The sequence below is a fragment of the Pectobacterium sp. 1950-15 genome, from assembly GCF_037136835.1.
GTDB lineage: Bacteria > Pseudomonadota > Gammaproteobacteria > Enterobacterales > Enterobacteriaceae > Pectobacterium.
Genome location: NZ_JBBBQR010000021.1, coordinates 1 through 57,671, shown reverse-complemented (window position 1 = coordinate 57,671; position 57,671 = coordinate 1). Strand labels below are relative to the sequence as shown.

The 57,671-nt window shown below is 51.7% G+C and carries 45 protein-coding genes and 3 pseudogenes (1 of these 48 running past the window's edge); 16 read left to right on the top strand and 32 right to left on the bottom strand.

Annotated features, from left to right (window positions below; genetic code table 11):
* From WCT94_RS18730 to WCT94_RS18700, 7 genes are all read right to left on the bottom strand, one after another.
* Nucleotides 1–868: the 5' portion of an ABC transporter substrate-binding protein gene (locus tag WCT94_RS18730; RefSeq protein WP_336871049.1), read on the bottom strand. 644 nt of this gene lie to the left of the window's left edge; 868 of the gene's 1,512 nt are visible here — the first part of the coding sequence; the start codon lies at nucleotides 866–868; its stop codon lies off the left edge, out of view.
* 10 nt (nucleotides 869–878) lie between these two features.
* Entirely contained in the window at nucleotides 879–2,126 is a 1,248-nt protein-coding gene (locus WCT94_RS18725) for an MDR family MFS transporter (RefSeq protein ID WP_336871046.1), read from the bottom strand.
* 100 nt (nucleotides 2,127–2,226) lie between these two features.
* The gene (locus tag WCT94_RS18720; protein ID WP_336871044.1) at nucleotides 2,227–3,063 is read right to left on the bottom strand and encodes an ABC transporter ATP-binding protein; all 837 of its coding nucleotides are present in this window, start codon (nucleotides 3,061–3,063) and stop codon (nucleotides 2,227–2,229) included.
* Entirely contained in the window at nucleotides 3,060–3,899 is an 840-nt protein-coding gene (locus WCT94_RS18715) for an ATP-binding cassette domain-containing protein (RefSeq protein WP_336871071.1), read from the bottom strand. Before WCT94_RS18715 ends, WCT94_RS18720 begins: the two co-directional genes overlap by 4 nt.
* 248 nt (nucleotides 3,900–4,147) lie before the next feature.
* The gene (locus WCT94_RS18710; RefSeq protein WP_336871042.1) at nucleotides 4,148–5,941 is read right to left on the bottom strand and encodes an aryl-sulfate sulfotransferase; all 1,794 of its coding nucleotides are present in this window, start codon (nucleotides 5,939–5,941) and stop codon (nucleotides 4,148–4,150) included.
* Nucleotides 5,942–5,957: 16 nt separating this feature from the next.
* Nucleotides 5,958–6,767, bottom strand: a complete 810-nt coding sequence (locus WCT94_RS18705) for an ABC transporter ATP-binding protein (protein WP_336871040.1) — start codon at nucleotides 6,765–6,767, stop codon at nucleotides 5,958–5,960.
* Nucleotides 6,764–8,377, bottom strand: coding sequence for an ABC transporter permease (locus tag WCT94_RS18700; protein WP_336871038.1), 1,614 nt, complete (start codon nucleotides 8,375–8,377; stop codon nucleotides 6,764–6,766). Before WCT94_RS18700 ends, WCT94_RS18705 begins: the two co-directional genes overlap by 4 nt.
* A gap of 238 nt (nucleotides 8,378–8,615) precedes the next feature.
* Here WCT94_RS18700 and WCT94_RS18695 point away from each other — a divergent pair, with 238 nt between their 5' ends.
* Complete coding sequence (locus WCT94_RS18695) at nucleotides 8,616–9,761, top strand: ABC transporter substrate-binding protein (RefSeq protein ID WP_336871035.1); 1,146 nt, start codon at nucleotides 8,616–8,618, stop codon at nucleotides 9,759–9,761.
* Between the two features lie 12 nt (nucleotides 9,762–9,773).
* On the opposite strand, the gene WCT94_RS18690 is transcribed toward WCT94_RS18695, so the two are convergent.
* The 6 genes from WCT94_RS18690 to WCT94_RS18665 all read right to left on the bottom strand — a co-directional run bounded on the left by WCT94_RS18690 (nucleotide 9,774) and on the right by WCT94_RS18665 (nucleotide 16,791).
* Nucleotides 9,774–10,712 (bottom strand): LysR family transcriptional regulator, encoded by a 939-nt coding sequence (locus WCT94_RS18690; protein WP_336871032.1) that lies wholly within the window; start codon nucleotides 10,710–10,712, stop codon nucleotides 9,774–9,776.
* Nucleotides 10,713–10,848: 136 nt separating this feature from the next.
* A complete protein-coding gene (locus tag WCT94_RS18685) occupies nucleotides 10,849–11,607 on the bottom strand; it encodes a CDP-diacylglycerol diphosphatase (protein WP_336871030.1) in 759 nt (252 codons plus the stop codon).
* 232 nt (nucleotides 11,608–11,839) lie between these two features.
* Nucleotides 11,840–13,849, bottom strand: a complete 2,010-nt coding sequence (locus WCT94_RS18680; protein ID WP_336871027.1) for a TonB-dependent siderophore receptor — start codon at nucleotides 13,847–13,849, stop codon at nucleotides 11,840–11,842.
* Nucleotides 13,850–14,043: 194 nt separating this feature from the next.
* A complete protein-coding gene (locus WCT94_RS18675) occupies nucleotides 14,044–15,291 on the bottom strand; it encodes an MFS transporter (protein ID WP_336871026.1) in 1,248 nt (415 codons plus the stop codon).
* Nucleotides 15,288–15,710 (bottom strand): hypothetical protein, encoded by a 423-nt coding sequence (locus WCT94_RS18670; protein WP_336871023.1) that lies wholly within the window; start codon nucleotides 15,708–15,710, stop codon nucleotides 15,288–15,290. Before WCT94_RS18670 ends, WCT94_RS18675 begins: the two co-directional genes overlap by 4 nt.
* Nucleotides 15,711–15,822: 112 nt before the next feature.
* Nucleotides 15,823–16,791: a helix-turn-helix transcriptional regulator gene (locus WCT94_RS18665; protein WP_336871020.1), complete on the bottom strand. Its 969-nt coding sequence runs from the start codon at nucleotides 16,789–16,791 to the stop codon at nucleotides 15,823–15,825.
* Nucleotides 16,792–17,078: 287 nt separating this feature from the next.
* On the opposite strand from WCT94_RS18665, the gene WCT94_RS18660 reads away from it, so the two are divergent.
* Together WCT94_RS18660 and WCT94_RS18655 are read left to right on the top strand one after the other, a co-directional pair.
* Nucleotides 17,079–18,878, top strand: coding sequence for an ABC transporter ATP-binding protein (locus WCT94_RS18660; RefSeq protein ID WP_336871068.1), 1,800 nt, complete (start codon nucleotides 17,079–17,081; stop codon nucleotides 18,876–18,878).
* Entirely contained in the window at nucleotides 18,878–20,668 is a 1,791-nt protein-coding gene (locus WCT94_RS18655) for an ABC transporter ATP-binding protein (RefSeq protein ID WP_336871066.1), read from the top strand. The genes WCT94_RS18660 and WCT94_RS18655 overlap by 1 nt, the downstream gene beginning before the upstream one ends.
* A gap of 34 nt (nucleotides 20,669–20,702) precedes the next feature.
* Here the strand turns inward: WCT94_RS18655 and WCT94_RS18650 are convergent, their stop codons facing one another.
* The gene (locus WCT94_RS18650) at nucleotides 20,703–21,440 is read right to left on the bottom strand and encodes a LuxR family transcriptional regulator (RefSeq protein WP_336871018.1); all 738 of its coding nucleotides are present in this window, start codon (nucleotides 21,438–21,440) and stop codon (nucleotides 20,703–20,705) included.
* 451 nt (nucleotides 21,441–21,891) lie between these two features.
* Nucleotides 21,892–22,546: pseudogene (locus tag WCT94_RS18645) on the bottom strand (DUF3313 domain-containing protein).
* A gap of 367 nt (nucleotides 22,547–22,913) precedes the next feature.
* Here WCT94_RS18645 and WCT94_RS18640 point away from each other — a divergent pair.
* Complete coding sequence (locus WCT94_RS18640) at nucleotides 22,914–23,885, top strand: chemotaxis protein (protein WP_336871016.1); 972 nt, start codon at nucleotides 22,914–22,916, stop codon at nucleotides 23,883–23,885.
* Between the two features lie 159 nt (nucleotides 23,886–24,044).
* Here WCT94_RS18640 and WCT94_RS18635 read toward each other — a convergent pair whose 3' ends face one another.
* A complete protein-coding gene (locus WCT94_RS18635; protein ID WP_336871014.1) occupies nucleotides 24,045–26,231 on the bottom strand; it encodes a TonB-dependent siderophore receptor in 2,187 nt (728 codons plus the stop codon).
* A 181-nt stretch (nucleotides 26,232–26,412) separates the two neighbouring features.
* Entirely contained in the window at nucleotides 26,413–27,699 is a 1,287-nt protein-coding gene (locus WCT94_RS18630) for a TetR family transcriptional regulator (RefSeq protein WP_336871011.1), read from the bottom strand.
* A gap of 93 nt (nucleotides 27,700–27,792) precedes the next feature.
* Here WCT94_RS18630 and WCT94_RS18625 point away from each other — a divergent pair, with 93 nt between their 5' ends.
* The gene (locus WCT94_RS18625) at nucleotides 27,793–29,049 is read left to right on the top strand and encodes a multidrug effflux MFS transporter (protein ID WP_336871008.1); all 1,257 of its coding nucleotides are present in this window, start codon (nucleotides 27,793–27,795) and stop codon (nucleotides 29,047–29,049) included.
* Between the two features lie 45 nt (nucleotides 29,050–29,094).
* On the opposite strand, the gene yghU is transcribed toward WCT94_RS18625, so the two are convergent.
* Together yghU and WCT94_RS18615 are read right to left on the bottom strand one after the other, a co-directional pair.
* On the bottom strand, nucleotides 29,095–29,934 hold the full coding sequence (yghU, locus tag WCT94_RS18620; RefSeq protein WP_336871005.1) for a glutathione-dependent disulfide-bond oxidoreductase: 840 nt from the start codon (nucleotides 29,932–29,934) through the stop codon (nucleotides 29,095–29,097).
* A gap of 165 nt (nucleotides 29,935–30,099) precedes the next feature.
* The gene (locus WCT94_RS18615) at nucleotides 30,100–30,711 is read right to left on the bottom strand and encodes an NAD(P)-dependent oxidoreductase (RefSeq protein WP_336871003.1); all 612 of its coding nucleotides are present in this window, start codon (nucleotides 30,709–30,711) and stop codon (nucleotides 30,100–30,102) included.
* A gap of 102 nt (nucleotides 30,712–30,813) precedes the next feature.
* Between WCT94_RS18615 and WCT94_RS18610 the strand changes: the two genes are divergently transcribed.
* From WCT94_RS18610 to WCT94_RS18600, 3 genes are all read left to right on the top strand, one after another.
* Nucleotides 30,814–31,266: a winged helix-turn-helix transcriptional regulator gene (locus WCT94_RS18610; RefSeq protein WP_336871001.1), complete on the top strand. Its 453-nt coding sequence runs from the start codon at nucleotides 30,814–30,816 to the stop codon at nucleotides 31,264–31,266.
* Nucleotides 31,267–31,480: 214 nt separating this feature from the next.
* Nucleotides 31,481–31,834, top strand: a complete 354-nt coding sequence (locus WCT94_RS18605) for a type II toxin-antitoxin system RelE/ParE family toxin (protein WP_336871000.1) — start codon at nucleotides 31,481–31,483, stop codon at nucleotides 31,832–31,834.
* Nucleotides 31,835–31,838: 4 nt separating this feature from the next.
* Nucleotides 31,839–32,141 (top strand): helix-turn-helix domain-containing protein, encoded by a 303-nt coding sequence (locus WCT94_RS18600; RefSeq protein WP_336870999.1) that lies wholly within the window; start codon nucleotides 31,839–31,841, stop codon nucleotides 32,139–32,141.
* A 42-nt stretch (nucleotides 32,142–32,183) separates the two neighbouring features.
* Here WCT94_RS18600 and WCT94_RS18595 read toward each other — a convergent pair whose 3' ends face one another.
* A complete protein-coding gene (locus WCT94_RS18595) occupies nucleotides 32,184–33,188 on the bottom strand; it encodes a threonine ammonia-lyase (RefSeq protein WP_336870998.1) in 1,005 nt (334 codons plus the stop codon).
* A 52-nt stretch (nucleotides 33,189–33,240) separates the two neighbouring features.
* Between WCT94_RS18595 and WCT94_RS18590 the strand changes: the two genes are divergently transcribed.
* The gene (locus WCT94_RS18590; protein WP_336870995.1) at nucleotides 33,241–33,591 is read left to right on the top strand and encodes an ArsR/SmtB family transcription factor; all 351 of its coding nucleotides are present in this window, start codon (nucleotides 33,241–33,243) and stop codon (nucleotides 33,589–33,591) included.
* Between the two features lie 14 nt (nucleotides 33,592–33,605).
* On the opposite strand, the gene WCT94_RS18585 is transcribed toward WCT94_RS18590, so the two are convergent.
* Complete coding sequence (locus WCT94_RS18585) at nucleotides 33,606–34,853, bottom strand: MFS transporter (RefSeq protein ID WP_336870992.1); 1,248 nt, start codon at nucleotides 34,851–34,853, stop codon at nucleotides 33,606–33,608.
* 66 nt (nucleotides 34,854–34,919) lie between these two features.
* On the opposite strand from WCT94_RS18585, the gene WCT94_RS18580 reads away from it, so the two are divergent.
* The 5 genes from WCT94_RS18580 to WCT94_RS18560 all read left to right on the top strand — a co-directional run bounded on the left by WCT94_RS18580 (nucleotide 34,920) and on the right by WCT94_RS18560 (nucleotide 40,007).
* The gene (locus WCT94_RS18580) at nucleotides 34,920–35,366 is read left to right on the top strand and encodes a helix-turn-helix domain-containing protein (RefSeq protein ID WP_442955509.1); all 447 of its coding nucleotides are present in this window, start codon (nucleotides 34,920–34,922) and stop codon (nucleotides 35,364–35,366) included.
* Between the two features lie 200 nt (nucleotides 35,367–35,566).
* Nucleotides 35,567–37,003: a glycoside hydrolase family 1 protein gene (locus WCT94_RS18575; protein ID WP_336870990.1), complete on the top strand. Its 1,437-nt coding sequence runs from the start codon at nucleotides 35,567–35,569 to the stop codon at nucleotides 37,001–37,003.
* A 426-nt stretch (nucleotides 37,004–37,429) separates the two neighbouring features.
* Entirely contained in the window at nucleotides 37,430–38,392 is a 963-nt protein-coding gene (locus WCT94_RS18570) for a helix-turn-helix domain-containing protein (RefSeq protein WP_336870987.1), read from the top strand.
* Between the two features lie 427 nt (nucleotides 38,393–38,819).
* Nucleotides 38,820–39,302, top strand: a complete 483-nt coding sequence (locus tag WCT94_RS18565) for a cold-shock protein (protein ID WP_336870985.1) — start codon at nucleotides 38,820–38,822, stop codon at nucleotides 39,300–39,302.
* Between the two features lie 165 nt (nucleotides 39,303–39,467).
* Nucleotides 39,468–40,007: a DUF2058 domain-containing protein gene (locus WCT94_RS18560; protein WP_319847262.1), complete on the top strand. Its 540-nt coding sequence runs from the start codon at nucleotides 39,468–39,470 to the stop codon at nucleotides 40,005–40,007.
* A gap of 124 nt (nucleotides 40,008–40,131) precedes the next feature.
* Here WCT94_RS18560 and WCT94_RS18555 read toward each other — a convergent pair whose 3' ends face one another.
* A complete protein-coding gene (locus WCT94_RS18555) occupies nucleotides 40,132–41,163 on the bottom strand; it encodes a methionine synthase (protein ID WP_336870983.1) in 1,032 nt (343 codons plus the stop codon).
* Nucleotides 41,164–41,193: 30 nt separating this feature from the next.
* Complete coding sequence (locus tag WCT94_RS18550; protein WP_336870981.1) at nucleotides 41,194–42,171, bottom strand: DUF1852 domain-containing protein; 978 nt, start codon at nucleotides 42,169–42,171, stop codon at nucleotides 41,194–41,196.
* 457 nt (nucleotides 42,172–42,628) lie between these two features.
* On the opposite strand from WCT94_RS18550, the gene WCT94_RS18545 reads away from it, so the two are divergent.
* A complete protein-coding gene (locus tag WCT94_RS18545; RefSeq protein ID WP_336870979.1) occupies nucleotides 42,629–42,874 on the top strand; it encodes a YmjA family protein in 246 nt (81 codons plus the stop codon).
* A gap of 170 nt (nucleotides 42,875–43,044) precedes the next feature.
* Here WCT94_RS18545 and WCT94_RS18540 read toward each other — a convergent pair whose 3' ends face one another.
* On the bottom strand, nucleotides 43,045–43,389 hold the full coding sequence (locus WCT94_RS18540; protein ID WP_336870978.1) for a gamma-glutamylcyclotransferase family protein: 345 nt from the start codon (nucleotides 43,387–43,389) through the stop codon (nucleotides 43,045–43,047).
* 401 nt (nucleotides 43,390–43,790) lie between these two features.
* Here WCT94_RS18540 and zigA point away from each other — a divergent pair, with 401 nt between their 5' ends.
* Nucleotides 43,791–45,014, top strand: coding sequence for a zinc metallochaperone GTPase ZigA (gene zigA / locus WCT94_RS18535; protein ID WP_336870975.1), 1,224 nt, complete (start codon nucleotides 43,791–43,793; stop codon nucleotides 45,012–45,014).
* A 252-nt stretch (nucleotides 45,015–45,266) separates the two neighbouring features.
* Here zigA and zinT read toward each other — a convergent pair.
* From zinT to avs3a, 8 genes and pseudogenes are all read right to left on the bottom strand, one after another.
* A pseudogene (zinT, locus tag WCT94_RS18530) lies at nucleotides 45,267–45,854 on the bottom strand (metal-binding protein ZinT); the annotation flags it as partial.
* A gap of 114 nt (nucleotides 45,855–45,968) precedes the next feature.
* Nucleotides 45,969–47,078 (bottom strand): annotated as a pseudogene (gene aztD, locus WCT94_RS18525) (zinc metallochaperone AztD); the annotation flags it as partial.
* 102 nt (nucleotides 47,079–47,180) lie between these two features.
* A complete protein-coding gene (aztC, locus tag WCT94_RS18520) occupies nucleotides 47,181–48,116 on the bottom strand; it encodes a zinc ABC transporter substrate-binding protein AztC (protein ID WP_336870974.1) in 936 nt (311 codons plus the stop codon).
* 5 nt (nucleotides 48,117–48,121) lie between these two features.
* Entirely contained in the window at nucleotides 48,122–49,012 is an 891-nt protein-coding gene (gene aztB / locus WCT94_RS18515; protein WP_336870973.1) for a zinc ABC transporter permease AztB, read from the bottom strand.
* Entirely contained in the window at nucleotides 49,012–49,737 is a 726-nt protein-coding gene (gene aztA / locus WCT94_RS18510) for a zinc ABC transporter ATP-binding protein AztA (RefSeq protein WP_336870972.1), read from the bottom strand. Before aztA ends, aztB begins: the two co-directional genes overlap by 1 nt.
* Before the next feature lie 431 nt (nucleotides 49,738–50,168).
* Nucleotides 50,169–50,480, bottom strand: a complete 312-nt coding sequence (locus WCT94_RS18505; RefSeq protein ID WP_336870971.1) for a hypothetical protein — start codon at nucleotides 50,478–50,480, stop codon at nucleotides 50,169–50,171.
* A gap of 98 nt (nucleotides 50,481–50,578) precedes the next feature.
* The gene (gene avs3b / locus WCT94_RS18500; protein WP_336870970.1) at nucleotides 50,579–51,304 is read right to left on the bottom strand and encodes an AVAST type 3 anti-phage proein Avs3b; all 726 of its coding nucleotides are present in this window, start codon (nucleotides 51,302–51,304) and stop codon (nucleotides 50,579–50,581) included.
* Nucleotides 51,246–57,524 (bottom strand): AVAST type 3 anti-phage nuclease/ATPase Avs3a, encoded by a 6,279-nt coding sequence (gene avs3a / locus WCT94_RS18495; RefSeq protein ID WP_336870968.1) that lies wholly within the window; start codon nucleotides 57,522–57,524, stop codon nucleotides 51,246–51,248. The genes avs3b and avs3a overlap by 59 nt, the downstream gene beginning before the upstream one ends.
* Nucleotides 57,525–57,671 lie beyond the last annotated feature (147 nt).

Genomic DNA, 57,671 nt, shown 5'->3' with positions numbered 1-57,671 from the left:
GCACGGCGGCACGCATCGCGGGATCTTGCATCACGCCGTGGCGCGTATTCAGATACAGTGTGTTGGTACGCGGCATCGGGACTTCATGCACCAGCGATTGATCCAACAGCGGTGCCTGAGAAACCGGAATGGCTTCGACAATGTCTGCCGTGCCGGTACGTAATGCGGCCGCACGCGCCGCACCGTCAGAGACAAAGCTGACGTCGATTCCGCTGGCCTGCGCTTTTTCACCCCAGTAACCGTCGAATCTATCTAACACCGCGCTGCTGGTGCCAGTAACGCTACGCAGAACAAACGGGCCGCTTCCGGTATTGACCGGGTTAACGACGCCATTCTGGCCGTAGGCATGAGTAGACATAATCGCTAGCTGTGGGCTGGATAAACGTTGAGGCAGCAGCGGGTCCGCTTTAGCGGTGGAGACAATCACGGCATTATCGCCATCGGCTTTTACCGTTAGCTGCACGCCGTCCAGAATGCGTGGCTTGGGAGCCGCGGTGGATGCGACGGTGAGCGAGTTGACCACCGTCGCGGCGTTTAACGTGGTGTTATCATGAAAATGGACGTTGGGACGCAGCTCAAAACGCCAGGATTTATCATCGATCTGCTTCCATGTTGTCGCCAGCGCGGGCTGGGCTTCGCCGAGCTTGTCGAGCACCACTAGCGTTTCTGCCGTGCTCCAGCGCGACAGCTTAAAGGCATCATCGCTCAGCGGCGTCAGGCCGGAGCGCGGTGGTTGAAGCATCGCCAGTTTGATTCGACCGTCATGATGCGAGGTGTGATTTTCCTCCGGCTCGTTGAAGCAACCTGACAGCAGCAGCGTGGCTGATAGCAAGCCAGAAACGGGCCACAGGCGATTACGCATATTCATCAATCTGTCCTTATTCATTCACGGTTGAAGCGGATTTAAACGGGCGGCAGATGACCATCATCGCCAGCGAACTGCACAGTGGCACCGCGGCGAGCAGTACCCATGGAATGGCAGCCTGTGGCGATGGCGTCAGCGCACGGTCGAGCTGGCTACCGAGTACAAAGTTGCCGACCAGAACAGCAATGCCGCCCATCGATGCCAGCGCGCCATAGTGCGCCCCCAGATTCTGGTTGTTGGCAAAACGCGGGATGAGATCCATGCCAACGGGGACGATTAACATCTGTCCCAGCGTTAACAGGGTAATCAAGGAGATAGCCGGAAGCAGGCGCTGCCACCCTTCTGGCGGCGTGCTGGAAGCAAACAGGGCGACACTAAGGAACGAGGCAGATAGCAGTGCGAAGCCCAATGGCAGCATGCGTGCTGCACCAACCCGGCGGGCAAAACGCGCCAGCGGAAGCTGTAATCCGATCACCAGCAGGGAAGCCAGAACAAACAAAGGGCCGAGGTCTTTCTCACTGCTGCCGGAGCGGTGCAGTTCAACCGGCAGCGCCAGATAAAGCTGGTTGTAGCTGAACAGGTAAGCGCTGTAGGCAATGATGAACGCCACAAAGCGCCGCTGGCGGAAAGTCTCCCACCATGGGGCGATATGTAGTTCACCCTGATTGCGCTGCGTCGGCGGCAGGCTGAAAAACAGGACGATGAGCGCGATGACAAAGACGCCCGCGCCAGCGAGCGCCACGCGCTGGAATCCGTATCCAGCCAGTACCGAGCCCAGCAGGGGACCCAACACCGCGCCTAGCTCGCCGCAAATCGCAAACAGGGCGAACCACTCGGAGCGGCTGCGTTTTCCCTCTTTTTCACTTTGCGTACCGGCTTGCGCCATTAATGCTTCAATCGCGGGAGAGAACAGGGCTCCGCCGACGCCGGTCAGGCAGGCACCGAGAATAATCGGCCACAGCGAATCGCCCAGCGCCAGCAGGAGATAACCGCTGATGCGCACGACACAGCCGCACAGGATAATTACGCGTGCGCCAAAGCGGTCAGCCAGCGCGCCGCCGACTAAAAACATGCCCTGTTGAGAAAAGGTGCGTAAGCCAATCACCAGCCCGATAGCCCAGCCGGAAAGCAGCATGTCGTCACGCAGGAAAATCGCCAGAAACGGCACGACGGCATAAAAGCCAATGTTGAAAACAAGCTGGCTGCCCAGAAGCAACGGAGGGTAAGGTCGCGGCGTGCGGCTGGCGGTTAGGTCTGACATGTCATGGTCCGTTATAAGAAAAGTCGTTATAAAAAAGCCCGTTATGGGAAAATGTGTTATTGACGCGGTATTTTATTGTAAAAAGAATGTTTTCGGCGAGCTAATAGCCAGACGTCGACAGCGCGGGCACGGCCTGCAACAGACGGGCCGTGTGCGCCTGTTGCGGTGACGCCAGCACCTCGGCGGTGGGGCGATCTTCAATGATGCATCCGCTGTCCATGACCAGCATTCTGTCGCATAGGCCAGCGAGCATGGAAATGTCGTGCGACACCATCAGTAAGCCCATCTTGTTTTGTTCTGTGACCTGTTGAAGCAGGGCTTTAATCTGTTCACGTAGCGGCAAATCCAGGCCGCTGACGGGTTCATCCGCCAGTAAAAATTCGGGTTGAATCATCAGCGCTCGTGCCAGCGCGACGCGCTGTGCCTGCCCACCGGAAAGCTGTCCGGCGACCTTGTCCAGAAGCGTGGCGCTTAGCCCGACCTGATCCATGACTTCACGCAGGCGGGTCGAATTCTTCCCATTAACATGTCGGTTTTCATCAGGACGGAGCCGTTTCAGCGGCTCGATGAGGAGATCGGCAACGCGCTGATGCGGTGCAAGCGAGCCCGCCGGATCCTGCGGAATATACTGAACGCGGCGGCGATACCAGAGCAGCGAACGTACCGATCCCGGTTTAATCAGGTTGCCGTCGCAGTACACGGCGCCACGCTCCGGCGCTTCAAGCGCGAGCAGCGTTTTTAGCAGCGTGGATTTACCGCAGCCGGACGCACCAACCAGCCCGACGCGTTCATGCTGTTGCATCGCCAGCGACAGGTCATGAAAAATCGCACTGGCAGGATTGGCCTTTTGCCACGGTAAACGTGACGTCTGACGATAGCGGCTGACATGTTCGAGGCTTAAAAACGGTGTGGGAACCGCATGCAGGTGGTGGTTCATCCAGCGAGCGCTCCGACAGTGGCTGAAGGTCGTACATTTGCCAGTAACACATTGTCGGATAAAAGCGTGTCAGCGCGACGTGCGGCAGCGACCAGACTGCGGGTATACGGTTGCTGTGGTGCATTCAGCAGTTGCAGCATACTGCCGGATTCCACGATCTGCCCGTTCTCCATCACCAGTCCGCGTTGGCAGAGCTGGGCGGCGACAGCGATATCATGTGTAATAAACAACAGGGCGGGGGCATCTGGCTGCGCGCTACGTTCCTGTAAGACTTGCAATACCTGCTGCTGGGTAATGACATCAAGCGCGGTGGTGGGTTCGTCCGCCACCAGCAGACGCGTCTTGCCGAGCAGCGCAAGGGTAATACAAATGCGCTGACGCTGTCCGCCGGACAATTCGGCGGGATAGCGTTGCAGCAGGTTGGGGATATCATCCAACTGCATGGCGCTAAGGAGCGCTGAAAGCTCTGCGGAAGAGGTGGTTTTCAACGCCAGTGACAGCTGCTTTCCTAACGGCATAAGGGGATTCAGCGCCGTTGCCGAATCCTGGAACACGGCAGAGACGCGGCCAGTCTGCGGGCGGGCCAGCGCTTTCAACTGACCCACCTCTTCGCCATTGACCCGAATGCTACCACTAACCTGACAACCCGCTGGCGGCGTGCCGATGACTGCTTTGGCGGTGAGGGATTTACCGGAACCGGATGCGCCGAGTAAACAGACACGTTCACCCGCGAACAGCGTAAAACTGATATCGCTGACTTTGGTTTCGCCACCCATAGACAGGCTAAGGTCCTCCACCTGAAGAATGGCGTCTGTGTGTCTGTTCCAGTTAATCATGGCTAACGTATACGGTTGATGTAAATCGATATGTAATAACATAACAAATTACAACGAAGTGATGCAAAGGAAATGTGATCCAGCGCGTATAAATTGGCGCATCGATGCCGCTCACTCGGCGGCCACGTTCACCGCTGAATAATTTTTTAAGCCGGATGATGAAGAAACCATCATAAGATGTGCTCGTGCGTAGAAATCAATGTGGATAGAGCGATCTCACTGGAAGCGAGATCGCATTCAGCGGGGGGTTAGCGTTGCTGTGCGGCCAGCCACTGGCGTAGGCGTTCGGGTTGCTGTGCGCCGCTCAAGCGAGCAAGCTCTTCACCGTTTTCGAACCATAGCAGGGTCGGTAACGTTCTGACCGCCAGTTTCTCCGCCAGGGTAATGTGATGATCGGCGTCCAGATAATGGCTCGGTAAGTGGCGATATTCCTCGTTATCCAGAATCGTTTCCAACTGGCGGTAGAGGCTTTTGCAGTGGACGCAGCGCTCCGCGCCGACCAGCAGCAACTGTGGATCTTGTTGGGCTGCCAGTTCAGGCCAGTCGTCAGCGGTCACTGAAGCAAAGCGCTCGCGGTTGACGACAAAGAGCTTCGGGCTGCGCTTGAGGTCTTCGCTGTCGGTTGCGACGCACAGGGCATCGCCGCTCTTTTTGTAGGGGCGCGTGCCCTCAATACGAATGACGCTGGCGAAGCCGGGGGCGGCGGCTCCCGGTTGACGTAGCTGAGTGTTATCGGGGGCGATCACTGGCGTTTCCTGTGGACGCGGCAACTGTGGCACCCACTCGTAGGGCACGCGGTAAGCGCGATACAGCATGTTGGTATTCACCGTCTTGCCCCAATACGGGGAAATAAACTCCCAGACAATCTCATGATCGACGGTGACTTCAAAGAGTCGACCATTGGCACCTTCGTTAATCAGTGTATTGCCGTTCGGCAGGCGCTGGATATTACTGATGTACGGGCTGTAAAAACGAAAAGCGTCGGTCGGGTGTGGAATGCCTGCTTCGTAGGGCGAATAGCGCCAGACAATATCCAGCGTCACCGGGTTGATTTCTAGCACGCGCGAATAGTCACGCCAGGCGTTTTTCACGCCGTCGGCCGAGGCCGGATTGGGGGCGCCGTAGCCTGCCCAGCCGCCGTTATCAAACACCAGAATATTGCCCGCGCCCGGCAAGCCTGCGGGGATCATATGCGCGTGATGCTGGCCGATAATCCAGCCAATGTGTTTGAGTTCCGGCGTGTTGTAATTCGGGCCAAGCTGCCAGACGATATTGCCGCTTTGCTTGTCGATGATGGCGATGATGTTGGACTCACGGGCGTCCCAGATAATGTTATCCGGATGGAAACGAGTATCGCCCTGATCGAACCACGGATTGGAGCCGAGTGCCGACATGGAGTTGATGTGCATCCAGTCGCCCATCCCGCCGCCGCTTTTACGCAGGTTAGGATTGTTGTACAGCGCGGTTTTCGCATCGTCGTCAAAGCCCAACTCGTCAAAATGATCGCTGCAACGCCATTCCCATAAGATGTTACCTTCCCAGTCCACCTCGATAATGGTGTCGTCGAGCAGCAGTTTGTCGCTGATCCTTTCGTTATGTAGATTGGTATGCGCCAGCAGTAGCGTGTTGCCGCCAATCGACTGCGGCTCTTGTCCCGGTGCGTAATAGCCGACCGGATTGCCGCTGCGCTGGTAGTCATGATGGACGCGCGCCATCCATTCTGGTGGGAGATCGGGATCGGTAATGTGTTCATAGCCGTTGAATTTCCAGACGACGTTGCCGTCCCAGTCCACCTGAATCAGATCGACCATGTCCTGCATGCCGTAGCGTGAATCGCGTTCACCGCTGTGCCCGAGGATGTAACCGCCGGGCAGGATCTTGTTGGGAAAACCGTGCAAGCCTTCCCACAGGCGTAATTCGGTGCCGTTCATATCTACCAGCACCGCGCCGCGCTCCAGCGCCTGAAAGACGGTGTAGCCGCCCCAGGCTTTTTCCGGGTTGTAAATCGTCGTGCCGGTCGGGTAGACGGAAGGGTGTCCCATAATGGTGCTCCAGTATTTATGAGTTCAGTGAAGAGAAAGCGGCCGCGGTATCGGCGGGCTGCGTCAGCAGTGCGAGCAACTGGCTGCACTGCTGGTGAAAATCTTGGCTATCACGCTGGCGCGGATGCGGCAGCGAAATTGTCGCAATCTGGCGGATACGACCCGGTCGCGGTGCCAGTACGACGACGCGATCGGCGAGATAGACGGCTTCTTCGACGTCGTGGGTGACCAGCAGCGTGGTGGTGCCCTCCGCCTGATGAATACGGCGCAGCTCCTGCTGCATCTGCTGACGCGTTAGCGCATCCAGCGCACCAAAAGGCTCATCCAGCATCAGGATGCGTGGGTTGGCGACCAGACCTCGCGCGATCGCGACACGCTGCGCCATGCCGCCGGAGAGCTGGGCGGGTAGGGCGTCGGCAAAATCCTGCAAGTGCACAAGCTGAATAAAGTGGTCGATCAGGCGTTTCCGCTCTTTGCTATCGATCGCCTCATTCGCCAGCCCAAGCGCGATATTTTGCCGTACCGTCAGCCACGGAAACAGACGCGGTTCCTGAAACACCATGCCGCGCTCGCGCCCGATACCGCGCACGGTTTGCCCTTCAACCAGTACGCGTCCCTGATAGTCGTTGTCCAGACCGACCAACATACGTAACAGTGTAGATTTGCCGCAGCCGCTGCTGCCGACAATGGCGACCAGTTCACCGCTGTGAATCGATAGGGAAAAATCATCAATCACCGTCAGCGCTTCGCCCTGCACGCGAAACTGTTTACGCAGGCGATCGAACTGCACCACCGGTGGTGGCACATTAAGGGGAGTGGACGTCATGCGATTTCTCCTGCGGAACGCCAGCGCGTCATCCGCTGTTCCAGACCTAATCCAACGCGGTCGAGCACCGCGCCCGTTAATCCAATCAACAGCATGCCGCTGATAATCAGGGGCATATCCAGTAACTGTTGGGCGTTGATCATCAGGCTGCCGATTCCCGTGCCGGATGACATGAAATATTCCGCGCCGATGGTGCCAAGCCAGGCGTAAATCAGCGACAGACGTAAACCCGCAAAGATGGCGGGGGCAGCACCCGGCAGAATCAGCACCCTCAGACGAGTTGAGAGACGGAGCTGTAACACCTGTGCGACTTCCTGTAAGGCCTGCGAACGCTGGCGGATACCGCGATGGCTGGCTACCAGCATGGGGAAGAAGGAGGCCAGAGCGACAAAGGTGATTTTCCCGGCTTCATCGTTGCCAACCCAGGCGGTCAGCAGCGGTAGCCAGGCAAACAGTGCGATCTGACGCAGCGTCGCGACCGTGGGCGTAAAAAGGGCGTCGCTGGTGGCGTTTAGCCCCAGTAGTACGCCACCTATGAGGCCAGCAACAATGCCGCATACCGCACCGGCGAGCGCGCGAGTCAGGCTGGCCTGCATCGCCTCGGTGAGTGAACCGTCACGCATGCCTTGCAGCAACATGTGCCACACGTCTGCGGGTGGTGGTAGGAGTAACGGATCGATCCAGCCAAAACGGCTGGACTGTTGCCAGAACAGCAGAAGCAGGAACGGTAAAACCAGTGCGGATAAGCGGCGAGACGGTGCAACGGTTAAGCGACTGAGCGGCGGGTGTGGCCAGAAGACCAGACGACGTTCCAACTGATTGATTGTCCACTCCATCGTCAGCCCTGCCAGCCCTATCACGGCGATGCAGACAAACACGATATCCAGTTGAAACAGCTGGCGTCCCCATACCAGCAGGTAGCCAATGCCCTGAGACGACGCCAGCAGTTCGACCACAATCAGCGATACCCATGCCTGCGAAAGCGCCAGTCGTAAGCCGGTTAGCCAGGTGGGGAGCGTGGCAGGCAACGTTAATTTGATGAGGCGCTGATGCCACGGCAGGCGCAGAGTGCGGGCGACTTCCTGTAGTGCATACGGCACGTTGCGCACGCCCGTTTGCGTATGCAGCGTCACCGGGATAATTACCGCCTTAATGATGACAGCAAGTTTTAAGCCGTCATCAATGCCAAACAGCACCATAAATAGCGGGATCCAGCCCAGCGTCGGGATCTGTGCCAGCGCGTATACCGTCGGATGCAGCAAATGTTCGGCGCGGCGCGAAGCCCCCATGAGCGCACCGAGCAGCGTTCCCGCCAGTACGCCAGCCAGCAGACCGCTGGCCAACCGTTGCAGGCTGATAAAGAGCTGTGGCAGGAGATCGTGGTGCCAGAGTTCGACGGCGGTGTTAGCGACGACGTTGGGGGCAGGGAGAATCTGGGCGGGCATCCAGCCGTAGTGGGTGCTGATATACCACAGCGCCAGCAGTGCCAGCGGCACGATGAGTGGTACTACAAGCGACACGACTATTGACATGACAAGAGAATAGACCCGCGCAATTGGCAGAGCAGGCCAGACGTTCGCGTTTTTTTTCAGCAGTATCGACTTATTCATTTTATTCCACGAAAGCATCACGGCTGGATGAATAGGGAATAAAAAACAGGTTTCAGCCTTGAACGCCAATGCAATAAAACGATGGCCGCCGTGCAAGAAATGCATATGCGCAGCCCACGCCCGCCAGCGCTGATTTATGCTTTTTTCCGCTGAACAAACCTGTAAATGTTATTTAAGCCTGATGCAGACGGTTCGTTAGTTTTCATGGCAGATGAAACAAATTATTGAGGAAAACCGTATGCACCAACCATCAATCCCATCGATAACTCTTTTATCGGTAACTCTCCATCCTCGCTGGCGACAGGGGCTGCATAAGCTCATGGGCATTGCTCTGCTGATGAGCACGGCGCTAATGGCATCGACCGTTCAGGCGAACGACACTGCTCCGCAGGATGCACAGAAGCCGACGGAGATTCGCATTGGTTTGCCGGACCAAAGCGCGGGCAGCAAACCCTTTATCCGCGGGCCGTTGGGGTTGGCGCATATTCAAAAGCAACTGGAGAAAGAATTTGAACCGCAGGGTATCAAAATTCAGTGGTCGTTCTTTAAAGGCGCGGGCCCGGCGGTCAATGAGGCGCTGGCGAATAAGCAGTTGGATGTGGTGTATTTGGGCGATCTGGCGGCCATTATTGGTCGGGCGGGGGGATTGCCGACGCGGGTGCTGGTGGGATCGCGCGGCGCTAATTCTTATCTGGCGGCGACGCCGGAATCGGGTATTCAACGCATTGAAGATTTACGCGGTAAGCGGATTGCAGTCTACAAGGGAACGGCCGATCAGCTGTCGTTTGAGCGCGCGATTAAAAGCGTTGGACTCAATGAGCGCGACGTGCGGGTCATCAATCTGGACTGGACGGCGGGCAAAGCGGCGCTCGCAGCCAGACGCGTGGATGCAGTATGGGGCGGCGTCTCCCTGCTGGCGTTGCGTAAGCAGGGCATCAATATTGTGACCACCAGCCGGGCACTGGGCTGGGCGAATACCACGCAGGCTGCGGTGCTGGCGACGCAGGATTTTATCGACCGCTACCCAGGCACGACGCAGCAACTGGTGAATGTGCTGGTGGACAATGCGCAGTGGATCGGCGAGGCGCAGCACCTGCCGGACTATACCGCGCTAATGGCAGAGCAGAGCCAGATTCCGCAGGCGATCTTTCAGGAAGAGCTGAAAGCGGAAGATCTCCCGTTTCAAAGCTCGCCACGCCTCGATCCGTTCCTGCTGAGCAGTTTACAGGACAGCATCGAGCGGGCGAAAGCCGCCGGACTTATTCGCAACTCGTTTTCAGCCAGCGACTGGTTTGCTGGCGAGTTTGCCGATCGGGCATTGAAGGCCAAAGGACTGGAGTCAAATTGGCCGGTGTATGACGCCAGCGGCAATCCTGCGAAATAACCACGTAGGCGCTCACAGGGTCGGCAGTGGCGGAGCGGGTGAGCGCAGTTTGTCCTGCGCCAGTATGGTTTCAATCATCAGTTCAGCCAGCGGCGGTAGCGCTCTCTGCAAACAGGTGACAATGCCGAAACGGGTTTGCATGTTTCCCCACTCCGGCGGTGTTCCCGTCAGCGGAATTTCTACCAACTGGTGGCTTAATCGTCCCAGTGCGAAGCCATCCTCACTGGCGAAGCTGATGGCCTGCGTATGTCGCAGGATACTGAACACGGAATAGATATGGTCACACTGAATTTGCGGTCGATAATCGGGCTGGCGAGTTAAGGCGGCCAGCACCTTGCGCATACCGACGGGCATAAAAGGGGAGGCGAGAGGAAAGCGCAGCAAATCGTCCGGCGTCACGGTTGCCTGCTGTGCCAGCGGGTGTGAAGAGTGGCAGATAAAGAAGCAGCGCTGCCGGCTTAATGGCTGCACGTGGAGATGGGTTTCCATTTCGGCCTGCCAGGTATCGGCAACGATAAAAGGCCATTCGTCGGCCAGCAGTCGCTCACGCAGAGACTGCCAGTTATCCACGCTGTAGGTAACTCTGGCGCGTGGGCGAAGGGCATGGAAATGTGCGACCGCCTTGGGGATCAGCGTGGTCGAGGGGGCGGGGCCACAACCAAACGTCAGTTCACCTTCCTGCGCCTCGCTGATCTGCCGCATGTCGGTCATCAGCTCCCAGGACAACTCCTGCATGCGTCGGGCAAACGGCAGCAGCGTATTACCTTGCCACGTCAGCGCAAAGCGACGGCTCTGACGATCGATAAGCGGATGTCCCATCGTTTGTTCCAGCGCCTGAATGCTGCGGCTGAATGCCGACTGTGACAAACAGACGGCTTCTGCGGCCTGTACAAAACTCCCATGTTCGGCCAGCGCAAGAAAATTGCGTAATTGCCGTAAATCCAGATGCATGTTGCAGCTACCTAACCTATCGATTTTCCCCACTTTTTAGGCGGAGGTTGGCTGGCAACGCAATGAACAAAAAGTCATAAGTTATAGCGAATTGATTGCTAACGGTCTTCAGGCCGCCGTCTGACGCGGCCAGCGGCTATTTCGCCAGCGCACAGGAAAAGTCCTGAATTTCTTCCACCGATCCGAGGCTCATATTGAACACGTCAAGACCGCTGGCGAGCAGCACCTTTTCGCCGGCTGGCGTGGAGACCATTGCGAGGCCGTATTTGCCGATAGATTCATTCCGCTGCTGGGCGTAGCGATCGAGTGTTTTGAACGGATCGCTTTGCGTCAGTTCGTTCGCCGTGAGCGTTTTTGCCAGATAGACGTGTCCGTTAATTTTCACTGGCAGCGTTTTCCAGTCGGCAGAGAGCGTTGAAAACTGCTGGTTCAACGTCTGATAAATTTCCGGGCGCAGGCAGGCAATGTGGATATGCAGCTGGTTTTGCGTGCGGCCGTAGCGCGAGTTAATCGCCAGCGAAAGATAATCATCTTTGATCGGTTTACCCGCTTCGTGCGACAGATGGCCGCGTCTGTCCCATGCCTGCATAAAAAAATTGGGTGTGTTTTGCTGTAAGAGTTCAGGGCTTTCTATACCGCTGATTTTATCCGTTGGAAGCAGCAGGTCATGATAGGGGCCGTTTCTGTCATCAAAAAGCACGTAACCTTCTGCCAGATTGACTTCCAGACAGGGCGCGGAATTGCCATTACGCTGCTGATTGGGCACGCACTGTTCGCTGACGATCTCCCACAGTGCATTGCTGTTTCCCCGGCTAACCTTCCACCCTATTGTCGCGGCCGCTGCGAGTAAAATGATGGCAGAAACAGTGAATATCAAGATCGTGTTGCGTTTCATGACGGGTCTCCGGCAGGCGCACCAAGCGCTAAGTAGCAGGGAAAAACGGGGCATGATCAGTCAGTGACAAGTCAGTATGGGGCCGCTGCGATGTCATTAATATGACTTTGGTGAAAGGAGAAGGGCTAATCGGTAAGGGATTGTAAGAGAGAGCGGTGGTGGAATAGCACGCGACGCTGCCTTTTAACCTGCATAGCAATGTGATTAAAAGGCAGCGAGAAAACGACAGGAATCAGAACAAGTCGACCCGCACGTCCACGCCAACGGTTCGACCTTCGTTGACCTGTGCGTAGCCCGATGTGTCGCTCATGAAGCCAAAGGTGCGATAGCGGCGGTCGAAGACGTTATCCACATAGCCGGCGATATTCACCCGGTCGGTCGCCTGCCAACTGAGGCGCAGGTCGGTTGTGGTATAGGTGCCCTGACGCAGCGCGTTGTCGCCGTCGAAGTAGTGCGGCCCTACCACGTTGAAGGCCAGACGTGGCATTAACGCGCCGAACGAGGTATCAATCAATCCGTTCAGGCTGGTGCCGGCACCGTAGCGCGGGACGAAGGGGACGCGTTTATCCTGATAGCTCTCACTATCGCCCGTAAATTCAGAACGGACATAAGTACCGTTGATATCCCATGACCAGTTGGGAACGAATTGCCACTTCAGCATCATCTCTACGCCGCTGGCGTCGGCGCGGCCTGCATTGCTAAGCGTTTGCATACCGACCGGGCCGGAATACAGCTGCATATCACGCGTATGGGTGTGGAAGACCGCGCCCTGAAGTTGCACATCGCCACTCTGATAGCGCGAGCCGATTTCATAGTTAATCGATTTCTCCGCACTATACGGAATAGCCTGCGTGCCAGCAGCAGGCGAATAGTTAAAGCCAGTTGGCTTGTAGCCCTGTGCGACGCGGGTATAGACACGCCAGTCATTATTCAGCAGGTAGCTGGCGGAGAGCTGTCCCAGTACCTGATCGTCATCGACGCTATTGCTGTCGCCCACGTTCATGCCGGAGAACTGCTGGCGGTAACGGGTTTCGGCTTTATCGTGCGATACGCGCAGCCCGCCGCCCAGATCGATACGGTCGGTCAGGTGCCAGGTCAGATCGCTGTAGGCGGCTAACGTCTCCGTTGACGTATTGGCATTGCTTTTCATAAACGGAGAACCTGTCTGAATGTAGGTCAGATCGAGTTTCTGACGTGTGTTCTGTCGGTAAAGGCCGAACACCATATCTACCGTGCGGCCTGCGCCGTGTGTCGCCGCACGCAGTTCCTGCACGTCCTGATTCCAGCGCTCCGGCATGTCGGCAATCAGCGTACCGTTCGGGAAGGTGCGGTCATAATTCTGCTGCTGCCATGCGCCGATCAGGCTGAAGATCCAGTTATCGGTGGTGTATTTTCCGCTTAGTGACTGGCTGTGCGTGCAGCGGCGCAGTTTAGGATCGGGTGCGCCCGCGGCGATCTCCAGCGTCCGGTTTTTCGCATCGCCAAACGGCAGATAGGTATCCTGTGTGGCGCGCGTGCAGTCTTCCGTTAGTGCCAGACTGGTTTCCCACGGTTGGCCTTCGGGAGCCAGTCGCAGCCGAAGATTTCCGACGCTGGATTTTGTCCCGCCGAGGTTGTCGCTACCCGTCGCGGGGTTGGTCATCGCGCCTGAATCGACCTGGCGCAGCAGCGTGACGCTGCCATATAGCAGACCATCCTGAATGGGGCCGCTGAGGTTGATTTTGCCGTGATAGCCGTCGCGGCTGGCGACGCCGCCTTCGACATAGCCGCGCGGCGTGCTGTCCGGCTGCTGGGTCACGATGTTGATAATGCCGCCCTGTGCGCTTTTACCGTACAGCGTTCCCTGCGGGCCTCGCAGCATTTCAATGCTTTCCACATCGGAGAGTGTCTGCACGGTGTTGGTGGCGAGCTGCGGTACGCCGTCTACGTAGACCGTCACCGCCGGGCTGTAGAAATCCTGTGCGGAAGACACGCCGCGCAGTGAGATCGAGGGGAACAGCAGGCTGCCGTTATTACCGAGGTTCAGGCCGGGCATCACGCGGGTCAGCTTGTCAGTGCTGGTGACACCCGCATCTTTCAGCTCCGGTGCCGTCACGACGGTGGAAGAGACGTTGTTGGCCGAGGCGGAATAGGGCGATTGTTTGCTGGCGGAGACAACGAGCGTATCGTCCTGAGCGGCAAAAACGCAGGACGAGAGAAATACGCCGGTTAAGGCAAGCGGATAAAGACGCATTATTTTCATTATGAAATCCCTGAAAAACTAAAATCGATGTCAAAGGCAACGGTTTCATCACGACACGCGTTATGACGGTACGAAAGCGCGTAAGACAGAGAATGATGAAAGTTAAATGATAATCGTTTGCATTTTTTGATCTACCCGTATCGGGTCTATTTCAACCCGAATACAGTAGGCTGCCTGCCCATTTTTCCGTTTTGTTAATCCCGCCCTTGCTGGCTTATGATTGCTGGTGCAGCACCGTCAGAAAACACGCGGGAAAGCCGCACAGATAGCTGTTTGGCGGGCCACAGGCTGGCGACGGCGAAGCAGGCCAGCACGCCCAGCGTGGTCTGGTAGTTCGTGTGATGTGCTAACTGGAGCGCGGTAATCGACACGATCATGGCGACAGCGGCATCGGTAGATTGGAACAGCGCATAGTCGGATGCAGGCTGATGCGGTCTGACTACTCCCATCAGGACGTTGTATAGCGTGACAAACCCGACGGCGGCGGCCAGATTGACCACGCCAAAGAGCACGATCCACATGTTCAGCGCAAACAGCGGATAGCCGACGGCTAGCGTGATAGCGAGTAGCGCGTGCGTGACCATCACGGGCAGCAGGCAGCGCAGTGCGCCCATACGACGAATCAGGACGTTGGCGAGCACAATCCCTACGCCGCTCACGGCGGTGCTGTACACGGTCATGACGATGCCCAGTTGGCTCAGGCTAAGCTGTCTGTCGATCAGCATGACGGTCTGTAGCGCCATCATGCCGCGCATCGCCAGATAGAAAATGGCCGTGAAGGCTAATACCGGCCAGAGCGCGTTGAACGTCAGACGGTTGAGCGTCGGGCGTACGGTTTGCTGAGTCGGATGATGCTGAATTTGGGGTTGCCGGGTATAGCGCAGCGGCAGGATGAGCATCAGCAGCGACAGCCCTGCCAGCGCGAAGAAGCCACCTCGCCATCCCGCCTGTTCTGCAATGCTCAGGAACGCATACGAACCAAACAGAATACCCAGATAGCTGCCGCCGACCTGTGCGGTATTCGCCAGTGCGCGGCTGGCGGCGCTGGTGGTACAAATCGTGATGCCATCGGCATAGATATCGTGGCTGGCGGAAAGCAGCGCCAATAACATCAGCGCGATGACGATAGTCAGGACCGAGTGCTCCGGTGAAATCATGCCAATCCCGACCAGCATCGACGCCATCGCGATCTGGAGCAGCGCCAGACTGCCTAAATAGGGATTACCGCGCAGAGGAAGCGCGTGACGCTCGCCCCACGGCGCCCAGAGGCATTTGGCAATCCACGGCAGAAAGGTCAGCGACAGCCAGCTTAGCTGCGCTAGATCCAACCCGGCGTGGCGAAAATAGCCCGCCACGCCTTGCATAATGAGCGCGGTGATCATGCCCTGATGAAGATAGAAACACCAATAGGGAAGGTAGCGTGTCATCGAGCTGTCTGTCATGGTTTGTCGCTATCCAGCAGCGTTAGCGCCAGCGCCTGTGCTTCAAGCGAGGTGGCAACGACAAAATAGGCATACGGTGCCTGCCCGGACTGCGCCCAGTTCTCCGCCCATTCCACGTATTTTTGCCTTTTGGCCTCGTCGCTTTCGATACGAATGGCACCTGCGCAGTATTGCTGTTGCAGGCTGGTGTTATCGCGCGTCCACTGGAGGTAAGCATTCATAAAGACGGGGGAACGATGGGGCAGATCGGCACCGGTCATGCAGAGTACAAAGCGTTCTTGTGCGGCATACAGTTGAGCGATCTGCGCCATATAGTTAGCGGATTCCTCGTCGGGCACCTGTTCCGGCATGTGTAAGAACACCACCGGCCAGGCGTGTGTATCAAGGAAAGGGTGTGGTGTTGCAATAGAATCGGGCATGACAGTTTCTCCTGCTTATCATGGAGAAAATGATAATCATTCGCTGTTATGACGCTACCCGAATCCGGTCTATTTGTACCCGCATCGGGATTAACGGGGCGTTGGTTTTCTGCTAAATGTTCAGGCGCTTGAAAGCAGAAGGCGTAACGCCAAACTGCTTTTGAAAGGCGGCGCTAAAGTGGCTGGCGTTGGCATAGCCCAGATCGGTGGCAACCACCATGACGGGCGCACCCGTGACGAACAGCCGACGGCGCGCTTCCTGCATACGTTCGGCCTGAAATAGCCCATAGATACTGTTATTGAAGAGCTGGCGGAACCCGCGTTTTAGCTTGAGTACGCTTAATCCGGTTTCTCTGGAGAGCATGGCGATAGTGGGGGCCTGTGACAGATCCGCCAGCAACAGATCTTTGGCACGCAGTAGCTTTTGGCGATCGGCCAGGCTGAGCGTGTCCTGCTGGGGAACCGCGTCGGCATGTCCGGCGACGGCGAGACTCACTAGAATCATGCTTTGCCCCAGCAGCCACAGCGGCGCATGGCGGTTTTCACCGGCCTGCTGCGGGTGCGTCAGGCTGGACAGCGCATGGCTTAATACCTGAGCGGTTGCCCGCATTTCGGCATTGCAGTCGCAGTGGGTGCAGAGTCGGCCGGAATCCAACTGTTGTTGCAGGTTACCGGTGAGATCCGGCACCCAGTTAGCCAGTAATTCAGGGCTCAGCGACACGGTGACGCTTTCAAACCGTCCGGCATAGGACGAGGTGCCCTGACAGTCCGGGGTGTAGCTAATGCAGCCCGAATCTTGCTTCAGCACGTGCTCCCGTCCCCGATCGCCTTTCAGTGCAAATTGCGAATCTCCCTGCAACGAACAGGAAAAATTGACGCGTCCCCAGTCGTCGTGCAAATGCATGGTTGTCGGCTGCCGGAACTGCCCACGCCACACCAGAATATCCAGCCCTTCCTGAAGCGTCGCGCGCAGCAGGCTACAGTCCGCACCGGTATCCGGCCGTACGACGTGCAGCTCCGCGATCAAATTCGAAATGGTGACTTCAGGCTCGCTGGTGGCTTTCAGTGGGGAGGCGTTCAATGGGCAGGCTCCTGAAGATACGGGTTGCTGTCGTCGGACGATCCGGCCATTGGGCGGTCCGAACCTTGAACAATCATAGCAACGCGGTTGATGGCGGTAATCCCATACCGATTCGGGTAGAAATCGGCTCGAATCGGGTAGATACGCAATTGAGAATAGTTATTATTCCTGACTTTATTGCCGCCGTCGAGTTGATTTGCTTGTGTTCCGGGTAAGCGGCTGTGCGGGAAGGAGAAAAGAGAAAAACTATGCCACATTCCGCTGTTGAGGACGGTTCATCCGCTGCCATGCCGCATCCTGCGCCACAGAACCGTGCCTGGCACATTATGCACCCCGTAAGAGGGCAAGTTCGTCTGGCGATGTGCCTGTCGGGGCTGTCGGTTCTGGCTGGCATCGCATTTCTGCTTTTTCTGACGTGGAGTATCCGGCTGCTCATTTTACACCCCGCGTCATGGCCGCTGTTGACGATGGTCGGAGCGGTGCTGTGCCTGAGTGCTAGCTATCTGCTGCGTCTGCTGGCTTTTAATCAGTCTCACTATGCTGCGTTTCGGCTGGAAAATCAGATTCGCAGCGCGCTGGCGGAACAGTTGGCGCGGATCCCGCTGGGCGAGGTGCAGCGCCTGGGCACTGGTTCGCTGGCGAAAATCGTGCAGGACGATGTAAAAGCACTCCACCTGTTTGTGGCGGACAGCACGCCGCTCTATGCGCGTGCTTTTGTGGCGCCGCTGTGTACGGGGGCGTTACTGTTCTGGCTGGACTGGCGTTTAGCGTTGGCGGCATTGCTGGTGCTGGTTGCCGGAGCTGTGGTGCTGAGGCTGGCGATGCGCAATGCCGGTGAGATGAACCAGCGCTACAACCAGGCGCGGGAAGCGGTCAGTACCGCCGTGATCGAATTTGTGCAGGCGATGCCGGTGGTGCGCACCTTCGATACCGGCGCGTCAACGTTTGGGCGCTACCAGCAGGCGCTGGAACACTATCTGGATGTGCTCACGTGCTGGTATCAGCAGGCGGGGTTCTCGGCGCGTTTCTCTTTCGCCGTGCTTAATCCACTGCCAACGCTGCTGGTACTGGGCTGGGTGGCCTACGGTTTCTATCATTCTGGCGATCTTGATTTCAGCCTGTGGGTCGCAGTGCTGCTGCTCGGTAATGGCATGGCGGAGGCCGTTATGCCGATGATGGCGCTGAATCACATGGTAGCGAAAACCCGATTGAGTATCAGCCGGATTCAGGACGTGCTGGCGCTGTCGCCGCTGCCGGAAGCGGAAAATGGTGTCTTGCCCGCCGATGCCAGCGTGAGTTTTGAGCAGGTGAGTTTCCGCTACGACCGACATGCGAGCGACTGGGTGCTGGAGGACGTCAGTTTTCAGGTGCCGGCAGGCTCGGTTACGGCGCTGGTGGGGGCGTCTGGCGCGGGTAAAACCACCGTAGCACGGCTTATTCCTCGCTTTTGGGATGTGACGGCCGGGCGCATTTTGATTGGCGGCGTCGATATCCGACAGATGCAAACTGCCACGCTTATGCAGCAGGTGTCGTTTGTGTTTCAGGAATCATTCCTGTTTGCGGACACCATCGCTAATAACATCCGGCTTGGTTTGCCTGAAAAAGGTATGGACGAGGTGATTACCGCCGCGACGGCGGCGCAGGCGCACGATTTTATCATGGCGCTACCGGAGGGTTACGACACGCTGGCCGGTGAGCGCGGCCAGTTCCTTTCCGGCGGTCAGCGCCAGCGCATCGCCATTGCGCGGGCGCTACTGCATAACCGGCCGATTCTGGTACTGGACGAACCCACGGCGTTTGCCGACCCGGAAAACGAGGCGGCACTGCTGGCGGCGCTTGGCGTCCTGATGCGGGGGAAAACGGTCATTATGGTGGCGCATCGGTTGTCGACGATTCGTGATGCCGATCAGATTGTGGTTTTCGATCGCGGTCGGTTGAGCGAGTCTGGCCGTCATGAGGCGCTGTTGGCTGCGCAAGGTCGCTATAGCACGCTGTGGCGGCATTATGAGCAGGCGCAGAACTGGGCGCTAGGCAACGCACCGTGCAGCACATCGTCGAGCAACGGACGGTCAGGAGATCGCGCGTGATGAACAAAAACCATACCGTCATAACAACGCGGTTATTTGCATGGTGGCACACGTACCGTCAACTGGAGCGAGTGACGGGGTCGCAAGCCCGCCAGTTCCGTCGATGCTGCCTGAGCCTACTGGCGGCAGCGATGATGCAAGGGCTGGCTCTGGCGTGCCTGTTTCCGCTGCTGTCGGCGTTCACCCATGCGGCTGCTGCCCGTGAGATCGCGATATGGCTGACAGTCATGACAATTCTAAGCCTGCTGACGCTGGTACTGCGCTGGTATGGTCAAGGGTTTGAATACCGTGGGCAGCTTGCGGCGGCGACCCATGAACTGCGTATGCGTCTGGGAGAACAGCTGCGGAGTATGCCGTTGACCACGCTTCAATCCGCGCGGGCGGGGGATATTAACGCACTGCTGTTGGGCAGTGTGGATGAAAACCTGAACTATGTGCTGGCGATAGTAAACCAACTGCTACTGGCTATCGTGACGCCCGTCGTGATAGCGCTCGTCATGCTGGTGGTCGAGTGGCGGTTAGGCCTAAGCTTGCTACTGCTTTTTCCCGTCATCGCGCTGCTGTATCGCTGGAGGCGACCTGCATTTGCGCACACGATGCAGGCGCTAGCGGAGGCTAACCAGCAAACCAGCGCCGATATTGTGGAATATGTGCAGGGGCTTGCCGTCCTGAGAACCAGCTGTCAGCAGGCTGAGCGCACATCAGCGCTGCGTCAGCGTTTTCAGCATCTACAGCAGATACAAACGTCGGCTCATCGTCGCGGAGCCAAACCCGGCGCGATGGTCACCAGCGTTGTGGAGTTGGGCCTTCAGGGCGTACTGATTCTGGGTATCAGCGGCGTTGTCGTGGGGGCGTGGGAGGTGGCCATCGTCGCTGCGATGATGGTGATTACCGTGCGCTTTTCTGAACCGCTGGCGACGTTTGTCAGCTATACGGCCGTGCTGGCGCTAATTGAGACGGCGCTGCATCGCATTGACGATCTGCTGGCCATTGAACCGCTGCCCGTGTGTTCGCCGATGGCGGTGCCGACGACATATGCGATTACATTCGAGCAGGTTGGTTTCCGCTATGTGGATGAGGCTGAACCGGTGCTTGATGGGGTGAACATCATACTGCCGGAGAAGGGGATGACGGCGCTGGTTGGGCCGTCTGGCTCGGGGAAAACGACGATAACGCGACTGCTGATGCGTCATGCGGATCCGCAACGCGGGCGCGTGTGTATCGGCGGCGTGGATATTCGCCACATTCCTACGCGTGAATTAAATCGGCTGATTTCCGTGGTGTTTCAGGATGTCTATCTGTTTGATGATTCGGTGCTGGCAAACATTCGGATGGCGCGCCCGGAGGCCAGCGACGCAGAGGTTGAACGGGCTGCGGAAGCTGCCCAGTGTCTGGCGTTGATTCAACGGCTGCCGCAGGGATGGCAAACGCGGCTGGGTGATATCGGTGGCCGATTATCCGGCGGTGAACGGCAGCGTATTTCAATTGCGCGGGCATTATTGAAGGATGCGCCGATAGTGATTCTGGACGAACCGACAGCGGCGTTGGATACCGAAAGCGAACTAGCCGTACAGCGGGCGATTGACAGGCTGGTGCAGGACAAGACGGTTATCGTCATTGCCCATCGGCTATCGACGATTGTGGGGGCACATCGAATTCTGGTTGTGGAGAAGGGCGTTATTTCCCAGCAGGGAACGCACAACGAATTACTGCGTGCTGAAGGGCGTTATCGCGCATTGTGGAATGCGCAACAGAAAGGTTCGCACCTCTCCCATAATGCCCATATTTAAGGGGCATGTAGAGGAGGAATAGATTTGCTGGTGGTTATAACGGTTCCGGCTTGATGAGCTGCAATTCTACGCCCAGCCTGATGGCATGTTTGGCATTCAGCACGCCCAGTTTTTTTACCACATTGCCAATATGGAATTTCACGGTGCTGATTTTGATATCCAGAATCAGCGCAATTTCCGGGTAGGTTTTTCCCATGCTGGCCCAGTACAAAATTTCATTTTCACGTTGGGAGAAAATCTCTTTGTCGCCTTGTTTTCTGCTCTGAGGACTTTGCGTCATCTCTTTGTAAAGCGTGGTGATTTTCTCATGAATGGTAATGAGCAGCATTTGCAGCTTGTCTTTGTTTTCCTCAACAATACTTTCCATATCCGTTGGCGAGTGCTCTTCAAACATAATCGATAGCGCCGCCAGATTATTATTGTTGTCATGCAACACAAAGGTGTAGCCATTAACAATATCGTACTCTTTTGACAGATTAAAAATCTTGGAGAACTTCAGCTTAGAGTTAATAACAATGTTGTCTTCCCAAGAGAACGGCGAGACTTTATTTATCGCCGTCAAAATAACCGGATCGATATGCTGATAATTATTTTCTTTATAGGTATTAACCCATTCCTGCGGGTAATTTGAGATGATCACAACCTGAGATGGGTTCTTCTTGTTCATGATCATATAAGCGTATTTCAGGTCGCCATACTGCTTTAACTTTCGGCCGAGATAGCTTTTTATCGTGTTATTGATAATTTCATTATCAGAGCAAAATACAGACATGTAACGGCCTCAATAAAAAGCGAGAATGTACCCATGATATAGATGGCGTCATAAAAGTATAGTGCTGACCTATACCTAAGTCTAACTACTGTTACTCCATGATATCACTTATAATTTTTTCATGAACAGGGCAATTTATAAAAAAATTTAAGAAAGTAAATTTTAAAAAAATTGTTACAAATTGATTTGCCAACCCAGGGAATTACCCGTAATTTTGCTCCTGTTCTGTCTACTGAATTTAGGGTGTGTGGTGTTAAACCACGCGCCCTAAAAACAGCTCTCCCGTCATGCGGAGCTGGATAGTAAATAATCCGTTTTCGCTTATCAACCCCCATTGTCTCTTGCTGTTCATCGTCGAGCCTGTGTTGCCTTTCTCTCCGTTTTTGTTGGCGGTATATTGCCTTGTATAAAGAGGCGATGATAGGGCTAATGTTTTGATAATATTGCTATATCAAATTCTATTTTGCTCGTCAGCCGCTTTGTCGATACCCACTTCTGCGGCGCTCAGTGTATCCACGCTGGCGCTGACGTTCATGGCGTTCGGATACTGCTTCGCGACATAGGCATTGAGCAGGTTGTTGGTCGTCGCATCATAAATTTCAATGGCATAACTTACCGAGCCGTTGAGCAGGCCTTCCTTACCGCGAATAGATTGCACGATGTTGTATGGCCCGCCAGCCAGGTCGAATTTGGTAAATGTACCGGCAACCGGCGTGGTGGTATCGGCACCCGTCAGCGTCAGTTTCAGCCGCAGTGTACCGGGTGCAGGCGTCGTCACTTCGTTGAAACGGGAACGTAAGGTTTTACTGAACGTATCCTGCATATAAGCGACCAGCGACGGTTTGTCCTGCTGTGACATGTCACTAAATTGGTTGTCTTTTCCCTGATAAATGCTGGTGGGATCGATGATGATGTGGGTGTATTGCTGCCAGTCGACGACCGTGGTGTAGCGGTAAGGAATGCGATCCGCGTGCTCACCGGCGTTTTGCGCCAACTGTGACGACGATGCGATACCGCTGTAGCGCACGGGGGTTACTCGCACAGCCTGCGAGTATGACAGCCAAAGCCAATACGGTAGGACGTGCAATCCAGGATGATGTGAACATATGAGAATCTTGTAAAGAGAACCGCGAGGTTTTCTTCTCAGGCAACATTTCTGTCACGATTTGGGATAAGGTGTTGGCAAATTCTGCCGATATTAATGATTCAGGGAATGTCATCTGCACCTTAAGGATGCTAGCCGGCTGTTATATTTGAGAGGGCTGATATCTGTCTACTCTTCCGATGACTAGCATCGTTGGATGATAAGGTTGACACACTTAACAAATATTTACGTTTGATGCTGGATAAGATTGAAGAACACGACTATTACGTACAGTGGAGCGGTCGGATGTTGGTTCCTGTTTGCTCACATCTCGAATGTTGCCTTGTTACGGTATACCTATAATGACAATGACTCGCACTGAGGAAAACATGGATAATTTTCAAAAAGAAATCGATGAGAGAACAAACCTCACCTCTGCTAATAAATTTGAACTCTTATTATTCCAGCTGGGTAAATCGCCTGAAGGTGGCAAATCTGAGCTGTTTGGCATCAACGTGTTTAAACTGCGTGAAATAGTACCGATGCCTACGCTGACCAAAGCGGCTGGCATGAAATCGCCGATGCTCGGTATGGTCAACATTCGTGGACAAATCATTCCCGTTATCGATCTTCCTGCCGTCGTCGGCAGTTCATCAGAAACCAGCCTGAACATTCTTCTTATCACGGAGTATGCACGTAGTACGCAAGCATTCGCCGTGGAGTCAGTCGACGATATCGTTCGTCTGGAATGGAGTCAGGTTCTGGCCGCTGAAGCGGGCGTGAGCGGTTCCTATATCACCAGTATTGCGCGTCTTGATAACGATAAAGACAGCAACCGTCTGGCGCTGGTGCTGGATGTTGAACAGATTCTGTTTGATATCATTCCTGGCGAGCGCGAAACCAAGCTCAAGAACGCAGAAGAGAAAATTTACCCTTATACGCCGGGTGCGATTGCGATTGTGGCGGAAGACTCCAAAGTCGCTCGTTCGCTGCTTGAGCAGGGACTAACCCAGATGGGCATTCCGTTTAGTATGCACATCACCGGGCAGGATGCCTGGAACAAGATTCGTGAAATTGCGCAAGAAGCACAGTCAGAAGGCCGACCTATCTCGGATAAGATCTCAATGGTCCTGACCGATTTGGAAATGCCGGAAATGGACGGCTTTACGCTGACAAGAAATATCAAACGTGAAGAATATCTGAAGAATATTCCTGTCGTGATTCACTCTTCACTGTCTGGTAGCGCGAACGAAGATCACGTACGCAATGTGGGTGCAGATGCTTACGTCGCGAAATTCGAGATCAACGAGCTGTCGACGGCGATTCAGACCGTGCTGAATAAAGTGAAAGTCCGCCGCTAATTAGTCAAGCGTGCGTATTACCACATTCGGCCTTTGCCTCCTCCTTGACGGGAGAGGGCAGAGGCCGATTTTTTTAGTCGCTAATTATCTGAATAGTGTGCTTTCTGGCTCCTGAATACGGCAAACCAGAAAAGCGTCACTGCCAGAAAAATATGACTATCAGAATGAGGTCGTTACTCCCGCATAGTAGGCACGTCCCGGTTCGTTGTAGGTAGACGCACCTTTTGCCTCGCGATAAATCTGCTTATCAAACAGGTTACTGATACCGGCATTGACGCGCAGGTTCTTGCTGAACTGGTAGTTCATCCCGACGCCCGCAACGGAGTAGCTGCCGATTTCACGTGAGGAAAGTCCACCTTCTTTTTCTATCCAGTTCGTCGCGTACTGACGCGGTTTTTGCTTGCCGTACATCGTCCAACTGACGTTGGCAGACAGCTTGTCCGTAGCCTGCCAGTCCAGCATCGTATTGACGGTGTATTTCGGGATGATCGACAGCGGATTACCGGTATCTTTATTTTTCGATTCAATCATATAGGTGGCGTTGGTGCTCCAGTCCAGCGTGTCGTCAATCACCGGCACCAGCAGGTTGGCTTCCAGCCCTTCTACCAGCGCTTTACCGCCATTTTCCCAACGCAAGATCGCCGCATTTGACTGCGTCATCCCAAGAATATCCGTGCCAGAAACAATCTTGTTTTTATAGTCATTGCGGAAGTAGGTCACACCTGCCTGCCAGCCGGCATGTTTGAATTCCAGCCCGATTTCTTTGTTGACGCTGATTTCAGGATCCAGATTGTCATTGCCCGCCAGATAGCAGCCGCCGCCGTTATTATAATCCACGCCGAACGGGCAGCCGTTACCGCGCGAATAAAGCAAATAACCGGTAGAGGATTGATAAAGGTTTGGTGCTTTAAAGGCGCGCGCGATACCGGCTTTCACGCTGAACATCTCGCCCAGCTCCTGCTGGATGTTCAGGCTGGGGCTATAATTGCCGCCAAATTTATCGTGATAATCGAAACGCAGGCCGGGAATCACTTTGGTACCGGGCACAACTTCGATGTTGTCTTCAAAATAGAGCGCACTGAGTTCGGCGCTATTTTTGCTGCTGCGCTGAGCAGGGTTGACGGATGTACCGGGAATGGTGTCGCGGCTGTCTCCTGGGTAGCTGCTGGCGGAGGGATCGTTTAACTGCTCCCGATTCCACTCTGCGCCTAGTGTGAGCGTTTGCTCGGCCCAACGCTCAAGCGGGATATTCAGTTCGCTGTTAATGCGCAGATTTTTTAAGCGGCTGGTGCTGTAGCGGTCGCTATTAATTGAGCCTTCAAAGCGGCCGAATAATCCTTCGTCAAGCCGGGTGTTATTGGTTTGGTCATAAGCGAGGCCCAGCTTGGATTGCCCCCAATCCCAAATTCCATTGTGGGTGATGGCATAATTCTGGCGATACAGTCGGTTGGTTTCCGCCCCGCTTTTTGCCAGACTTTCGGGGATGACCCCTCCGCCGCTGAACTGCGTATCGCCAGTATAGATATTGCCCTGACGGCTATAGCCCGCTTCAACATCAACGATCTGCTGCGGTGAGAGTTTCCAGGACAGCAGCGTATTGAGGTCTTTATTGCGCACCCCTTCGCGCCCGGCCGCGGCAGAACCATTCTGGTTACGGTTGATATCCCAACTGTCGGAATCGGTTTTATTGATATTGCCGTACAAGCGCATGGTGAGCGCATCACCAGCCAGCGGGCCGCTTAGGTTGATATTGGCGCGGCGTGTGGCGCCTTCTTTGCTATTTTCCGGCTGATTGCCGTACAGCGAGAGTGAACCAGTCCAGACGTTGGATGGACGTTTGGTGATGATATTCACCACGCCGCCCGCCGCGCCGGAACCGTAGCGCGCTGCCGCCGGGCCACGGATGACTTCAATGCGTTCCACGTCTTCTACCGGTACCCAGTTAGTATCGCCTCGGGTATCCCGCTCGCCGTCCCAGGCGTAACGAATCGCGTTACGTGAGGTCACCGGACGGCCGTCAATGAGAATCAGCGTATTTTCCGGCCCCATGCCGCGCAGGTCGATCTGGCGATTGTTGCCTCTGGCCCCGGTGGCGCTATTGCCTGTGAGGTTCACACCCGGCATCTTACGAATGATTTCGGAGAGATCGTTAACGGGCGGCGCTTTTTTAATATCGTCCGCCGTGATGATCGACACCCCTGGCTGCTGTTTTAATTCCTGCTCGGCAGTGGCCTTGACGGTCATCACATCCTCGTCGGCAGCTTGCGCCGTGCCTAAGTGTGCTCCGAGTAGTCCGGCAACGATCAGTGCCAGTGGTTTTATGGTATGGAATTGCGGTTTGTGCATTTTTTATTTTTCATCCCTAACGACGCGCATATGTACGAATGCAAACGAGAGCTATTTGCGTTTGGTAATTTGGCAAAAAATAGTACATATGTACAGTTTTATTGTAAAAGGCAGATAGAGGGAGAAGAAGGTGGGCAATAATTGGGGGCTAAACGGTTTTCCCGCGAGAAAACCGTCTGGTTTAGCGAAAGGCGTTATACAACGCTGAAACCGACTGATAAACCAGATCGCGCGGCAGCGTGCGCTCGTGTTTTTCCAGCAGTGCGCGGATGAAAAAACCGTTCAGTAGCGTACCCAGCGGCAGCGCGGCGCTGTCGGGAGCGACCACCTTGATGATGGCGACAACGGTATTAGACCATTCGAGCGCGATAGGGCGCAGGGAAGGGCGTGAAATGGCCGCGGTAAAGAGTTCATACTCGCGCGCCAGATCGTCAATATCTTCGATGCCGCGCATGACAAAATCGGTCAGGACATCACGCGGGTCGTCGTGGCGACGCTGACGAAACCAGCTAAACATATCATCGCGAAACAGGGCAATCGCACTGCGCATCACGGCATTTAGCATGTCGTCCAGACTGTTAAAATGGTAGGTAGTCGACCCTAACGGCACGTGGGCTTCACTCGCGACAGCGCGGTGCGTTAAGGCACTGATGCCGTCACGTTTGATGATGTTTGTGGCCGTTTCGACAATATGCGCCGCGCGGGAATGCACCGCTTCTAACCCTGTACCGCTCGGCGTGACGCCTTTCTCTGCCAGCCAGGCGATCGCCTGTTCAGAGAGCGTTTCTCCGGCCGGAATGGGGGGCATTTCTCGCGAGGAAGCGGTGGTGGGCGCTGGCGACGCGGTGCAGCGAACAGCGGTGGTCTGTGCGGTTGCTGTGCTGGTGCGATCGTCCGGCTGGAACAAGGATTTGGCATCATCAATCATCGTCTGCCGCTCCTCGCGATCCAGCGTCACGAAGCCCAATCCCTGTAACAGAAAAACGCCTTCTGTGGCGAGAAACGCCAGACGGATACGCTGCATGGTCGGCGTGGCTTCACGTAGTCGATCCAGTCGGGTGCGATAAAATTCCCGCACGGGTTCCAGCATGGCGGGGGAGTGAACCAGCGCGGTGAGCAGACCCACCGCGCGCGATGTCGTCTCGTCTTCTTCCTGACCTATCGCCGTAATATGGCCCAATACATCAGCGTGAGGCTGGTTGGCGTAGCGTGCGGTTTGCTGCTGGGCCTCCAGTTCAAAACGCGCCAGCTCACGCGACAGCATGGTCATGATCAACTGGTCTTTACTGGAAAAGCTGTAAACCAGTCCGCCTTTGCTAATCCCCGCTTCGGCGGCAACGGCATCTAACGTAAAACGATGCACGCCATCGCGCAGCAATACCTGTTCTGCGGCGTCCAGAATCCGATCGTTTCCAATGGTTTTTTTGCGCGCCATCACATTGCCTTGTATTTTCGACTGGTCAGTCATATATTGCGCTCAGCAATACGCATCTTATCCGATTCGCACTCCCTTTGCTGTCGGTTATTCACGATTGAGTGGTCTATTTTTGAGGTGTTATCGATGTCTGATTCGTCTTTACTGGCGTCGCGCAGTTTTATTCTCATCGGTATTTTAGGCATTCTGTGTGCGTTTGATGCCATGTCGATTGATATGTATCTCCCGGCTTTTCCTGCGATTCAGCAGGATATAGGGGCGGACGCGGCGGGAATGCAGACCTCGCTGTCGGTCTTTTTGATCGGGCTGGCGCTTGGTCAACTGGTCTATGGCCCGCTGACCGATCGCTATGGTCGAAAAGGGCCGCTGCTGCTGGGCATTGTGCTGTTTTCTGCGTCGTCTTTGCTGATCGCCCACGCTTCCACGCTATCGTGGTTTGTCTTTTTCCGCCTGATGCAAGGCCTCGGCGGTGCCGCTGGATTGGTGATCCCGCGCGCTATCGTGGCGGACTTGTACTCGGAGCGCGATGCCGCAAAGGTGTTCTCGCTGCTTATGCAGGTGATGGCGATAGCGCCGATTATTGCACCGCCGTTGGGCAGCGTGCTGCTTGGTTCGCTGGGGTGGTCAGCCATTTTCTGGGTACTGACGGTTGTTGGTATGCTGATGCTGTTTGCCACCTGGCGCTGGGTGCCGGAAAGTCTGCCGTGTCGTGACCGCGTCAGTGGCGGGACGCTGTCAGCATTAACGGGTTATGCCGCGCTACTGCGGCAGAGAAAATTCATGGGCTATACGCTGTCCGGCTCTTTCGTGATGGGCGGCCTGTTTACCTACATTGGCGCGTCTGCCTTTATCTTTATTGAATATTTCCACCTGTCGCCCACCACTTACAGCTATATTTTTGCATCGAATGCCCTCGGTATGGTGGTGATGGGGCAGATCAATATCTTTCTGCTGAACCGCTGGCGTGAATATCAAATCTTGCCGGTCGGGATCGCGTTGCATGTTGTGGGAGGGCTGGTGCTATCCGGCATTCTGCTGGCGGGGGTGGCGTCGCTGTGGGTTGTTACAGCATTGCTATTCCTGACCATGAGCTTCCTGAGTCTGGTGTTCGGCAATGTGGTGGCGGTGGCGATGAATGCGGCACCGGGCCAGACCGGTTCGGCTTCCTCGCTGCTCGGCGTATTGCAGTATGTTTTTGGCGGGCTAGCCGGCGTGATTATGGGTGTCATACATGATGGTACGCTGCTTCCGCCGGTGATGTTACTCACAGCCTGTGCAATAGGCGCGCTGCTGAGCGGGTGGTACGCCGCGCGGCAGGCGGATATCAATATTGTGGAAGAGGCGTCTGTCGATAGCCGCGTGCTGGAACGAGAAGGGCGCTGAAGGTGAATTGGGATGCCGCCTGCATGGGATGCAGGCGGCAGACGATTAATCCAGATCGGATGCCTGATGACGCTCGGCGACCTGTTCGGATTCGTCACCCCAGGTACGGTTGACTTTGCGACCGCGAATCACCGCCGGACGAGCGGCAATCTCGTCAACCCAACGGATCACATGCGTGTATTCGTGTGCGGACAGGAACTCTGCGGCGGAGTACAGCGCGTTTTGTACCAGCCCGCCGTACCACGGCCAAACCGCGATATCGGCAATCGTGTAGCTGTCGCCAGCCAGATAGCGGCTTTCTGCCAGTCGGCGATTGAGTACATCCAACTGACGCTTGGTTTCCATCGTGAAACGGTTGATCGGGTATTCAAATTTTTCCGGCGCGTAGGCGTAGAAATGGCCGAATCCACCGCCAACGTAAGGGGCGGAGCCCATCTGCCAGAAGAGCCAGTTCAGGGTTTCCGTGCGCGTGGCGAGATCGTTCGGCAGCAGCGCGCCAAATTTCTCGGCCAGATACACCAGAATGGAACCGGACTCAAACACGCGAACCGGTTTGTCGCCGCTTTGATCAAGCAGCGCCGGGATCTTGGAGTTCGGGTTGACGTCGACAAACCCGCTGGAGAACTGATCGCCATCGCCTATCTTAATCAGCCAGGCATCGTACTCTGCACCTGAATGGCCCAGCGCCAGCAGCTCTTCCAGCATGATCGTCACTTTCACGCCGTTCGGTGTTGCCAGCGAATAAAGTTGAAGCGGATGTTTGCCAACGGGCAGCGCTTTTTCGTGCGTCGGACCGGCTATCGGACGGTTAATATTGGCGAAGGCGCCACCGGAAGAGGCGGGCTGCCAGACTTTTGGCGGCACATAGGTTGGGGACGTAGCCATTCAAAAACTCCTTATGCATGAAAAGAGAGCGAGTCAAGGTAACACCATAACAAACTCACGCCGCTCGCTGATACCGTTCTGTTCTATCTCTACGACCTATCGGTATAACGCGAGATCCGCACATGGTTGAGGGGAGATGACCAATGTGCGGATCGCCGTCAGGGTTTAATAACCCACGGTAAAACGTTGACGGGAATGGGCGGGGTTTTCAATTTCATCAGCCAGTGCGACAGCGTAGTCCTCAAAGGAGATGCTGCTGCCCTTGTCATTACTCAGCAGCGTGTCTTTGCCGAGACGGAATGTGCCTGTGCGCTGGCCCGGAACAAACTCGGCGGACGGAGAGAGGAAAGACCAATCAAGATCTTTCTCCTGTTTTAACAAGTCGAGGAAGGCTGCACCACGGGAGGCTTCAGGGCGGTAAGCATCAGGGAAGTCCGGCTGATCGATTAGACGCTGGCCCGGTGCAATTTCCAGACTCCCGGCACCGCCGACGACCAGATAGCGTTTTACCCCTGCGGTTTTAACGGCGGCAATCAACGTTGCCGGATCGGATGAACCAAATTTAACCGCGCTGACTACGACGTCATGCCCTTTGAATAAGGCGACCAGTGCATCCTTGTCCAGTGCGTCTCCTTGTTTAGCGGTGACGTTCGGCAGCGAGGCAATTTTTTCTGGATGGCGTGCAATGGCGGTGACCGTATGCCCACGGTCTGATAATTCTTTAAGAATGCGTGAACCGGCATCGCCTGAGGCGCCAATGAGTGCGATATGTGACATGTAGACTCCTTATTTTCTTGTTTTGGGACTAAGTAACAAAAATAGACTATAGAGAATCTGGATGGTACATTGCCGACTTTTCTCCGACAAGAAGTCACCGGCATGCAACCAGGTCACACAGAAATGACTAATGACACACTCCTCACTGACACGGTTAACCCAATAACGTCGGGGGTGGAAAGCCTCAACGATTCCGCGTTTGACCATCCTTGTCCAATCCGTGATGTGTTGGATCGCATCGGCGATCGGTGGAGTCTGTTAATACTCGAAGCGCTGGCGCAAAAGACGCTGCGTTTTAACGAATTACACCGCCATATCGACGATATTTCGCGTCAGATGCTGTCACGTACCTTAAAACGGCTAGAGACGGATGGATTTATTTATCGGACGATTTATGCAGAAGTTCCCCCGCGCGTGGAATATACGCTGACGCCACTCGGGCACTCCTTTTTGCAGCCCATGCAGCTGTTAATTCAATGGGCCGATCGGAACCATGCCGAAATTTGTCGCTCTCGCCGCCAGGCCAGACGACGCGATGCCTGCACCGCTAATTGACGCTTAATCAATAGGTCTCACCACGCTCTAAATACCACCTTATTGTGCGACCTTGTTCGCACAATGATAGTCATTTCATTTTATCTCCACAGAACGATTGGAATGCCGCTCCGGCTTCTTTAGTTATGTCGGTGCATGTCGTTTTATACCACGTCATTAATCACATTATAGCTTTTAACCTATATAGCATTTGAGCTATATTAGAGGAGGCCCAGTGTGGAAAATCGAAACGACGGACGTGTTTGATAGCTGGTTCAGCACATTAAACGATAGGGATCGCGCATATGTGCTTGCAGCACTTATCGTGTTACGGGAAAAAGGCCCAATGCCATCCAGGCCTTATGCTGATACGGTAAAAGGCTCCCGGTATAGCAACATGAAAGAATTACGTATTCAGAGCGGAGGGATGCCAATACGGACATTTTTTGCTTTCGATCCACATCGCACGGGGATCCTCCTCTGTGCGGGGAATAAGTCCGGCAATGAAAAGCGCTTTTATGATGAGATGATCCCGCTTGCCGATCGGGAATTCACAAAGTATCTGAAAAAATCAGAGAAGAAGGGGTAATGCTATGGGCAGAACGCTGGAACAGCTTCTTGCGGATGAAAAACCAGACGTCGTCGTTGAGGCTCACACTATAGCGGCAGACATGTTACTCAATATTCATCTCGCCGAACTGCGTGAGAGGGTGCAAAAAACGCAAGTGGAAATGGCGCAGACGCTTGGATTAAAACAGCCGACCGTGGCGGTAATGGAGAAACCCGGTCGCGATCTGAAACTTTCCACACTCAAACGCTATGTTGAGGCGACCGGCAGTAAGCTGCGTCTTGATATTGAACTGCCGGACGGCTCTCATTACAAATTCATGCTGTAATGCTTCCACGTATTTTGATCGCGCAGAGGATGCCTGAACAGCCTACTTGCCCACATCGGTTGCCGCCTCATTAAGCAACGTGAGATAGCGCGAACTCGAAATGTTCCTGCCAGTGACAACGCAGACGGTGTTACGTCCCCCAATCTCCTTCGCGTAGCGAATGGCTCCGGCGACGGCTGGCACCCCTGAAGGTTCGACGACATGGCGATGCAGATCGAGCATTGACAGCATCGCGGCTTTGATTTCCGCTTCTGATACCGTGAGCACGCGATCGACACGGTCACGAACCAGCGGCCAGGTCATCGTACTGGGTTCTATATAACCGCTAACGCCCTCGGCGATAGAAGGTGCCAGTTCGACGGGAAGCGTGTCACGTGCCTCTTTCCAGCGGGCAAATGTCGGACTGGCTTCACTTTGTATACCCCATACTTCGATAGCGGGATTGATTGCTTTGGCTGCTGTTGCAATCCCTGAGGCGAGACCGCCACCACCGATATTCACCAGGATTACCTCCGCATCCATCCAGTCTTCCATAATCTCAAGGCCGACGGTGCCGCCGCCTGCAATCATATGCGGGTTGTCGTAAGCCGAAACGAAGGTGGCACCAGACTGTTGTGCCGTTACTATTGCCGCCTGCCTGGCTTCTTCGATGTCATCAAAAAACGTAATATGGGCACCGCAGCCTTTCATGGCCGCGACCTTCATCGGGTCTGCTGAACGTGGCAAAAAGATGGTTACGGGGACGCCTGCCACTTGTCCGGCATAGGCGAGCCCTAATCCGTGATTTCCTGCCGTTGGGGCAATGACGCCAGCACGGCGCTGTTCTGCATCCAGATTAGCAAGAACGTTTGCCGCCCCCCGCAGTTTGAAGCTACCGGTCTGTTGGAGGTTTTCCATCTTGAGCCGAATTTCTGCACCGACATGAGCGGATAATTCCTGCGAGTGGTCTAGTGGCGTCCTGCGTATCGTTGTTTTAATCTGCTGAGCGGCGGCGTAAATATCTTTCAACGTTATAGCGTCGGTTGCGCTTTGGTGTTTGCTTGTCATAGTATTCTCCTATCAGCTGTATATGGAAATGACTATATAGGTATTTGGCTATATGAACAAGCGTGCAACGACAGCGGCCGATTTACTACGGGCACTCGGCAACGAGCAGCGGCTCATTATTCTGGAATGGTTGGCCGATCCTCGGGCACATTTCCCAGAACAGCAGGATGGCGATTTAGTTAAGGATGGGGTGTGCGTAGGGTTTATCACTGAGAAAATCGGCCTGAGTCAGCCGACTGTCACCGGCCATCTCCAATATCTATCGAAAGCCGGGATTGTCACATCGAAGCGCATCAAGAACTGGGTGTTCTATAAACTTGTCCCTGAGCGTTTAGAGGAGGCAACTGCCGTATTGTCTGAGCTTGCCAAGGTCGCCTCGCGTCAACACAAACCGTCAGAATAGGTCGTTAGCCGTCATCACTTCCCCTGAGACTTAGCTGAGCGAACCCGCGTAGCCCAGCTTGGCAGATGGGTGACGGCAAGGACGACAAGCACGATACCGCCAGCCAGAAAGAAGGTGAGCTGCATGCCATTTGCGAGGGAAGCGGGGGCTGCATGGGCAAAATCTTCCGTACCGACACCCAGCGCGAAAATCTGCCCCATGAGCGATGCCCCCGCGATCAGCCCAATGTTGCGCGACAGGTTAATCAGGCCGGAGACGGTCCCGCGCTGGTTCCCGGGAACCTTGGCAAGGGTGGCGGTGTTGTTTGCTGCCAGAAAAAGCTGGTAACCTGGCGTCAGGATAATAATGGCAAGAATGTATCCCGCGACGCCGAACAGATTAGGCAAGATCGCCAGCATAAAGGTGCCGGCAACCACGAGGGTTATCCCTGCGGTGAGAGCCCGTCCAAACCCCCAGTTATCAACCAATCGCCCTGAAGGAATGCCGCAGAAAATTGCAACGGCCGGGCCAATGGCCATCACCAGCCCCACCAGCGTGTCCTTCAGCCCCAGACCCGATCCAAGATAGTAGGGCCCAACGACTAACGTCGTCATCATGACGGAGGAGACGGCCGCATTGACGATGAGATTCGGCAAAATTGTGGTCGGTGAGATACCTGAGTTCTGCACTTTCTCCTTAACCGGTGTATCCGGCAGCAGAGCGAAAGCCAGAAACAGGACGATCGTGACCAGCGGGATCTGTACCCAGAATAGGCTGCGCCATCCTGCTGTCGTAAGCAGGAAGCCGCCGACAGAAGGGCCAAGCGCGGTACCCAGTGCCGATACCGTTCCCAGTATCCCCATCGCTCGCCCGACGTGATTTTCACCGGCCGTCTGCCTCAGCAGTGCCATGCTGAGCGTCATCAGGAAGGCGGCGCCGACCCCCTGAAGCGCTCTTGCCCCGATAAGCGACCACAGTTGGGGAGCAACAGCACACAGCAGCGACGCGACGGCGAAAAGCCCAAGTCCGGCAATGAAAACGGGCTTCAGCCCATAGCGATCGCCAAGGCGACCCGCGATCACAACCGAAAGCGCCATGGCTGCAAGATAGGCGATGACAACGACCTGCACCTGCGCGAAGGGCGCAGAAAATACGGCTGTCAGCGTCGGAAGGGCGATGTTGGCAATACTCGTTCCCAGCGAGGCCGACAGTATTGCGAGCGCCAGTGTGAGGGTAATCCCCATTGTAGCTTGCTCGGGTTCGTCTGGTTGATGAGTTACCATTTTTTATCCTTGTCAGAATGTGGGTTCCAGAGCATGCTACAAATTCAAGTCGACTTGAGGTCAAGCATGAAATTTCTGGATATTGGCGAAATTGCGGAGAGGAGTGGGCTCACGCCTTCGGCGCTGCGTTATTACGAGGAGATCGGGCTGATTGCTTCGGTGTCCCGCCATGGGCTCCGGCGGCAGTTTGCTGAAGATGTGCTGCTGCAACTCAGGTTGATTACGCTGGGGAAATCGGCGGGATTTTCACTACAGGAAATCGCCGGCATGTTTAACAAGGACGGGACGCCGGATTTACCCCGAACCACGTTGCATAAGAAGGCTGATGAGATTGATCGGCAAATTCATGAGTTGACGATATTGCGCGACACGCTGCGGCACGTCGCCGACTGTCCTGCACCATCGCATATGGAATGCCCGACGTTCAGGAAACTTGTTGAAACCACGCATCGAAGGCGGGATAACGCGAGCAATCCAACCACTCGTAAGGCACCTCAGAAGACGAAAAAATAGAGTACACTCCGCCGTTCGTGGCGGATTTTTTATATCGCCAGACCCGCGCGTACCGGATATGCAACCGGTTTCTTATTTCTGTTCATGCCTTCCTTTTTCCTCTAGAATTTCGGCCATTCGAGGCGCGCGGAAGTAAAGCAACGTCAGGTGCGCCACGGCGATCATTGATAAATAGTCAGCATTGATAAAGGATAAGTGCCATGAGCGAAAGATTTCCGCACGGCTTTATGTGGGGCGGTGCCACCGCAGCGAATCAGGTCGAAGGGGCCTACAATATCGACGGCAAAGGTCTGTCGATTGTGGATGCCATTCCCGGTGGTAAAGCGCGTTTAAGCATCGTGGCTTCCGACGCGTTTGACTTCACGCTGGATGAACAGCGCTACACCTATCCTAATCATAAAGGCATCGATCACTATCATCGCTTTCGCGAGGACATTGCGCTGTTCGCCGAGATGGGCTTCAAATGCTATCGCTTCTCCATTGCCTGGACGCGTATCTACCCGAACGGCGTTGAGCAACAGCCCAACGAGGTGGGGCTGAGCCACTACGAACAGGTGATTGATACCTGCATCGCCCACGGCATTGAACCCGTGATTACGATCTCTCACTATGAAATGCCGCTGCATCTGGCCACCGTCTTTGGCGGCTGGAAAAACCGTGAGTTAATCGGCCATTTCGAGCGCTTTGCCCGCACGGTGCTGGAGCGCTTTGGTCACAAAGTGAAATACTGGATGACCTTTAACGAGATCAACAGCGCTGCCCACTTCCCGATCATGAGTCAGGGGCTGACGGTGCAGACCGGCGCGCTGGATCCACAGGCTAAATTTCAGGCATGGCATAACCAGTTTGTTGCCAGCAGCCTGGCGGTGAAAATTGCGCATGAGACCAATCCGCAGATCCAGATTGGCTGCATGATATTGTTTGCCACGAATTATGCCTATGACTGTAACCCTATCAATCAGTTAGCGGCGCTGAAAGAGACGCAGTCATTTAACTTTTACTGTGCGGACGTGCAGGCGGGCGGGAAATATCCCTACTACGCGAAAAGCCTGTGGCAGTCGCTGGGCGTCACGCTGGATATTCAGCCGGGCGATCTGGAGCTGATTAAGCAGCACACCGTCGACTATATCGGCTTCAGTTATTATATGTCTTCCACTATCTATAAAACGGATCCCGATGCGGCGGCCGCGCACGGTAACCTGCTGGGCGGGGCGCGTAATCCGTTTCTGGAAGCCAGCGAGTGGGGTTGGGAAATTGATCCGGTGGGGCTGCGCATTGCGCTAAACCAACTATACGACCGCTACGAGAAACCGCTGTTTATTGTCGAAAATGGCTTGGGGGCGGTGGATAAGCCGAATGAAGATCGTTACATCGCCGATGACTACCGCATCAACTATTTACGCCAGCACATCGAAGCAATGGCCGATGCGATTGCCGACGGTGTCGAACTGATGGGATATACCCCGTGGGGCTGTATCGATCTGGTCAGCATGTCTACCGGCGAGATGAGCAAGCGTTACGGCTTTATCTATGTCGATCTGGATGACACGATCGCCGGCAGCGGCAACCGCTATAAGAAGAAATCGTTCCACTGGTATCAAAAAGTCATTGCTACTAACGGTGGTGATATCAGCTAAATGCATATTTCCCGATGCTGAGGGAAATGGCATCGGGAATGTTTTTGTGCGGGTTTTCCCGTTGCCCAGTGCTGAGGTAAGGTCGCGTTTCTTGAGCGCCCTCCTTAAACGCAGATCTTCCAGCATGAGAAAATATGTTATGTCGAACAACAGTTCCTTTTTTCCCGAATAACATCAAACTCGCCACCCTTGATTTATTTTTATATTATTGAAATTTAATGATTTTAATATAAAAAACATCCCGCTACTTTTAAACTCATTGCTCGTACTTTCTGATGTTGATAACCAGCACTAATCCTAGTGCAAGTACTCATTGCGCAATATTTAGTTAAAATCATTGCAAGTTAAGTAAATTTCATTAGAATGATATTTACTAATTATTTTTTATAATTAACTAAATTTATCTGATTTGAAAAGGGTGATCAAATGAAGAGTGATGCTTTCATACAATTGGCTTTGGATACTTTGTCTTGTAGTCAAAAGGAACTCGCCGTACGTCTTAAAGTTTCACCTGCGCAAATTAGCAAATGGAAAAAAGGTGAATACATGTCTCTGGAGATGGAAGAAAAATTCCAGGCGATCGTGAATATCAAGCATTACGATCCAGAATTCGTACTTTGGGCTGGGTCGCTTGATAGCGCCGAAAAGTGGGAGAAACTTATTCACTATCTTGCTGATATAGCGAATGAAAACTCTGAAACTGGATATTGCACTGAGCCATTAAACGATGATATGGATGTATTGTGCTGGAATACTTTCCATGTACTGCGAGAAATGGGGGTAATGATACCGAAAGTATTTCCTCAGGAGTTAGATGTCGATTACCAGAATGAAGACGTCGATAGTAATGAACTCTGGAACTTGACCGAAAATAGTCTTCATGCGTCGACCATTTATAAAATCTACAACTCACTCAATGACGTGTATGGATTTTATGCTGCGTATATCGAGCATTTAGTCAATGATGATGAATTGAACCTATTCGATACACCAGCCGGTAATATCGAGCCATGCCTTATGTCTCTGGCCGCCTGCAAAATTGACGTGGATCCACAGTTCGCGCCGAAATTTGGGATGTTCAAATCTCGCATCGTAAAAGATTATGAAGAATGGTTGACCTTTGTTAAAGAACGAGCATTTCGATCAGGTGTTCCTTTAGGGGCTGAACTGTTGGGGATGATTTATAACTCTCATGATGCTTTAGGGCATGAAGCAGAAGCAGAGAGTCTCGGCTTTAATTCATCTCGGGTACACCCAGATATATATATGAATGAGCTACTAGTTGGAATGAGACTCATCCATCAGGTTTTGCCTGTCATTATGAAGAAACTAGGGATTGACGAAGAATTTCGTCTGGACGAATCCGAGTTTCATCTGGGTGGAAAATAAATAATTCAATTGGCTACTTTTTTGTGCCAAGTACACCAATCTGGGCAAGATGCGATCAAATCACGTTTACCAACAAAAATGGTAATAGCGGATAGTTGTATCGGAAGGTTGTACGACGATGAAAATGAAAAAGGCAGATGCGTTGCGGTGTCTGTCTTTCTAAATGTGCTTCCCTTAGTGGGATTCCTGTGCCAGTAATTCGCTAATATTCAAACTAAAAGCAGTATTCCTTTCTATCAACACAGTCCGAACGTCGTCATTTAGTCTGAGTGCTATCGTTAATCTTGAGGGCAGGTCAGCCGCTCTCTCCCTTTGCAGACCAGAAATTTATCGTCCAGACTTAACCCAAAGACGTAGTCTGCGCAGGCATTGTGCTTTACACTGCGCGCTGCAAAAACTGAGCAGATAAACGATTAAGTAGGCGACAATGGCGATGAACGGAACGATCACAACCTGGTTTAAAGATAAAGGTTTTGGATTTATCAAAGATGAAAACGGTGAGAACCGGTATTTTCATGTGATTAAGGTCGCCAACCCTGATCTGATTAAGAAAGATGCGGCGGTGACTTTCGAGCCCACCACGAATAACAAGGGACTGTCGGCCTATGCGGTGAAGGTTTTACTGGAAAGCAAATACATCTATATCGCGGGTGAGCGCCTTAAGCTCACGTCGATCAAGTCTTATCTGGTTTACAGCGAAGAAGTGCCCGTCGATAGCGGCATTGATAAAGAAAATGCGGTGTTGTCTGTGGGGATACTGATGAATAGTATCAGGCCGAAATCAACCGCTAAGCCGGGTGAAATGCGCTCGATAAAAAAACTGGCGATCACGACCTTCCAGGGAACGACGTTAATCTTCTCGGAAGATGAGATAGACATCGATGCCACGGTGAAATTGCTCAAGTTCTGATAACCCTGTGCCGGAGTCCTGCGCCATTCATCAGCAGAATTTCGGCATCGCTTCTGATAGCCCCCCCAAACGCAAGCTGCACCGCGATCGCGTCCTGCAATCTGGCACTGCTTCAAACATTACAGGTATAATCCTGTAAATTATTCAACGGATTCAGAAACGACAATGACAAAACTCACCTTACAAGAGCAGATGCTAAAAGCTGGGTTAGTGACCAGCAAAAAAATGGCCAAAGTCCAAAGAACAGCGAAAAAATCACGCGTTCAGGCTCGTGAGGCAAGAGAGGCTGTGGAAGAGAATAAAAAAGCACAGCTTGAGCGTGATAAACAGCTAAGCGAACAACAAAAACAGGCTGTTTTATCGAAAGAATATAAAGCTCAGGTGAAGCAGCTCATTGAAATGAACAGAATCAACATTGCAAAAGGCGATATTGGTTTTAACTTCACAGATAACAACGTCATTAAAAAAATAGAAGTGGATAAGCTAACTCAGGCTCAACTGATTAGTGGTCGTCTCGCGATTGCTCGTTTGGTGGTTGATGGCAGCGGCGAGAGTGAATACGCGATTATCCCCGCCGTCGTAGCGGATAAAATTGCGCAGCGGGACGCGAGTAGTATTGTCTTAAATAGTGCGCTGAGTCAGGAAGAGCAAGACGAAGACGATCCGTATGCTGATTTTAAAGTGCCTGATGATTTGATGTGGTAATTCACGTTTTGCCAATGATTAATGCAGGCTTTTGATTTTCAACGTTATCACTCAGCCCGGTTAGCGATTGATTGGATCGCCAACCGGGCTGCGTTTGCTTCATGTAGTCGACTATTTGGCGACGTTATTTAGCCAGGAGTTCTCTTCGGACGATTTCCGCACCTGCGCTTAACGCATTGAGTTTGCCTCTTGCGACGCGACGGGATAACGGAGCCATACCGCAGTTGGTAGACGGATAGAGCTTGTCGGCATCCACAAACTGAAGCGCTTTTCGTAACGTATCAGCGACTTCTTCCGGCGTCTCAATGGTATTGGTTGCCACGTCAATGGCGCCTACCATCACTTTTTTACCGCGAATGAGTTCAATCAGATCCATTGGAACGCGAGAGTTCTGACATTCCAGTGAAATGATGTCGATAGCCGATTTTTGCAGTTTAGGGAAAATTTCTTCATATTGCCGCCACTCGGATCCCAGCGTCTTTTTCCAATCGGTATTGGCTTTGATGCCATAGCCATAGCAAATATGTACCGCAGTTTCACATTTAAGCCCTTCAACGGCTCTTTCTAACGCGGCAATTCCCCAATCATTCACCTCATCAAAAAAGACATTAAATGCAGGCTCATCAAATTGGATAATGTCGACACCCGCCGCTTCTAACTCTTTCGCTTCTTGATTCAGAATGGTGGCGAATTCCCAGGCGAGTTTTTCACGACTTTTATAGTGGCTATCATAGAGTGTGTCGATCATCGTCATGGGACCAGGCAGGGCCCATTTAATGGGTTGCGTAGTGTGCTGACGTAAAAATTTGGCGTCTTCAACAAAAACGGGCTTTTGGCGAACCACCGCACCAATGACTGTCGGTACACTCGCGTCATAGCGGTTACGAATTTTAACGATCTCACGTTTCTCGAAATCAACACCGCTGAGGTGCTCAATAAACGTCGTGACAAAATGTTGGCGCGTTTGCTCGCCGTCGCTGACAATGTCAATCCCTGCCTGTAGTTGATCCGCCAGGCTCAAACGTAGCGCATCTTGTTTGCCCTCGATCAATTCCTCACCTTGTAATTTCCAGGGGGACCAAAGGGTTTCAGGCTGCGCCAGCCAAGAAGGTTTAGGTAAACTGCCAGCCGTTGAAGTAGGTAATAATATTTTCATAGTAATAGGTGACCTTGTGTGTTTGGTTAATCAAAGAACGTAATTAGCAGACCATTGCTCAAGAATAGCTTGGTATGGTTTGATAAAGTTTTTCTCCGTAAACTTTCCCTGCTCAATAGCCAACAGGCTACGTTCTTCTCGATCGTAAACAATTTGAGTGAATGAATGATCCTGATGATTCAGGCTTGGCTGATAGCATTGACCTGCCGGAGAGTTCGCATTGTAAATCTCAGGTCGGTAAATCTTTTGAAAAGTCTCCATCGTGGAGATGGTACTGATCAGCTCAAGATTCGTGTAATCACTCAATAAGTCACCAGAAAAATAGAAGGCCAAAGGCGCAACACTATTTGGCGGCATAAAATAGCGAGCCTGTAACCCCATTTTATGGAAGTATTGGTCGGTCAATGAATATTCATCTTGCTGGTATTCGATGCCTAATACAGGGTGCTGATTTCCAGTCCGATGATAGGTATTTTTACTTGAAACACTGAGGCATATTACTGGCGCTTTGCTAAACGTCTCTTTGTAGCGCTTCGAATTCACGAAGGATTTAAAGATGTTTCCATGCAAATCGCCAAAGCTATCGGGGGTGCTAAATCCGGGATGGTTCTTATTATGATCTGACAGCAATACGCTAAAGTCATAATCTCGCACGTAGGAGGAGAAATTATTCCCTACAATCCCTTCAATGCGCTCGTTCGTTTTTTTATCAACAACATTCGTTTTCAATATTTCAATGACGGGGAAGGTGTTGCCATTGCCTTCAATATCAATTTCAACGGAAATGATATCAAGTTCGACAGCGTAACGATCGCCTTTGGGGTTGTCCCAATGCGCCAGAGAGTTGAAACGATTGTCAATCATTTTTAAAGCGTTGCGCAAGTTCTCCTGGCGGTTCTTTCCTCGCGCCAAATTCGCAAAGTTAGTCGTGATACGCGTATTTTCGGAGGGGTTATAATTCTCATCGAAACACGTGTTCTTAATAGTAAATGTAAAATTCTTATTCATCGCGATCTGACATCCTAATTTTTGATATAAAACCTGATGTTATGTCTTTCTTTTCGAAGGTTTTCAGGTCTTATCATCCAGCAGATTTCATATTGTCTCTAACTACCACTGCACAATTTATGCCAGACTCAGTGAGTGAGTAAAAGTGATTTAATTTCAATAGACATGAGCCATCTTCATGACTTGGTGTACGGTTCGCATCGGCGCGGTAGTAGCGCTCCCTGTTATACAACATTTATTTTTATAATTCATATGGTTAGTGGAGGTTGCTTGCATGGTCTCATGGTAAGGCTAAACTGGAAAAGTTTACCCGTTTTTCGCGTCTAAGAGACTGAACCTTCCTCGTTTGGCTCCTTGCCCCGACATGGATGACAGGAAAACGAAGTAAGAATGGTATTATCCAGGCCAGATGATGCATGCATCAACGGACATAGACCTTAACCCCTGGGGACGACTTATGAACAATGAAATACCGCTTAAATTTTATGACATCACGGATGAGTATTCGACGGAATCTGAAAAACCGGTGAGCGAGTCAGAACGTGACGCTGTGGCACACTATTTCCAACTGCTGATCACCCGCTTAATGAATAATGAAGAAATCAGTGAAGATGCGCAGCAAGAGATGGCCAGTGAAGCCGGTATCGACGCGCATCGTATTGATGAGATCGCGACGTTCCTGAATCAATGGGGCAATGAGTAGTGCTTGTTGAGGGCATGTTGAAAAGGATGCAAGGTGAGTGTGATTGTGTCCGCTCTCCATTCTGGCCGACTGCCATAAGATGTTAAAAACAAAAATCCCGCCTGTGTTTCCTGACGCGGGATTTTCAAATTGGGTTCCCTTGCTGTGGCAGGGCAGGGAACGTATTCGAGCTATATCGCGTGTTGGCCTGTTTGTGGCTGTAACTGGTAAATCCAGGCTGTAACCTGTTGGCCTTCCGCTGTGGTAACCACAACCTCAACGCGATCGTAGCCCTCTTCAAACTCATCCAGCATTGACCAGTGCGCTTCAAGATTATCAGATAAAAATAGGTAACCGCTGACGCGCGGCCCGCGCTCATCCAGCACGATCCCCGGAAAATCCGCGGCGGCACCCCAGCCACGCTCATAAAACGTGCCTGTCACGTAACCCGGCAACCATTCTCCACCGATGTTCTCCAGAATATAGGCATTCGAGTGACCCGGACGCAGCGTACCGTAGACAAACAAGCGTTCCATTTTTCCTCGTCAATCAAAACAGTGAATTCCCAAAGGGCGAAGAGCAATGCTCACGTTAGGGCTTAATAAAGCGATTCGCAACAGGTTATTTAGCGCCGCTGTTGCCATTTTGTATTGAGCCCCGCAATCCTTTAAAGACATATTTCCGAAAACATCGCATTTCCCTACTGACATTTTTGACTGGGTCTAAAATCCTAATTGATTGCATAATTTGTTATGATATAACATAACAAATTATGGCGTGGCATGCAGAACTGATGGGATACCCATGTTTGACTGACATGACAGGGCTGAGACAGGCCAGTTGATTCCACGTGCTGAGATTTTGAAAGCCATTCCCTGCTGGGAGCGTAAGGGAGAGGCTAGTTATAGACCGCTAAGTGTTGAGGAACAGAGCAAAAATGCCTGAATTACATGCAACAATGAACAACGATTCTCGCCTTCCTGTAACCGTATTATCGGGGTTTCTGGGCGCAGGAAAAACAACCTTACTCAACCATATCCTGAATAATCGCGAAGGCAGACGCGTGGCGGTGATTGTAAATGATATGTCGGAAGTGAATATCGATGCTGCTCTGGTTAGGGACGGCGGTGCTGAACTTTCACGGACCGATGAAAAATTGGTAGAAATGAGTAACGGCTGTATTTGCTGCACCTTGCGGGAAGATCTCTTACTGGAAGTGAATCGTTTGGCGAAAGAGGGGCGTTTTGATCAGTTGGTCATTGAATCTACTGGGATTGCCGAACCTCTTCCCGTTGCTGAGACTTTCACCTTTGCGGGTGATGATGGGGAAAGTCTCTCAACTGTCGCCCGGCTTGACACCATGGTGACCGTGGTGGATGCATTCAATTTTCTTAAGGATTATGGCTCAGAGGACAGCATCCAGTCTCGCGGAGAATCGCTGGGGGAAGAAGATGAACGTAGCGTGGTTGATCTTTTAATCGATCAGATCGAATTCTGTGATGTGCTGATTCTTAATAAGGTCGATCTTATTGATGAAGAGCAAAAAGGTAAGCTGCAAGCTATTTTGCATTCACTTAATCCACGAGCAAAAATTGTGGTATCGCAGTTTGGTCAGGTTTCACTTGATAATGTACTGAATACCGGGCTATTTGATTTTGATCATGCGGCTCAGGCTCCTGGCTGGCTTAAGGAGCTGCGTGGCGAACATACACCAGAAACAGAAGAGTATGGAATAACGAGTTTTGTCTTTCGTGCTCGCAGGCCTTTTCATCCGCTCCGCTTCTGGCAAGTGATGGAGAATACACTCGCCGGCGTTGTCAGATCTAAAGGCTACTTCTGGCTAGCCAGCCGCCCAGAATATGCGGGATCCTGGTCTCAGGCTGGCGGTGTCGCCCGTCAGGGGCTGGGCGGAATGTGGTGGGCCAGCGTGCCCAGAGAACGTTGGCCGGAAGATGATGAATCACTCGGGTTTATCATGTCAAACTGGATAGAAGGTATTGGGGATGCGCGTCAGGAGCTGGTGTTTATTGGCATGAATATGGATGAATCTGGTCTGCGGGCTCAGTTGAATTCAGCGTTGCTAACGGATGCAGAAATGTCGGAAGGACCGCAAAAATGGCTTAATTATCCCGATCCGATTGAGCCTTGGTTCAAAGAATAATTTTTGAAAATATTGCGAAAGCCGCCTTCAGCGAAAGCGGCTTTTTACGTTTTACGCTGTTGTGAAATGCCGACGCTATCTTTTCCACCGCTCCCGATCAGTTTGATCATCCTAAATGCCGCTTTTAATTTACGTCGCATAACCGTGATGGGTCATGCCAAAGAAATCGATGATTTTATGCTTGCATCGGTGATGAAATAAGGCATAGCGTGAAAAATAGCGATGCCTTTTAATACAGGAACTCAGCGGATATTAATGATGATGCAACAGGTCATCAACAACCTGATCGCTGGTAAGTTGATAAGGATAATACGTCGGCCAGTTATCCATTTCTTTAAGGATCGCTTCTTGAGAGGTATTTCCCATAAAGATATGGAAGTGGGCTGATTTACGCGGCGCAATGGTGTGATCGCTGAACTGAACGTATTTAGGTGCTTTCGATTGGGCATCTTTACATTCAAAGAGGTAGCGCACACCTTTTTTACCCGAGACATAGTTAAGGATCTTATGCCCAGCATAGTCATAATGGCATGAGGCGACTTCGCCATCTTTATGGAATTCCATGACGCCATTTTCTATTTTTATTTCTGAAACAGTGGTGGCGTAGCCTTTCCGGTAATAATCTTTAACTTGTTCAACGGTATTGCTCTTATCGTTTTCCGCTTTCTTTTTGAAAACCGGCTCCATTTCACCTGATAGCATAATAGGGTAAATAGACTGCCACATACCTTCCCAGTCGGTAAGCGCTCTATCTTTTACATCGCTATTATTGAAAACACCATTGGCCGCTTTCTTTTCCATTTCGGTCATGGGCGCACCATGTAAATGGTCGTGGTCGTGGTCGTGGTCGTGGTCGTGGGCATGGTCGTGAGAATGCTCATGACCGTGGTCGTGGGAATGACCATGATCGTGAGAAGTACCGTGCTCATGGACTTTGCCCGATCCCCCGACAGCAACAATGTTGAACGGATGTCCCTGTACAGCAATTGTGCTGGTTTCTTTCAGCTCCACCGCATCCAGCACGTGAATTTTGCTCTTTAGAGGATCGGTAATATAGATGCTGTTAGCCGCGACGGCGATACGCGGACGCGCATCGTTCCAATGTCCGTCCATCGAGTACGGTTCGGTGACGCGTACAGATTGGGTAATCTCCCCCTTGAGCACATCAACCTGATTTAACTTGCCGTCTTCCGTAAAGACATAAGCGTATTTTGGACGTACCGGATCGACGGCGAAATGCACGCGGCGGGTTGGCAACTGTACCAAACGGAAGCTCTGCGCTTCGGTTGGGTCGATAAGTACGATGCGATCTGGGCCGTAGTTACCGATAAAGAACTGCATGCCTTTACCGCCGATCAGTGTAGAAACGCTGCCTTTCGGCAATGTACTGGAGTAAGGCAGATGACGGATTTGGGGGGTATCGCCTTTCTGGGTTATCAGCAGCAGGCCTGTTTCGCAGGACAGAGCGTAAGTATCGCCGGAGCTGGCAGAACCGTGCAGACCCGGGCAGGCCACATTCTCACCGACAATTTTACTATCCAGACTGATCACATGGGCACCGATCGGGCGTTTGGAGGCATCTTCTGGGTTAGGAATGGAGGCGACGATATAGTTGTCATACGGAACAGCAACGCCATGGTGCGGCGCACCAACAAGCACTCTTTTCGCGTCATTGACGCCTTCCAGCACTGCGTGTTCACTCAAGAGCATCGTGTAACGTTCGCCATCAAACCACTGGGCGACTTTGCCCTGACGTTCGACAAAGTGCCCCGGCTTTTTGCCTGTCAGTTGGGTCTTAAGTAATGTGGGTTCATCGATATCAATATCGGCGTGATCGCCGTGATCGTGGAATGAGATGCCGGAACCGATCATCGAAACGGTTTCCGCGCTGCCCTGAACGGCAAACACCGTCGCACCGTTTTCACTGCGATAAAGTGATGCTGGCCCTTTCACGGTAAAGGAGGTCAGCTTGTTGCCATTAAGGGCATCAATCACGTTTACGACGGGCTTCTCGCGATCGGCGACGAACAAACGCCAGGCTGTGACATCTTCTTCTGCCGCCATTGTTGATCCCGCTGTACCCAGCAGAATGGCTGAAATAGATAGCGGTAATAAAAGCTTTTTCATGTGGATCTCCATTATCAAATAGTCCAGATTCGAGTGAAATCAGGGAGTTTGCTCATCGTCAGCCAGCGCCGACACGATGGTGTTGACGTTGTGCTGCATCATTGCGATATAGGTTGGTGCCGGGCCGGAAGGGGCGGAGAGCGCGTCGGAATAGAGTACGCCTGCAATGGGTAAACCGGCTTCGGCTGCAATTTGCTCCACCAGTCGTGGGTTCGAAATATTCTCGGTGAAGACTGCGGCGGCGCGGTTTTTCTTTATCTCGCGCAGAATGCCTGCAACATCGGCGGCAGAAGCTTCAGACTCGGTAGACACCCCCTGAGGGGATAAAAAGTGGATCCCATAAGCGTGCTCGAAATAGCGAAAGGCATTGTGGCCGACCACCACGGTACGTCGTGATGCTGGGATGCGAGCCATTGCACTATCGATGGCCGTACCCAGTTTGATGAGTTTTTCCTCATAGGCTTTGGCGTTAGCTTGATAGGTGTCGCAGCCGCTTTTATCCGCGGCGCAAAAGGCGGCGGTAATATTTTTCACATAGATATGGGCATTAGACAGCGACTGCCAGGCATGAGGGTCGAAAGGGGCGGCATGGAATACCGCTTTACCGTTATAGAAATGGTAATGCCCGCCAGCGGGGTCGCGAATAATCTCTGCACCTTTAGTCACTTCCACCACTGGTGCTTTGCTCTCACTGGCCTCAATAAGCCGGTTAATGAACCCCTCAAACTGTAAGCCGTTAATTAAAATCACGTCGGCTTTGGCCATCGCAATCGCATCTGCTGGGGACGGTTCATACACATGCGCATCGCTGTCAGGGCCGACGATGGTGCGCAGCTCAATACGATCCTGGCCGATGTTTTTTGCCATATCGCCCAGAATAGAGAAGCTTGCAATGACACTGAGTTTGGTATTCGCCTGAAGCGGCAGTGACAGGGAAAGCAAGACAGCGACGCTGAGCGCCGTGGTAATTTTCATAGGATTTACTCCGTGCGTGAAGCGCGCGTTTTAACTAACGAAGAGTGAGAAGGGCGGCGGGTGTTTTTCATCATGACAAGGCCGGTTGAGACCAGATAAAAAACGCCGTTAGCGAGAATAATGGCCGGACCTGATGGCAGCGAATAATGGTAGGAGAACAGCAGACCCGCCACGCAGGCTACCATCCCAATCAGCACCGAAAACAGGCAAAGCGTGATGACGCGATGGGTCCAGAAACGAGCGGTGACGGCTGGGAGAATCATCAAACCAACTGACAGCAGCGTACCCAGCGCCTGATATCCTGCCACGAGGTTTATCACCACCAGCGTGAGGAACAGAAAATGAACCGGCGAGCTGAGCCGTGACACGGTGCGTAGGAACAATGGGTCCAGACACTCAGCAATCAGCGCGCGCCACAAGAGTACCAGTGCCAGTAAAGAGGCGGCGGAAACGCAGGCGATGAGGGTCAGGGCCTGCACATTCAGCGCCAGAACGGAGCCGAAGAGCACATGCATTAAGTCTACGCTCGATCCGCGCAGCGAAACGATAAGTACCCCGAGCGCCAGTGAAATAAGGTAAAACGCCGCCATGGAGGCATCTTCCTTTTGTACCGTTAGCCGTGACACGACCCCGGAACCTATCGCCACGACCAGCCCGGCAACCATGCCGCCGAGCGTCATTGGAATGATTTCTAATCCATAGAGCAAAAAACCAAAAGCGGCGCCGGGTAGCACGGCGTGGGACATGGCATCCCCGACCAGACTCATACGGCGTAGTGTCAGGAACACACCCACCGGACACGCGCTGAGCGATAGCAGCAATGCCCCCATAAGGGCGCGGCGCATAAAGTTAAATTCGACAAACGGATTGATGAGTAGATCGTAAAGCCAGGCCATTATCGGTCTCCAGCCACGTAAAGCGCAGCGTCATGCCGACAGAATGCTGGTGGGATTGGGCAGTGTTTCATCACCCACGAGGTTTCTCCCCAGGCGACCACGGTGCTATTGACCATTAAGGTTTCTGGGAAATGACGGCTCACAAGTTCAGGGTCGTGTATCACCACAACGACGGTGCGTTGCTGTGAGTGCCAGTCTTTGATCAGAGCCAGCATATCCTGCGTGGTCGCCGTATCAATGGCATTGAAGGGCTCGTCGAGTAAAATGATAGTGGCGTCCTGAACAATCACTCGGGCAAATAGGGCGCGTTGAAACTGACCTCCAGAGAGTGCGCTGAGTGATTTATTTTCAAAACCCGCCAGTCCAACAGCCGCAAGCGCCTGAACGACGCGTATCCGATCCTGGCGACGATGCCAGCCCATCAAGCCTCTATCTTGCCAGAGCCCTAGCGATACCAGATCGCTGACAGTGGCAGGGAAGCTGCGATCAAGCTCCGAGAGCTGTGGCAGATAAGCGATCCGTGCGCCTGATGCGATACGGCAGATACCTGACTGAGGTTGCAGTATTCCGGCAATACCCTTCAGTAGCGTCGATTTACCCGAGCCGTTCGGGCCGACTACCGCAGTCAGAGAACCTCTGCGAACCGAACCCGTGATAGTGCTCAATACTGGATTTCCATCGTAGCCGAGAGTCAGCTCTTCGACCTGTACTGCAAAATCCGTCATCTCATTAATGTTCCATTATTACGTTAATTTGTAATGTTATAACATATCATTAATGGGTGTAAATATTTAAGACAGTTTTTACCGCAAAGTGAAATACTGTATGAAAATCAACCTAGTTATGCGTGCTAGACTGTACTGAACCCAATAATGATGTTGCACAGGGCTTAATGTAGGAGTCGGTACATTGTGGACGTTGAGAGGAGGGCAAACGGTGGGTCAATACGGAATAAGATGCTAAAAAGCAAAAATCCCGCTTAAGTTTCCTTAAGCGGGATTTTCTAAATTTGGCTCCTCTGACTGGGATCGCCTTTGCCAGTAACTGGCTAATAAGTAAGCTAAACCTGAATTCCCTTTCTGTCAAGATCACCAGAGTGACCACCAATTTAGCTCGGACTGAACATACAACGAGTTAGCTTTTTAATCTTTACTAACTACCCTATATATTTCTTTGCAAAACTAGCTAACTCTTTCGCTCTAACGGGTTCCCAGCCGTTATTGACTGCGAACTGTCTGATCTCTTCTTCTGTTGTTCTGAATCCTTGCTCTTTTAGTAAAGCTTTTACTGCTTGCTCGCCGAGAAATGTTGCAATATCAGAGTGAGAAAATGTTCCTTTTGCAGGGAACAACAATGTGATTCGCTGCAGTCCTGCATCTTTGCATAGATGATAGGTTTTGCTTATGGCGAGCTTTATATTGTTCTGATTTGAACCGTTGTTCTCTATCAAAATTCTGGATACTGACATAATAACTCCTTTTACTAAATGTTAAGGGAGATCACAACGTTTTGGGCTAGAGCGTAATATGCTTGCTTAATTGGCATGAATACTAGAAATGTGTCATCTTAAACATCGTCACCGTCTTTTTCTGGCTCATCTTCAATTACTGGTAGGGTCTCAAGTTGTGATTTGAGTTGTTCGTCTAACTGAGTGGCCAATGAAAGAAATGCGGCAAGATTTTTTTGTCGTTTTTCCAGAACTCGCCGTTGCGCCCTGCTGGGATGAATTGTGTTTGCTGGGTTACCACGTAATTGAAAAATACGAAATTCAATTAGATCAATGTCGTCGTCTAATCCAGCTTTTTGTGCCAGTTCCACCCATTCTTGAGATTTATCAATAGAATTTTCTGCGGCTAAAGAAAGGCAATAATCAATCAGGATTTTTGAAGACGAATCGATATATTCGGCCACTTTTAACCATTTCTGAGTTTCCGTAGATTCCTTTTCTCTATTCGTGAGCCCTAGGTTGGGAAAAAAATATCTCGGCTGTTGGTTTTCAGGATCAAGACTTTCTAAAGCCCTTAGGATGGGTTCTAGCTCTTTAAATGGCTTATTGCCAAATGATAATTCGTAGCGCTTAGCCCAGAAGGCCCAAACAGAGTCCCTGATCTCCAACTGTTTCGCGATGCGCATAGTTTCATTCTTGGTATTTTCTGCGTCGTAAATCAGTTCTGCAATATGGTGAGCCATCCAACGGCCTAACGTATCAACAGAATTGTTTAACTCAAGTTCTTCAACCAGCTTTTTCCCCAGCTGTATAATTGCCGTGTAGCGTTCGGAAGGTTCCGTCATGTTTAACGAGGAAGATTCTGGTACTTGAGGGGATATTCTCGAGCTCATTTTCATTACTCCGCCCATATCTGTCACTCCGCGAGTAGCGATTTACATCAACCTCTATAATGAGATCCATGTTTAATGTAGTTAACACGTTTTTGATAAAATCTACAGAGGCACAAAGTTTATGACCACTTGGTTTTTCGTCTTTATTTTTTTCTGCTAGGTTACCCCAGATACTGGAGATCATTTTTGGTTCGGTGCTATAGGTGGTATGCCATACTCGCTGGTCTTTATCCGTAGTTAATTTCATGGCTTCAACGATAAACGGCGCTGGCTTAGGTAACGGGAATGTCACATCACCAGCCCATGGGTCGTGTTTATCAATGCCTTTATATTCACTGATGTCTTTAATCCATCCCTTTAATTGATAGGACATATGATCAATTTCCATATCCTCACCAGCACTGGGAATTTTATAGTCATATACATTTTCGGCAGTTTGTAGTGCCCGGAGTAAAGAGAATGATCTTTCAGGTGAAACTAAGGCCGTATAAACGGAAACTGATTCTCTTCGATCAGTACGGTTCTCTGACCAGTGCCCCCATACGGTCAGCAATCCAGCTGCGGGACTTAATGCTTTGTCAAAAATGTTTTCTGAAATTGATCCCAGCCATTCATTGAGATTACCAGAAGTATCATTAATCCAGCTTGGTCTGATCTCGGGTTGCGGATCTCGCCGATCAACGAGCCAACGGCCATCGCGGCGTGAGATATCATGTCTTTTGAGCCAGTCCTGAAAAACATCTTCTACTTCGTCGTAACGACTATCAACCAGAGGTTTGGTCGCTAGTAGCTTTCCAGCGCACATGAACATTGCATGATAGGAGAGATAAAAATGGTAATCATCAACACGTGGATAGGAACCATGGCTGTGATGATTATCTCTGTCTTGATAGTAGCGTCGTTTACTACGCTCATCTTCTTTCCAGTTACGGCTTCCTTTGAAACCAAAGTCATTGCGAATAATACGTAACATTTCAGGTTCAAGCTTTTTTTGGGATACTCCAAAACAGCGGCCTAAAGGTTCCAGCCAATATGGGCCAAAATCGATACCAAAAGTGTACGAATCTTCGCCTATTAGGCTTTCAGATTGGCCCACTGTAGAGTCATATGTTGACTGGTTTATGTTGCAAAGTTTGTCCCTTTCTTGATTGGTTATAGATATCAACTTGGCTTCACTAAGTGCGAGCAGGGTTCTGGCGGCAAAAAGACGGATTAATACATGTGGCTGTTCACTTTTGGCGTAGCGATAAAAATAATCGGCATAGGGTATCAATGCTTTTCCGCCATCTTGTGCGGCACGTGCAACAGCAATTAATAACCATAATTGAGCGTGAAGGGTATAGAAAGGAAGATTGCGATCGCAAAAAGGCTGCGTCGAGCAATTTTCTGCATGTTGAAATATTCCTTGAAGCACCTCGGAACGTTCTAGTCGACAAAGCATAAGAACTGCATGAGCGGCTTCCCAGCGAACGGTTGATTCTGGCGACGCTAGCCTGGCCCATATATACCCCGCAAGAGAATCCTCAATCTGAGTTGGGGGAATTAATGTAGGTCCCCATGGGCCATCACCATCTTCCTCTTTCAATACTTCATTGAATAAGTCCAGTCCATAAGACAGAACATTTAATGCTTCTTCTGGGGTCAATCTATCAACCAATAGCCCGACAAGGCCAAACAACTGTCGTGAATCTGATGGTTCTGGTGATTCAGATGTCGCATTTAGAACAATACTGATTAACTCTTCTTCATTGAGTCCGGATAGTTCGCTGGCAAGCTTGAAAGGGAATACTTCGTAGTAGCGATACTTTCTGATAAGCATGCCGAACCGCTGGCAGTAACTCTTGGCTACTGAAGCAATAGCTGTTTTTATGTTTAACCGGGATGTCCATTCCATAGGGATGGATTCAAGAAAAGTAGTGAAACTATAAAAGATGATCTCAGATAAGTTACCAAAAGCGATAATAAAGTCTTTTTCTTTGCCAAAATTAATACGAGTTATTGCCTCTTGAATGAACAGCATCGTTGAATATAAGTCAGGTTCACAACTGAAATTCTGGTATGCGATAGAAATTCCTTGGGATGTAGATAAATCACACATACTGAAAACTCTATCCCATGCTGCTTTAGATTTTTCGTCAATTTCGGTGGCGTGATCGCTTGTTGATTCCAAATCTGATCTGGACTGATCTTCAGCTGAAATGTATATGTTAAGAACAGTGGGATCTATTCCGATGTATAAAGCAATGGTTTTAATTCGTGCTAATTTTTCTGAACGAGGTGAGGTGAATTTGATGTAATTATAAACCCATTGAAAAAGCGTTTGTTTGTCCTGATTATTTTTACATAAAGGCAAAGCAGCTATCAACAACTTATCTTCGTCCCACGCTTCCCGGAAAGGGATTAATGCTGTTGCATCAAGTGGATTGATTTTATTTTTCTTTACTAGTTGTTCTATCGTTAGCGCCAGTATATTTCGGTGATCGCCAAACGTACGATCTCGCCAACGGCTAATGATGGTCAGAGTGGAGGATGGGCATAATTCAGACAACGCTTTGATCGTATCATTCCATGCAAAATGTTTATCACGATCAACATATTCTCGAGTTACTTCGGCACAGCGTGAAAATTTATAGGCAATTTCTGGTGATGCTATGTTTTTGTCGGCAATGTATTCCGCCAGATCAAGTAATGCTCCCCATCGTTCCAGATTTTCATCACCGAGTTTATTGGTGACCTCAATAGCGAGGTTAAAATATTCTTGAGCTTCTGACTTATCGAGTAAAATAAGCGATCTAGCTATATCGATATAGTTTTCAGCTTTGGTTTGTGCGTCAGTGTGGTTATCCTTCCACAAAGATAGTGCCTGTTGCGCGAAGATAAATGAAAATTTTTCAAGCCCAGTTATCTGCGAGCAAAGACGGGAAAATCTGTGCAATGTCGGTGTAAAGACCCGATGGTCTTTATGTTGATACCATGCAATGATTTCTTCGATATCAGCACAGCTAATATCTCCGACTTCAGATAAAATATCGAACCAGATATTAGCTATTTCATCACTACTAGAGGAATGTTCCGAGTATGAATACCCTTTTATTTCCGCTGATAACTTTTTTGCATCAGCGAGTTTATTATCTAACTCAGCCTTGGATACTTTCCCTAAAAGGGCTTTAGCCCATAAGTTATACCAAGGAATTAACACACCACTACATTGCTTTAGTTCGCGAAGCCCCTGTGATTCACTATGCTTTCTTTCAGCGTTTATCTCTTCAATGACTTTTTCAGATGCAATATCACTCAAACTTAATGGTGAATTAGTTAATGTGGCGCGTAGCGCATACATTCGTATATATTGCACACGTTCTTTACTGTGTTCAGAGGACAGGGAATTCGGAGCGAATTGGGGTAAGTAGCGGTTTAAAAGTGTTATGGCTTCGTTGTCATTACAGACATTAAGCTGTAGCGCCATTTCAATGATGCTGGTTATTGCTGCTATTGTCTGATTATCAAATGAGTATCTGATTTTGATTTTCAGATGAGAGCTAGCTAATAAACGGTAGCCTCTCTTTACAGATTGTTCAGGTAATTGGTAATGGAATTTTCTGGAAATCAATATAATAGCCAAAATTAATCCAAGATCATTTCCTGCCGCAATAGCTAACTGGTTCAGCTCTGTATAACGGCCATGATCCAGTAGTTGTTTGGCAATGATTATGCCGGCATCGAAAGATAATTCCCGAGGTTGCCATTGGCGAAGGCTTCTTGCCGCTTCATCTGCACCATGAATATTGAGATAGGCGATAGCCATAACAGCTATATCCTGAGCAGTTACGTTTTCTCTGCTGCGTTCATCATCGTTTAGTGAACTCCAGTTATCTAACCATTCCAGAGCAATACGCAGTCGGCTACGGGCGTCACCAGAGAGCTCAGGAAATTCCGATAAAAGTGCAGAGTTGTAGACATTTTGTGATCCAACCCAACCAGTATCAGAAAAGGCACGACGTGAGATAAGCTCCTGGACACTGTGGTTGTCCATAAATTTTGCAGTCAGATCAAGATTATCCTGCAATAATTTTCGCTGCCTGCTGTCGCCAGCACTTTCTCCACCTGCTTTAAGCGCAAGTTTTGCAGCATCCTGATACTTCTCAAGGCGTAAGGCTGCTTTCAGGGCAAATTGCAGTCTTTGAAATTCAACATCGCGACGTTCGATAGGACTCGTTTCTGGCAACCCTTGTGATGTCATTGCCAGAGTGACGAGTTCCGAAAATTGCCCAGCCTCAAGCATTAACGGTGGTAATACTGACGCAGCGTAGGCACTGTTTTTTGTTAACGGCGTCAGTCGGGCAATAAACTGACGGAGCTCTTTTTCTTTAGGGCGATATCGTTCCTGAAACCACGTTTCAGCGGGTTCATCAAAGAACTGGATAGTATCCCCATTGACGATTAACGGCCGCCCAAGATCCAACACAAAACTTTTTATTGCGGATTCATCGATTTCAGTGATTGCAGACAAAATAGTGATAGGAATGAGTGGACGAAGTACCGCCAGTGCTGCACAAATAAAATCGATCTGCGCTCGTTCTGTATGCCCAGTGGCATCTTTCAACTGGTAGATGGCGGCTTCGAGTACTTCTCCGATAGTATCTTCCACCGTTTTGGGATTAGGACCTAACAGTCTCAATGTGTCTGGCAGTGATAAATGTCGAGAAAGTGACAATGCCTGAACCCTGGGATTATGAGAGCTTAGTCGATGGAATTCATCCACATCCTGATCATTTGCATCCGGGAATATTCCACGCAGGTGTGCGGCAGTTTCGCTACGGTCGAAAGGCTGTAAAGTCAGACTAGGCGTGCCGGGGCGTGGATCCAGCAGGCTCTGCCTATGTGGTCTGCAAAGTGCGACAATACAAACGCCTGCAGGAATATTCTCTCTGAGTAGATCTCTGATAAATGAACGTGATTCGTTGATTTCCTCTGCAGCCATTTGTGCATTATCTGCGGCATCAACAATAATGCACAATATAGCCTCAGGATGTGACGCTCGAAGCGTGGAAATTCCATGAGAAATACGATGCATAAATGCACGCATATAGTGAGAAATGTCAGTACTGGCGTTCGGAATTAAAGGATGGCATAGGCCATGTGAGGCTATCTCATTGGCAATCTGCACTAATGCGGTTCGGTGGTGATGACGATAGGCCGAAGCATTACGATATTGTCCATTACCAAAGCAGTCATACAGAATACTGACTGACCCTTCAGGCAAGTGTTGATGAATGCGGGTTGAGAAAATTGACTTGCCGACACCTGCATCGGCATGAACGATGATAGGTGAGTCCATAGACTCAACAATATTTTTGACGAGTGAAATCTCTTGTATTCGAGGTATCACATTTTCAATTTTCTCTATCAGGCAAGGTGCGGGGAATAGATCTGTTTCGTCTACCCCTAACGCACGTAAAACATCCATTCTGGTAATCGCTGGATCTGATGCACTTTCTGATAGCGCCTTCCGGGTAATAAGTTCTTTTAGATTCAGCGGGGCTTGGGTGTCAAGATCAGGGAGATATCCGTTAGATTCTCTCAGGAGAATATTTCGCTGTTCCCAGTAACCATCCTGTCGTTCTTCAATGTGAAGCATTTGGCAAAAGGACACCAACTCTTGATCTTCCAGACCTGTGAATTTTTTAAGTTTAGCAAGATCGTCTGGATGGCGAGGAAGGTGTTGATTTGCCATATCTGTAATCGCTTCACTGAAACTAGTACTGACTGGGCGGTTAGTGACAAACCATAATTCCAGCTTAGTATGCAAGGATTCAGTAGGAAATCGCTGCAACAGTTCTTTATAGCGTTTAGCGAATCCTTCTATCGTTTTCTGTAATCCGCTAGGGGGCCATGCTGTTTCAGCATGTAATGTTGAATGCTTCAATTGCATATATCTGACAGTAGTCGCTTGCTCGAACTCATTACTGCCATAGTATTCGGCAATATCAATGATCTCTTCGCCTTCCTCCACCGACGGTTGTGATCCCATTTCCGCTGTCGAAGCACCTTCAATGGTAATTGCAGTTAAAGACGCTTTAGGGTCTAACAATCGGAGGGCTCGGCGGGCAGCCCAAAGATAGTGAAATTGATCTCCATCCCTACTGGCTCGAACAAGCAAGCTGTCTGACATTGAAATTGTCCTTAGATTCAGATAGGCCTTCTTGATTATAACCCCTTACATTTTAAGTGACTATCTGCACGATGGAGTTGATGTGAAATAGAGCTGAGCGGCGTAAACGCTCCCGTCTTAATCGGCACGGATGACCATTTATCTACG

Coding starts and splice junctions, on each gene's coding strand:
- WCT94_RS18725 (WP_336871046.1), bottom strand. CDS start 2,126: ATGTCAGACCTAACCGCCAGCCGCACGCCGCGACCTTACCCTCCGTTG.
- WCT94_RS18720 (WP_336871044.1), bottom strand. CDS start 3,063: ATGAACCACCACCTGCATGCGGTTCCCACACCGTTTTTAAGCCTCGAA.
- WCT94_RS18715 (WP_336871071.1), bottom strand. CDS start 3,899: ATGATTAACTGGAACAGACACACAGACGCCATTCTTCAGGTGGAGGAC.
- WCT94_RS18710 (WP_336871042.1), bottom strand. CDS start 5,941: ATGGGACACCCTTCCGTCTACCCGACCGGCACGACGATTTACAACCCG.
- WCT94_RS18705 (WP_336871040.1), bottom strand. CDS start 6,767: ATGACGTCCACTCCCCTTAATGTGCCACCACCGGTGGTGCAGTTCGAT.
- WCT94_RS18700 (WP_336871038.1), bottom strand. CDS start 8,377: ATGAATAAGTCGATACTGCTGAAAAAAAACGCGAACGTCTGGCCTGCT.
- WCT94_RS18695 (WP_336871035.1), top strand. CDS start 8,616: ATGCACCAACCATCAATCCCATCGATAACTCTTTTATCGGTAACTCTC.
- WCT94_RS18690 (WP_336871032.1), bottom strand. CDS start 10,712: ATGCATCTGGATTTACGGCAATTACGCAATTTTCTTGCGCTGGCCGAA.
- WCT94_RS18685 (WP_336871030.1), bottom strand. CDS start 11,607: ATGAAACGCAACACGATCTTGATATTCACTGTTTCTGCCATCATTTTA.
- WCT94_RS18680 (WP_336871027.1), bottom strand. CDS start 13,849: ATGAAAATAATGCGTCTTTATCCGCTTGCCTTAACCGGCGTATTTCTC.
- WCT94_RS18675 (WP_336871026.1), bottom strand. CDS start 15,291: ATGACAGACAGCTCGATGACACGCTACCTTCCCTATTGGTGTTTCTAT.
- WCT94_RS18670 (WP_336871023.1), bottom strand. CDS start 15,710: ATGCCCGATTCTATTGCAACACCACACCCTTTCCTTGATACACACGCC.
- WCT94_RS18660 (WP_336871068.1), top strand. CDS start 17,079: ATGCCGCATCCTGCGCCACAGAACCGTGCCTGGCACATTATGCACCCC.
- WCT94_RS18655 (WP_336871066.1), top strand. CDS start 18,878: ATGAACAAAAACCATACCGTCATAACAACGCGGTTATTTGCATGGTGG.
- WCT94_RS18650 (WP_336871018.1), bottom strand. CDS start 21,440: ATGTCTGTATTTTGCTCTGATAATGAAATTATCAATAACACGATAAAA.
- WCT94_RS18640 (WP_336871016.1), top strand. CDS start 22,914: ATGGATAATTTTCAAAAAGAAATCGATGAGAGAACAAACCTCACCTCT.
- WCT94_RS18635 (WP_336871014.1), bottom strand. CDS start 26,231: ATGCACAAACCGCAATTCCATACCATAAAACCACTGGCACTGATCGTT.
- WCT94_RS18630 (WP_336871011.1), bottom strand. CDS start 27,699: ATGACTGACCAGTCGAAAATACAAGGCAATGTGATGGCGCGCAAAAAA.
- WCT94_RS18625 (WP_336871008.1), top strand. CDS start 27,793: ATGTCTGATTCGTCTTTACTGGCGTCGCGCAGTTTTATTCTCATCGGT.
- yghU (WP_336871005.1), bottom strand. CDS start 29,934: ATGGCTACGTCCCCAACCTATGTGCCGCCAAAAGTCTGGCAGCCCGCC.
- WCT94_RS18615 (WP_336871003.1), bottom strand. CDS start 30,711: ATGTCACATATCGCACTCATTGGCGCCTCAGGCGATGCCGGTTCACGC.
- WCT94_RS18610 (WP_336871001.1), top strand. CDS start 30,814: ATGCAACCAGGTCACACAGAAATGACTAATGACACACTCCTCACTGAC.
- WCT94_RS18600 (WP_336870999.1), top strand. CDS start 31,839: ATGGGCAGAACGCTGGAACAGCTTCTTGCGGATGAAAAACCAGACGTC.
- WCT94_RS18595 (WP_336870998.1), bottom strand. CDS start 33,188: ATGACAAGCAAACACCAAAGCGCAACCGACGCTATAACGTTGAAAGAT.
- WCT94_RS18590 (WP_336870995.1), top strand. CDS start 33,241: ATGAACAAGCGTGCAACGACAGCGGCCGATTTACTACGGGCACTCGGC.
- WCT94_RS18585 (WP_336870992.1), bottom strand. CDS start 34,853: ATGGTAACTCATCAACCAGACGAACCCGAGCAAGCTACAATGGGGATT.
- WCT94_RS18580 (WP_442955509.1), top strand. CDS start 34,920: ATGAAATTTCTGGATATTGGCGAAATTGCGGAGAGGAGTGGGCTCACG.
- WCT94_RS18575 (WP_336870990.1), top strand. CDS start 35,567: ATGAGCGAAAGATTTCCGCACGGCTTTATGTGGGGCGGTGCCACCGCA.
- WCT94_RS18570 (WP_336870987.1), top strand. CDS start 37,430: ATGAAGAGTGATGCTTTCATACAATTGGCTTTGGATACTTTGTCTTGT.
- WCT94_RS18565 (WP_336870985.1), top strand. CDS start 38,820: ATGGCGATGAACGGAACGATCACAACCTGGTTTAAAGATAAAGGTTTT.
- WCT94_RS18560 (WP_319847262.1), top strand. CDS start 39,468: ATGACAAAACTCACCTTACAAGAGCAGATGCTAAAAGCTGGGTTAGTG.
- WCT94_RS18555 (WP_336870983.1), bottom strand. CDS start 41,163: ATGAAAATATTATTACCTACTTCAACGGCTGGCAGTTTACCTAAACCT.
- WCT94_RS18550 (WP_336870981.1), bottom strand. CDS start 42,171: ATGAATAAGAATTTTACATTTACTATTAAGAACACGTGTTTCGATGAG.
- WCT94_RS18545 (WP_336870979.1), top strand. CDS start 42,629: ATGAACAATGAAATACCGCTTAAATTTTATGACATCACGGATGAGTAT.
- WCT94_RS18540 (WP_336870978.1), bottom strand. CDS start 43,389: ATGGAACGCTTGTTTGTCTACGGTACGCTGCGTCCGGGTCACTCGAAT.
- zigA (WP_336870975.1), top strand. CDS start 43,791: ATGCCTGAATTACATGCAACAATGAACAACGATTCTCGCCTTCCTGTA.
- aztC (WP_336870974.1), bottom strand. CDS start 48,116: ATGAAAATTACCACGGCGCTCAGCGTCGCTGTCTTGCTTTCCCTGTCA.
- aztB (WP_336870973.1), bottom strand. CDS start 49,012: ATGGCCTGGCTTTACGATCTACTCATCAATCCGTTTGTCGAATTTAAC.
- aztA (WP_336870972.1), bottom strand. CDS start 49,737: ATGACGGATTTTGCAGTACAGGTCGAAGAGCTGACTCTCGGCTACGAT.
- WCT94_RS18505 (WP_336870971.1), bottom strand. CDS start 50,480: ATGTCAGTATCCAGAATTTTGATAGAGAACAACGGTTCAAATCAGAAC.
- avs3b (WP_336870970.1), bottom strand. CDS start 51,304: ATGACGGAACCTTCCGAACGCTACACGGCAATTATACAGCTGGGGAAA.
- avs3a (WP_336870968.1), bottom strand. CDS start 57,524: ATGTCAGACAGCTTGCTTGTTCGAGCCAGTAGGGATGGAGATCAATTT.